We start from the raw sequence: 57,671 nt of genomic DNA, 5'->3' as shown, positions 1-57,671 counted from the left end.
ATCCCGCCGCTAATAAACGCCATACGCGGCAGGATGCGAACCGGGCGCACCGAACCGGCGTCGAACAGCATGTTTTTGCCGCTCGCTTTGTCGGTTATGGCATGGATTTTGCCGCCCAAATCGGGACATACCGTAACCTTCAGCCACTCATTCTCGATGGCGATCATGCGCAGCTTGCGAATCACCGGCCGTTCGGCCGTCGAATAGAAGCTCGAATACGGGTAAATACCCTCGTCATCGCATACGGTAGGCACAGGCCCGCTTGGCTGCACCTCATGTACGAGCATAGGCTCCTTCCACTCGGAAAGGATTAACATACGGTTTCCCCCTGTAAGCACGCATGGATCCTGCGGTTGACGCGTTCACGCATGCCGGTTATCCAATCGCTGCCCTTCTCGTAATTCCTGAAGGTAACGGGCTCTACCATGCCTTCCTCAAGCAGCGCAACTGTCGCTTCCTTCCCGATGTAACCCTCGAGCAGCTGAAGCGCGCGGATATCCTGAAGCGCCTCCCGCAGCACCTCCAGCCGGATGGACGTAATCGGTCCGGACTCGCCCGGATATACCAGGAACGCATCTCCCGACGGGAAGGCATGATCGGCATCCGTTACCGTAAACGGATCGATCGCCCTGCGCGAACGCTGCGAATACCAGTGGTTATAGCCCCAGTGCAGGAAACCTTGCATATCGTATTTATACATTTGAACGCCGATGATCCGGTTACGGGCCGACGGCATGTTAAAGAAACGGTTCGATTCGCCGTGCTTATACTCGCAGCAGCAATAGTACGCCCAGAGCGGATCGGCCTTGCCGGCGATGTAATGGTGAATATGCTCGATCGATACGACAGGGTGCGTCAGCAGTCCCTTCTCGTAGAACGCAAATTCCGAAAGCGCGTCGATGATCGGGAATTCGCTTCCTTCGAACAGCGAGCGGACCAGCGTGCTTGCGCTCGTATACGACTCCAAATCATGCAGCGACGGCTCGTCCGACAAATGGAAGAAGCAGCTTTGCTCAAGCCCGTGCTGCCTGATGAACTGCATCAGCTCCGGCATAAACTGCGTCAGGAAGCTGCGGTATTCGTCTCCCGCCGCATCGGTCTCCCATCCGAAAATTTGCTCTTCTACCCCGTTCTCGACAGCCATGATCTTCGGCGCATGTCTCGCCCCCCACTGCGTAAACAGATGGGAAAACTCGAAGCGCTCGATGCCGTTTCGGCGGCAAAGCTCCACCCATCGCGCAAGACGCGAGAAGTCGAACGCATATCGGCCATCGTTGCGCTCTACGCCGACCATTTGCACAGTCGGGCGGTATTTGCCGTAATCCAGCTCAAGCGGCGGCGAGAAAAGCGGCGTCAAGATCAGATTCATGCCGTATTCGGCATAATGGTCGACGTAGGTTTCGACGATGCGCCAATGCTCCTCCGAGAAGATGTCCACGCCGTACTGCGTCGCGAGACAATCCAGATAGAACCATTCCGTGTGAAGCAGCTTCTGCTCCGGCAACGCGGCGCCGATCACGTCCAACCGGAACGTCGCTTCCCCTAGCAGAGTGCCGGATTCCTCCGCAAATCGGATGACGATCGGATGAACGCCTGCAGCAGTGTCCGCTTGCAGCTTAACCGTCACCCACACCGAGCGCCACTGCTCCGGAAGCGCGTGCACGGTACCGCCGTCCAGCAGAGGGTACAGCGGGTCAGGGTACAAACCCGGCGTCGTCCGCAGCAAATAATCGTCGTAATCGTTATAATTCGTCAGCTCGGAAGGCGCCAGTCCAACGCTGCGGATGGAAATGGCTTCACCGAGATCCGATTCGGCGGTTACCCGGATATTTTTCATCAAATAAGCGGCGCGGCAGGCCACCTGGAAGGAATAATACTCGCCTAGCAGAGCCGTTCCTTCCTCGAACGAAGGCTCGCGAAGCTCCTCATCCGCGAATACTTTCACGAGCGAATGAAGGCATCTGATATCGAATTTAGCAGACTGCGTCATGGTTTATACCTCCTCCGAAAGCGCCGCGAGAAGCTTGCGATGAACCTGCCCGAAGTGCGCCGGATCCTCGTTTGCTTCATTAAAGCTCATCAAACAGCTGTCCGTCAGTTCGTCTGCCAGCGCCTTATCTTTCGCGGCCAGCTGCTTCAGAAGCTCGTAATCTTCGATGCCGGCGCGCATCGCTTCCAGCCGTACGCTGCCAAGCGGGCCGTTCGGACCCGGGAACGTGATATGCGTATCCCCTGGCGGGAAGAAGAGATCGGTCTGCTCGTACGGATCTTTGTCGTCGTCGCAGTGGTTGAGACCCCAGTGCAGGAAGCCTTCCAGATCGTACTTATAGTTGCCCCAGTGCAAATACCTCGTCCGCAGCAAAGGCATGTCCCATAACCGGTTCATCGATTTGCCGCCCGGGAAGCAGCATGTGTAGAACCAGAGCTTATCGCCAAGCGAACGCAGCTTTTCGAACTTCTCCTGGTGCTCCAGATAGTACACGTTCTTTGGAACGAGAATATCGACCGCGCCCGACAGGTCATGGGTTTCGACCGCTTCAAGCAGCGGAATGCCGGGCATGAACTTGCGCACGATGCCGGAGAGAATGCGGTACTCCTCTACGCTTTCTCCGATCGGCTCGTCGGCTACGTGCTGCACGAGCACGTCCAGCCAGCCGTTCTGCTCCAGGAAGCTCCGCCACGCAGGCAGAAACTGCGAGAGATACGCGTAGCCCTCGGTCGAAATCGCCTTCAGCGCGTCGCCGCCGTTCCAAGTGTTCCAAATGAAGAACTCCGAGCCCCAGAAGTCTTTACGTCCGGCAACGAGTCCGCCTTCGATATGGGTGAAGCCCAGGCTGAAGTACAGCCGGATCAGACGCTCCGCGCGCTCAAAATTAAATTCATACCGGTCTTCGCCCGCCAGGCTGATTTGAATGGCGTCCATCGGCACCCAGAAATGGGTTTGCCGCGCGCGGCGCATCAGCTTGCCGTATTTCTCGATCATCTCCCAATGTCCTTCGGACCAAAGCTCGACGCCATAGCGCTTCGCCATGTTCGGCAGGCTGAACCAGTTTGTGATCGCGAGCGTTTCTTTAGCAGGCACAACTGCGGAGAACAGCTCCAGCTTAACCGGGATGCGGCAGCTTTGTTCGCCGATGGTAACGGCCAGGACGCCGGAATAGCGGCCCGGCTTGGCATCTTCAGCAATCCTCCAGCAAACGTAGAGCGCTTCAGTAGCGGCGCGGGTGATCACATCCGGGGCAAGCGGCCGCATCGCTTCATAGACACGGAAAGGCGCCGGTCTCGTCGTGTATCCCTCGGCTGACTCGCCTTCGGCGACGCAGTGGTTGACCGGACCTGTATTTTTTTCAACGAAAATATCAATTAAGCGATAAACTTCAGGCTGCAGAGCGAAGCCGCTGCCATCCGCTTCAATAAACTCGCAATGAATCGGAGCCTCAACCGGCGTGTTGAACAGCAATTGACATGCCGCATAGCTGCCTCTTGCGGAAGACAGCCGAATTTCCTTGCCCTCTCTGCCTGAAACGACGCTGTCCGGATAAATCCATTCGTTCATCGAAAATACTTGATAGTCCATGCTCGCGAACCCCCTGCATTCTGTTCTTATTTGACGAAGCCGCCTTCATGCTCCGTGAATGATTTGTAATCCTGCTTAACCAGCTCGCCGACCGGCTTGATCGTCTTGCGGTCCATTTCATAAATGCCGAACGTGTCGATCCAATTGTTGTGGTTCACGTACCAGTCATACATGATCCAATAGTCGATCCCCGCCACAAAGCCGTCTTCATTGCGCGTACCGTCAGGCCGGATTACGGCGTGCTCCATAAGCGCTCTAATCGTTTCTTTGTACGTCTCGATCTGCGTATCCGACACCACGTTCTTCTCGCCCGACCAGTGACCGTACTCGGTATTGACGATCGGTTTGTCCGGCCACAGCCGGCGGGCGTCCGCCAGAAATTGTTTCGTGCCTTCATAGTACGTGCCGCCATGGAAAATACCGAAGTACATCGTCCAGCTCGCCACGTCGAGCGGCTCCATCGAAGGGTCATGCGCGCCCGGCTGATCCGCCGCCGCGCTTTGCGTCGTCAGCCGTCCGTCCGGATAGCGTGTCTTCAGATCATGGACGAGCCGTTTATTGTAAACCGTGCGGAGCTCCACCTCGATCGACTCGTTCTGCGTGCTCCACATGATCACCGACGGGCGGTTGTACTGGGAGAACACCATTTCCCGCCACATCTGGTCGCTTAGCCGCTTCTCCTCCTGCACCTCGAAATGCGACCGGGTAAACTGCCAGAGCGGGATTTCGCTCGCGGTCACAAGGCCCAGCCGGTCAAGGAGCATCCCCGTATACACATGATTCGGATAGTGCGCCGTGCGGACATAATTCACATGCATCTCATCGCGCATTTGCTGCAAATCCGCGCGGATGCGGTCCCACGTCGCGGAACGGCCGGTGTCCGGCCACTCCTCGTGCCTTGCGATGCCGGCCAGGAAGACCGGACGGCCGTTCAGCAGGATGTCCGCGCCTTCCGTACCCACGGTGCGAATCCCGAACTGAGAATGGAAACGGTCCGTTGATGTGCCTTGAACGCCGCTCAGCGTAAATTCCGCCACGTACAGGTTCGGCTGCCAGAACGCCCACAGTTTCACGTCCTTCACCTTGACACGGAACTCGACGGCCTTCGTTTCATTAGCCTTCAGCTTCACAGACGCAGCCAGCTCGCCCTCCCATGCAGCGGAAGCTCCTTTGATCTGCGAGGCATACGGCGAGTTAAGGAACGCCTCCGATGCTTGGTCGGCCTCGAAGAGCGCACCTTGCAGGCTGACCTCGACCGGCAAAGCGGAGCGGTTTTCCACGACTGCGGTAAATCGTACATCCCCTTCCGCATTTAGAGGCACAACGTCCACCCTTGCGATGTGGCAAGGGGCGCTGCCGGTCAAATAAAGGTCGTGAATGATGCCGGTATAGTTGAAAAAGTCCGTTCCCGCCGTAGCCGGAATAATATCGTCGCGGCTGCCCCACGGCGGATTATCGACGCGGATGACCAGGGTATTCATGCCCCCGTACCGGGCAAACGCGGACAAATCCAACGCAAAAGGCGTATATCCGCCCTCATGGTAGCCGATCCAAACGCCGTTCAGCCACACATCGGCGACATAGCTGATGGCCAGCGCATGCAAAGTGATCGTTTTGCCCGTCCATTCGCGGCCGAGCTCAAACGTGCGGCGGTAATAGACGCCGTTCTCGTAGGTCTCGCTGGAGTTTGCCTCTGGAACGCCTTTCAGCTCATTCTCCGGACGCGGCAGTTGGATGGTCTGCCAAGCGGAATCGTCGTAATTGATTTCCGTGCGTCCGCCCGCTTCCTCGGCAGCTTGCACGAACCAGCGTTCGTCCCGCGCGGCCATGGAGAAGTCGTGGTCAGCGTCGAAGCGCTGTTTGCGCCAGATGCCGCCCAGATCCAGCTTTAGCCGTTCTTGCGGGTCAAAAGACGGAACCGGGATGCCGTTCTGGAACGGAATGTGGATGCCTTCTTCGGTCTGCTGCAGCGATAGCGTCGCGCGAATACCGGTATATGGTCGGATTTGCTCGATCATGTTGTCGTGTCCTCCCCGCTTCTAGATGGCCGGTCCGTAGACGCCGTCTTCCGGTTGATAAATTCGAATATAGTCAACTTCCAGCGTTTGCGGGAATACGGTCGTTTCGTCCGGATAGCCGGGCCAGTTGCCGCCAACAGCAAGGTTCAGCATCAAGTAGAACGGCTTGTTGAACGGAGCAGGGAACGGCTCTTTCTCCGCGGTCTCCGATTCGCGCGTGTACCATTCGCTGCTCTTGTAATAGAGCTCGCCGTCTATGTACCAGCGAATTTGCGTAGGGGTCCAATCCACCGTGAACGTGTGGAAGCCATCGGCGAAAATGCCGTTTTCCAGCACGTAGCAGTCGCCTTTGTAATAATGCGGGTTGCCCATATGGAGCGTACCGTGCACCTTGTTCGGCTCATGGCCGCACATTTCCATAAGGTCGATCTCGCCCGCGCTCGGCCAATCGCCGTGCACCTGCAGGTCCGTCGACATCATCCAGAACGCCGGCCAAATGCCTTGTCCATAAGGCAGCTTCGCGCGAATTTCGAACCGTCCGTACAGCCAGTCCACCTTATTGCGCGTAACCAGCTTTGCCGATGTGTACGGACTTCCCTCGTATTCTTCCTTGATCGCTTTGATGATCAGTTTGGAATCCTCGATATAGGCGTTTCTCGGCTCTCTCGTGTAGTACTGCAGCTCGTTATTGCCCCAGCCGTGGCCGTCGATATCGTAATCCCAGCGGGTCAAGTCGATTTCCGGCCCGTCAAACTCTTCGTTCCATACGAGTTTCCATCCATTGTCCGATACATTGAAATTGTTCTGCGTCATCTATGCGATTCCTCCATCGTCATTGAATTGTACACTTGAACTTCACATCTTTATTAGGGCTGGCAGCGAGGCTGCGCGAGCTAACGAACCTAATCGTGCTTATTTACTCGAAAATTGCGATTCCGTTGATCTAACGAACTCCGGTGACCTTATTTCGTCGGTTGGAGGCGGTTTCGTGCAATTTGACCCACAATAACGCTGCTGGGGTTCGTTAGCTCCCCAAATGGCCGCATTCTGCCAAATAAGCACGATTGAGTTCGTTAAAGTTCAAGCGATGCCGCCAGTCACCAAAACTGACGGAAAACCAACTAATTTAGTTTCAGAAAAGTAACTGTTGCCTCGCATTAGCTGTCATCCTACGAAATCTCGGTAAGAGCGGTATCCGGTACTACTCTTTAGCGGTAATCCGTCAAAATCACAGCAAAAGTGATACCAGGTATCACTCTTCGACAAAAATTCGCCGAAATCTCGGCCAAAGTGTTACCTGGTACTACAATTGGACAGAAATCTGTCGAAAACTCGGCAAGAGTCGTATCTAACACGCGCCCAGCGAGAATCCGCGACTAGCGGCCAAGTTGCGAGCCAAAGCAATCAGCGAGCACCATCTGCCCCTACAACAGCACCGCGAAAGAGAAGCGGTGCGCCCTTGTGACGGGGCGAGCGAAGCAGGGCGGAGTCGTTGTGGAGAAACGAAGTGGTCGCCTTTGTCATCCGGATTTCTACCACTAGAGAATATACAATTCGAAGAAATCCGGGGACAACAGCGATCGGAACAACGACCCCGCACGCGCAGCGCGCCCTCCCCGTCACAAAGCTATTCGCCCGTAATACCCGAGCGGTCGACACCCTCCACGAACCAGCGCTGCAGCACGAAGTACACGATGAGCAGCGGCGCGATCGTCAGCATCGTACCGGCCATCTTGATCGCTTCATTGAGCTGGCTTCCCGGCGTGCCCGCCGGGTAAAGCCGCGCATAGCTGTCGGTGAACCGCTGCAGCTCCAGCGGCAAAATGGTCAGTTGGTTGCCGAAGTAGAGCGCGGCCAAGCCCGACTCGTTCCAATACCACACGAACGAGAACAGAAACACGATAATGAATGCCGGACCGGCCGTAGGAACGGCAATCCGGTAAAACATTTTCACATACCCCGCGCCGTCGATTTGAGCCGCTTCTTCCAGCACGATAGGCAGCTTTTTGAAAAATTGATAGAAGATCATAATAAACAGCGCGCCCTTCAGGCCTTGACCGAAAAGAGCCGGATAAATATACGTCTGCAGCGTTCCGAGCAGGTTGTAATCCTTAAACAGCAAATAAGTCGGGATCATCGTCACCTGCGGCGGAATGATGAACGTCGCGAGCATGAGCGCAAACCACATCCGTTTTAGCGGAAAATCGAATCGCGCGAAGCCATAGCCGATGATCGAAGACATGACCATCTGTACAACGGCAGGGACGCCTGCCACCATAATGGTCTGAAGCAGCGTTTCCTGGAATTTCAGTACGTTGAGCGCCTTCTTATAGTTGTCGATATAGAGCTCCGAAGGAATCCACTTGACCATGGAATTGACCAGATCGTCCAGGCTCATGAAGCTGTTCACAAACATAAACAGGAGCGGGTACAAATAAATGAACCCGATTCCGATGAGCAGCGAATAGACAACCAGCTTAAAAATAAATCCGTCATTCTCGCCGACACCGAGCAGCAGCTTGCGGGTACGGCTCAGCAGAGCGCCGATGCTTCGATTCACTCTCTGTCCCCTCCTAACTATTCCTCGAGTTCAGCACCGCTGTCCAAATGGCCAATACAATCGCGATCATGACAAAATAAATCCACGCGATGGCCGTCGCATAGCCGAAGCCGGTCAGCGTATCGAACATGCTTTTGCTGATCATCACGATAATTTCATTCAGCGCAAACGTCGAAACGTAAACGATGGTGTACACGAAATTGACGACGACGAGCGGCATCAGCATCGGCAGCGTCAGCTTCCAGAATGCCTCCCACGGCGAAGCGCCGTCGATTCTCGCCGCCTCGTACAGCGAAGAATCGACCTTCTGCAGCCCGGCCAGGAAAATCAGGATTTGCACGCCGGAGAACCAAAGCACCATGATGATTTGCTTAAACAAATACATGATCGGATCGGCAACCGCCGGAGTCAAGCTCTCCTTGACCAGCTCGAACATCGCATAGGACTCGATGTTCGGAATCGTGGTCACGCCCTGGCTGAGCAGTTCGTTAATGACGGGACCGCTCGTAATGATGACCGGCAGGAAGAAAATCGTACGGAACGTCCCGCGGAATTGAATCTTCTGATTGATCAGCATCGCGATAATGAGCGAGAACGTCACGATGATCGGCACGTTCATCGCCATATCTCTTAAATAACGCAGCAGCATCTCAACGAAATGAGGGTCGGTGTCGAACGCGTACTTGTAGTTGTCCCAGCCTACATAATCGGTTTTAATTCCGAGCGGCGTCACCTTTACTTTCTGAAAGCTTAAATAAAGGGCATAAATCATCGGACGCAGCGCGAACAGAAAGAACCCGATGATCCATGGTGCTATGAACGCCATGCCGACGAGCGCCTTTCGCCGTTTGTTCGTTAATCGGAAACTCGCCATTACCCTTTCACCTCAATTACCTTAAATCCAAGAGCCGGCACGGAGACGTCTTTGCCGTCATAGGCTTGGTCGTTATAGTTGACCACGATCGCTTTGCCGTTCGAGTATGTGACCTGCACGATGCCTTTGGCAAGCAAGCTGCGATCCTCGATCGTCGCATATTGCACCGGTCCGAGCGCTTCGTTCAGCATCTTGTAGGTGCTCACGATGTTCGCTTTCCAGCTGGCGAATTCAGATGCGTAGACGTCGCTGGAGTTGGTCAGCCTTAACCGGAATGGCGACTCGCTTGTCAAATAATACGACGGATAGGAAGCGGTCTCGATCATTTTGAGCAGCTTTTTTTGCGGATTCGCCATGAAATTGATCGGCTCGGCGTAATAGTTTTTGTACCCCTTCAGCACGATCTGCTCGAACGGCACCGTCTCGCTCGTATACGTATATTGGGAAGATTCCATCGGTACCCCGAACAGCTGGTCGGCATACGGAAGCATATAGTCGTTCGGGCGATACATCGCCATCGATGAGAGCTGCGGCTTCAGTTTGTCGAACAACGCATGATAGGTTGCCGCCGACTTGCTGCGGCTGGAAACGGCACCTTCCACCCGTTCGGAGAACAGCTCGTAAGGCGTAACGTCGACGGCCAAAGCTTCGATGCCGCTTGCTTTATAGTCGCTCGCATTTTCTTCGGCAACCTTTAGCGCATAGTTCGCAGACATGTAATACTTCGAAGGATAAACCGGTTTATCGGTCGACATCGAAAGCAGCTTTTTATCGATCTTCGTCGCGGCCTCGCTGCGAGGCTGGAACCTCTTGGACGTGTCATAAGCCGTTGTAAAATCGGAATAATAGTACAGCTTGCCGCCGGTCTTATCGATTTGCTCTTGCAGCTTGGCAAAATCGCTTGCGCTGCCGAGCACGGGTTCTAAGTCGACCGGCGAAGGATTCGTGCCCGACAAGCCGCCCTTGCTCCAGCCTTTAAAGACGACGGAGGTACGGCTCACCCCTTCTGCGGACAGCTGATCAAGCATCGACGAAAGCTGGTTCGCCGTCGTCATCGGCAGAATCGTATTGGCGAATAAGCCGCCTTCCGTCTCTGCGCCAAGCACATCCAGATGGAGCGGAATATTCGCTTCCCCGGCCGCGGCCGGCTTCGCCCCTAGCGCCCCTTGAGCGATCAAGCGGCCGCGATAGGTTCTCGCCATGCCGATATAGCTTGCATCCTCCCCTTCCAGGAAGGAGTAACGGGTCTGCATATCCTCTTGATTGCGCGTTTTCTCGAATACGACGATTCCGCCCATTGTGCGGCTCGTCGGCTGCAAGTACGATTCGCGAACGATAAACTGCGCCGTGGACCAGTTGTAAGGCGTGCTTACGCCATTCGGATAGCTGAGAATGCGCGCATTGTACTTGCCCTTCTCCACCATGCCGAGCACAGCATGCTGCTTCTCGCCATGCACAAGGCCAAACACGGGGAACTGGGCCCGATAAGCTTCCAGAAACCCGTCCTCGGGTATGACGGCGATGCGCTCGATATCGATTCCTTTATTGTCGCCGTAGATCTTCGCATCGTACGGCGTTTTGTACTTGCCCTTGTTGTCGGCGAACTTAATCAAAGCGCCCGAGCCGTCGGGTATAAACATATAGCCGTTTATATCCCCGCCCTTCGTCGCCCCTAGAAACGGGTAGACGATAATGGAGCCAAGCTTGAATTGATCGCCTTCCAGAATGCTCTTCTGCGGGATGTTGACGACGACCTGATCGCCTTCAAGCTTCACGGTCAAATCCAAGCCGATGCGCAAGTCATGGAACCGGATCGACGCTTGGAAGCCTTGCTCGATCGGAGTAACGTCGATCGTCTTGTTCTTTTGACTCGACAAGTCGGTGCGGATCGCATTGTTGTTTTCTTTATCGAAATAATCGATGGACAGGCCGGAATGGATGAAATTGAGCCATGTTTCGTTTGTCTCCGGGCTGGCGATGTCGGAGGACCAGACATAGCCCGATTGCTTATTCGTAACTTGGATGGCCAGCGTATCTTCCTTGAGTTTCAGAATAAGCCGATCGTTCTCCGCAACCTGCCGATAAGCGGACGATAGCTGCTGAGCCGCCGGCTTGTCCGAGAACGCGGCTTTCAGCTGTTCAGCGGACGCTACATCGTCTTTCTCCTTCGTGCTTCCTCCCATATAGATAAAGAAAAAAAATGCAACGCATGCGGCTGCCAGGCCATACGTTAATAAAATCTTGAGCCACTTATAGTTCCGCACGCGTAATCATCTCCTGTATGACAGAATCGGCGAAATCGTAAACCTGATGCAAGATGACATACACGATAAACAGCACCAGACTTAAGATCAGCATCGTAAACATCGTAATGAATAAGTTCCGGATCGTTCCCCGAATCGTATAGTCGTGCACTTCCTTCACCATCATGAAGAGCAGCACCGCGCACCATACGATAATGATCGTATTGGCGAAATCAAACAGAAACGCCTCGTTGACCGTCAGTACGTTGGAAACGATAACGACGATCGGATGGAAAATGAGATACGGCGCAAGCGCGTAAATCGTTCCTTGATAGACCTCCGAAAACTTGCCTTCCCCTTCGCTGATCGTACTGACGAGGTAGTTGGAGATTACCCATACGATAAGCGGCGCGAGCGCCGTCGTAAGATCCTTCACAAGATTGACGCCCAATGCTCCAAGCGGATTGAAAATAAAACCGGTATAGTAGAGCGTAAAAATGTACTCGACGATAAACAGAGCGTACAAAACCGTAGCCGAGAGATTGGACACTCTGCCTTCTTCTTTGAGTCCGTAGAGTCCGTCAAGCGGTCTCTTAATAAACCGGCCCGTAAACAGAAGTTCGCGTATCAACCTCACGCTCAGCACGCCGTTTCTTATACCGACAACCGCCGCGAATGCGCCCGTGCGGCGATGGACGCGTTTAAGCACGGACCAAAGCGCATAACAGCCGATCAAAATAAGAAGTACGCGAATCAAATTGGATTGCAGCCAAGCGTTGCGGACTTCCCAGTAGGCGTTGGAGTAGCCCGGAAGATTGAAGGCTTTTTTGTACTCATCCATCGCATCCGTATAGAGCTGCTGTTTCATGTAGGCGTTGCCTAATCCGATGTGAGCCAAATGGAAAAAGCTGTTGCGCTGCTCCACTTCGCGCCATGGCTGCTCGCTCTCGACATAGTAGCCGTCCTTATACAGATTCAGCGCGCTGTGCACAAGCGTTACGAATTCGGTCGGCTCGTACAGCTGGATCGCATTTCTTCCCTTGTCTGCGATATAGATGTAGCCTTTGGAATCGAGCGCGATGCCGGAACCGTTCAGAATTAAGCCGCTGCGGGATTTGCCGTCGTCCGGCGAGCCCGATTTAAACAGCAGATTACCTTCCGTATCGATTTCGTAAAATTGGCCTTTCTCGCTGATCAAAAATATATTCCCATCGTTCGCCACGAACATGTCGGTATACAGCGGATCGCGATAAATGCCGGGCCTCAGCATGTTGTAGCCCGAAATATTCAGCCGTTTGATCGATTCCTGCTCATCGCCCTGCGTCACCGTATAAATGAGCCCTTTCGCGTCAATCGAAATGTTGGTCGGCGAGTTAGGTACGATCTTAAACAGCTTCTCCAGCTGCTTCTCCGTGAAGAAGAAGCGCTGCAGCATCATTTTGGCGGACGGCTGGGTTTGATTCTGACCGAAAAATCCAACGAAGTCGCCTGACGGATTCATTTGAATAACGCCGTTCGTTGTCCCCTCGCTGACGATATACACATTTCCCCGCCTGTCGACGGTAACCTTCAGCGGCTTGAACGGCGTATTTTTGCCGTAGAGCGGCGAATCGGGTCGTACAAACTCTTGCTCCACCTTGCCGTCGCTGCCGAACTTGAGCACTTTTTCCAGACCGAAGTCCGCTACGAAAATGGTGCCCTTCTCGTCCACGAAGACGCCGGTCGGTTTCTGCAGAACATCTTCGCCGAACGAGCGGATCAGCGATCCGTCGCGGCTCATCACGACGATCCGCTTATTGTCCATATCCGCTACGTAAAGCGTATCCGTCTTGTCGATATAGATGTCGGACGGAGCCGCGAAATCCGTGTCCCCGGCCTTCTCGATTATGCCCGCAGGCTCGTAAGCATCCGGCGTCCGAAAGATGCCGGAATAAGTTTTATAAGTCGCTTCTGCAAATGCATAGCCTGGAATCAACGACAGGCACAACGCAACTGCAAAGATAAGCGTGGTTATGAATCGTAAACGCTGTCTCATGAGTGCCTCCCTGCCTATTTCAATCCTGAATGTGCCATCGTGTTCATCACTTTGCTTTGCAAGAAAATGAAAATAACCAAGTTCGGTATGAACATGATGAGCGACGCCGCAGCGGCCATCCCTTGACCGGCTACCGTATTGCCGGTCTGGCTCACCAAAGTGCCCATAAAGAACGTAACGGTTTTCAAGCTCTCGTCGTTCACGTAATAAGATGACGTCTCGATGTTGCCCCACACCGCCTGAAACGCCAATATCGCTACTGTAGCCAGAGCCGGCTTAATGACGGGCAAGATGACCTTGCGGAACACCAGAAACTCGCCCGCGCCGTCCATCACTGCCGCTTCCTTTAGCTCATCCGGCACTTGATCGATAAACTGCTTCATCAAGAACAAGCCGATCGGCATCGACAATAACGGCAAAATATGCGCCAAATACGTATTCATAAGGCCGCTTTCGTCCATGACGAGAAAGCGAGGAATTTGCACGGCAAGCGGCACGAACATAAGCGCGATCGTATTGATCTCGAACAAAGTCGCCCGCAGTTTGAACTTCATTTTGGACAAGGCATACGCCGCAATGGCGCTGATGAATACCGATAAGAACATAACGCTGACCGTCACGATCAAGCTATTGAACAAAAACCGGCTGAAGGGAATGCCCGAGTCTCCCGCAAACCTGATCAAATCCTCGAAGTTTTCGAATGTCGGCCGTCTCACCAGAAAACGGGGCGGAAATGCAAACAACTCGTTGATCGGTTTAAACGCATGAAAAATGATAAAGATGATCGGCAGCATCATTACGAATGCCAGAGGAACCAAGATCGCATAAAACTTCATTTGGCTCGGGTGAAATTTCGTCGGATTTATTTTCGTGCCTTGATAGGACATATGTCACCTACTCCTTCTCTCCGAACAGCTTCCAGGAAAACTTGGACAATGCATAGATGCCGATCAGCAAAATGACTGACAGCGCGGATGCGTAGCCCATCTCGAAACGCAATAAGCCATAGTCGGCAATATGATTGACCATCACTTGGCCGGCGTTCTGCGGCGTCGGATTGCCGCCTGACAGCTGCACGCCAAGATCGCCGGATTGGAAGGTCGTAACGACGGCCATGACCGCGCCGAACAGCATTTGCGGCTTCATGGACGGAATCGTAATATGGATAATTTCCTGAAAGCGATTGCTGATCCCGTCGATATAGCCTGCTTCGTAAATCGATTGATCGATGTTGAGGACGCCGGCCAGCATCGCCAGGAAGCCGACGCCCATGCTGCTCCACAAGGAAACGATGATCATGATGGTCATCAGGTATTCCGGCGACTGCAGCCATTGAATCGGCTCATGAATGAAGCCGAAGCGCACCAGCCACGAATTTAAATATCCGGTCTCGTCGCCGCTGAAGAAAATCGACCAGACGACCGTCATGGCAACGCCCATCGTCATCGATGGCGAATAAATGATCAAGGCCAGAATCGTTCTCGGCTTACTCGGAATTTGCGCAAGCATCCAGGCGAGCAGGAAGGAGATGATATAACCGCCCGGCCCGACAATAAGCGCGAATTTGATCGTATTCGGAAGTACGTACTGCATGAAAATATCGTCCTGCGTAAAAATGGCGGTGTAATTTTTGAACCCGATCCATTTCGGCATTTCAATGGTATTAAAGTTCGTAAATGATAAATAGATCGCCACCATTACAGGAACGACGATAAACATGAAGAACATTAGCAAGTAAGGTGACATGAACCAGTAGGCTTCGTTCACTTTGCGCCTTTTCATCGTTTTTCAACCCACTTATCTATCGTATTAATGGTCGGAACTTTGCTCTCTTTGACCTGCTTGCCGTCCTTATAGAACCCGAACTCTTCCATCTTCTTGGCAATTTCGCGGTTCGCCCGAATGACGGAATCGTCGATTGCCGTTCGCGGATTGTCTCCGTCAAACACAACCCGGTTGAACACGTTGCTCAGCTCGCGCTCGACCATGTAAGCGCCCGGAACGCGCGATGCTTCGCGAACCCATTTGCTCTGCTCAATAATGACCTTCTTGTCTTCTTCCGGCCACGGAGCCTGCGCAAACGCCTCCATATTGGCGGTGTTCCACATGAACATCGGGCCAAACGCCGCTTGCTGCATGTTCGCAAACTCAACCTGCACGTTCGTAGAGAGCCACCATTTCAGGAAATCCCATGACTGTTGCTCATACTTCGTCCCTTTGAAAATCATCGACGCCGTTCCGCCGCTTGGCGACCAGCGCTGTACGACGCCGTCACTCAGCGTGCCGGGGTGAAGCGCGATTTTCCAGCTGTTCGCGATCTCCGGAGCAGCGACCCGCAGTTGAATGTAGGTTTGGAAATCCGCAATGCCGATCGGCAGCATGCCGGAGCGGAAATGCTGATAGAAATTCGGCACGTCCTGCGGCAAATTGTAAATCGTATAAAGGTCCGTCATGAACTTGATGCCCGCAAGCGACTGCTCGCTGTTGATGCTCGTCTTCGTTCCTTCCTCGTTGAACAGCTCGCCGCCGGCCCGATAAATGAACGGAGCGGTCGCATTAAACGGCTTAAACCCTTTATATTGGGCAAGCGGCTCGTAGAAGTTCATCCCGAGACGCTGCAGCTCGGGCAGCATGTTGATGACATCGTCCCAAGTGTTAGGCACGCCGAGCTTCAAATTGTCCAGAATATCTTTGCGGTAGAAAAGCACCCAGAAGTTCTGCGTTTCCGGCAGCGCATAGACGCCGTCCCCGTAAACAAGCGGAATCATCGATCCCTTGGAGAAAGGCTTCACCACTTGATCAAAATCGCTGAACTTTCGCAGGTCGACCGCCGCATTACGTACGGCAAGGTCATATGGGATCCAGCTGGAAATGCCAAGAGCCGCATCCGGCTGACTGCCTGTTGCATTGGCGAGAACAAGCTTGTTCTCGTCCGGCATGATGGAGAGCTGCACCGCAATTCCGGTATTCGGCGTAAACTCCTGGTCAATCATCTTCTGCATCAGTTCCACCTGCTCACGCGAAGCGTGGACCCAGATGTTCAATTCTTTGCTTGTTTTATTTGAAGCGGAATAGGACTGCTTCGAGAAAGACAAGAAGAAACGTTTCACCGACTCCGACAGATTTGCGAAGAAACCGGAATTCGGCTTCGGAAGCTTACCGTCCTGATACACATAAATCTTGTCGAGAGCCATTGGCGAGCGATTAATCCGAACCAGCATATCGCCTAGCAGCTGGGAAACGGAAGAACCGCCATTTGAGAACAAATTAATCCGATTCGGCAGCTTGTCCGGCTCTTCGGCCAAAGTCCTCAGCTGCTTCGCCGCTTTCTTCAAATCGTTCAGCTCCGCAATTTCACCGCCGTCAGGACTGAGCCCGTTCAACCTCTCGTACTCCGCATCCAACTCTTCCGCCCATTGATTCAGCGTTTTATCGAGGTTCGGAATATACTCGCTGAGATTCCAGTCTCGATAAGCGTCCATCCGATTTCCGGTCAGCTTGCGAATTTCCAGCGACAAGCGGCTGATTTCGTCCATCTGCCTCTTGATCGTTTGGGTCAGCGGCCTGATCGGATCCAGATCTGCCGTCATCGAGAGCGCGTGCTTGCCTTTCGTCAAATAAAACTGATAAGGCTCGTCCTCCGCTCCAAGCACCGCATTGCTCCAACGCTTGTTATAGGCAAACGACGCGTCTTGAACCTCGCGGAACGGCACTACGCCGTCAATCTCGATTTTACGGAACACAGGCATATCGCGAAGGTTATTCTGCTCGTATTTCATCGCGATATTGTAATAGCCGTCATGAGGCGCATCAAACTCCCATGTGACGCTTTGGCCCGCATCGCTCCAGGAACCGCCGAAGCCGTTCAGAAGCTTATGCTTCGTATCGTACGGCGTCATCGCGGGACTATTGACCGAGATCGCCCGGATGGCGGAATTGTTTTTGTATGCAGGCGTTTCCGCTTCAATGACGATCGGCGATGTCAGGCGATCGCCGTCTTCCGCCTTAGGCTGCCGCTTAAGGTAATTCTCATAGCTATCTATTTCTGAAGGAGAGTTTACCGTCACGTTACCGAGCAGCAAACTTCCTCTCGTATTGGCGATCGTTATCGTGTTGCTGCCTTTATTCAATTTATAAGTTAACGGCTTCAAATAGGCATAGCTGGCGTCCATCGCATAGTCATGCTGCCAGACGTTTACCTTCTGCGGGCGAGGCAGAAGCTCATTGCCGTAACGGTCGTATTTTTCCTTCAAGGGCTGGTTTGTCCATCTGTTAGGAAATAAAATACGGCGGCTTTCATAGAACGGGTATTCTTGATTGACTTGAATGTAGCCTTCGGTTGGCAAAATCGTTTCATCGGTTACAAAATAGTCAAAAGCAATTTGGTAGAGACCGGTTTGCGGCACTTCAACTTGAACGTTAATTTGCGATCCCTCGTCAAGACGAACCGTTTCGGTCGAATAGCCGTTGCTGTCGGCTTTCGAAACGACTTTGTCTTTATTTGCCGCATCCACGCTCGGATCGTGAATGATTTCCACGTTAGGCTGAACGGGAACGTCAGACCATTCCTCAAGCATATCCGTGTAGCTTTTTTCAAGCTGCGCGCTGCGCGCCATCGCCGACTGCTCCGATGCTTTTGCGTCGCTATCGCTTCCGCTCTCGGCTGCCGCTTGCAAAGGAGGACAAGCTCCGATGATGAGGGATGCGGTGAGAACGGACCAAAGTAGAGTACGCCACGTTTTTTTCATTGTCTCTTCCCTGCCTATACCTTATTAATGCCATAAGTGTGAAAGACTTCTCGTCTTTCACACTTATGGAGGTTTGTCGCTATGAAATTATGAATTAGTTGCCTTCCATTTTCGCTTTTGCAGCTGCTACGAATTCATTTGCTTTATCTTCAAACTCTTTCGCTTTGTCGGCTACTTTGTATTCGCCGTTCGTCAGCTTCTCGGTGAACTTGTTGTCTGTGTCCCACTTCGCGAAATCGTTCCAGCCCGGTACGATCGGCAATGGAACTGCATTGCCCATCAGCTTCATAACTTCTTTCTCGCCTGGCAAAGTAATATTTGCTTCCAGCTTCGCCCACAGCTCAGGCTGATCGGAAACTGGATATTTCGTTACTGGCTGGCCTGCGGCTTTCTCGACATCGATACGTTTCAAGAAGCCTTCTTTACCCCAAGTCATGAACTTCGCCAGCTCATAAGCAGCCTCAGGATATTTCGTCGTGGAAGATACGCCGATGTTGTCTACGATCGTCGGGATGCGCTGGCCGGCTTTACCGGAAGGCATTGGATAGAAGTCAACGTCGCCTGCGCCCGCTTTCTTCATTTCGCCCGGAATCCAGCCCATGTTCCAAGAGTAGTCGATCGCCATGGCTACGTGGCCTTTTTGGAACGTCCATGCGCCTTCGTCGCCCCACAGCTTCTTCTTCTCTTCGCCCGTCATGACGTCGTCGACTTTCAGACGACGAAGCTCAAGCTTCAAATTGTATGCGTCGATCCAAGCTTGGCTGCTGAAGTTGAACTTCTCGCCATCATAGCTGTTCCAGCCAACTGAGTTGTCGTTGTTCATTGGTAGCCATTCTTCGAAAGCAAGGTTGCCCCAAGGACCGCCGATGCCGTAGTAGAATTCATCCGGCTTGGAGAACTTCTTCGCAAGATCGATCATTTCATCAAACGTCCAGTTATAAGCAGGCAGCGGAACGTTGTTCTTCTCAAACAAAGTTTTGTTTACGAACACGCCTTGCGCAAATTGGAAGTTAGCCATTGTATAGCGCTTGCCGTTAAAGACCGTCAAATCGGCAAGGTTCTTGTATACCGTTTTTGCTTCTTCATCCGCATCCCAGTACGGGGACAAATCTAGAAGCCAGTCGCTCGTAACGGCAAGCGGAATATCCTTCAGCATGAAAACGTCAGGCATTGTGCCAGCGGCAGCGGCAGCCGTGAGACCTTCCTCAACCGGCCACACGATGCTCTTGTCGCGTTCGACCGTGATGTTCGGATATTTCTCCATGAAGGCTTTCATCATTTCGCCTTCGATCTTCTCATCGCCCCAGTCTGCATACTTGAGCGTGATCTTCTCCGTTTGCCATGCCGGCTTCTCTTCCTTCGCCGGCTCTTCAGCCGCGTTGTTTGCAGGCTCCGTCGACTGGTCGGTCGTCGTGTTGCCGGATTCGGCCGCGTTGCCGCCATTGTTGTTCGACTTGGCGCAACCCGCAGAAATCGCGAGCACTAATGAAAGGATAAGTAGAACTGCGAAAAACTTTCTGCTTTTCATTCGTAATCCCCCACTCATAGAAAATTGTATTGATACAATTGCTTGTATCCGATGGTTAGGTGTAGCACAGCTTTGATCAAAAGAAATGGAATCGATTTCAAAAACATCATCAAGTTTGTGTTGTACGCGCTTTCTTCCATCCGAAATGTGCAGTTTTTGTTGAAAATGAAATCGATTTCGTTTTAGTGCAATATAAATTTACATCCTGCTTTTCACGGCCTTCTTACCGCCTACGCTTTCACTGAGGAATGCCGCACAATGAGTTCGGATTCAAGCACGGTGACGCGCTCTTGCTCGATTTCTTCGTCGTTTAAACGGTTAATCAACTTCTCTGCCAGTGTGAAGCCCATCTGAAACTTCGGTTGGTTCACGGTTGATAGCGTAGGTGACAAGTATTGGGAAACCCGGTCATTATCAACGCCGACGACTGCCAGATCGCGCGGAATCGAAATTCCCCGTTCCTTGCAAGCACGATAGACGCCAAGCGCCATTTCGTCATTGGCCGAGAACACTGCAGTAAATTTCAAGCCCTTATCCCAAAGCCGCAGCATCGCTTCGTAGCCGCCTGTCTCATTGAAATTCCCGCTCTCCACATAGGAAGGATTAAACGGAATTTCATGCTCCTTTAGAGCCTTGATGTAGCCTTCAAGCCGGTCGTAGCTGTCCATGGCATTGGGGTAGCCGCTTAGAAACGCAATATCGCGGTGTCCCTGCTCGATTAAGTGGTTAACCGCTTCCTTGGCGGATTTGACGTTATCCGTATGCACGTTCAGCACCTTGGAGTTCTGAATGCTGCGCCCGATTACGCCAACCGCATAGCCGCGGTCCACAATCTCTTGCACTTCCGAATTCGTCAGCATCGAAGCAACCAGAATCATGCCGTCTACGCTTCTGTCGCTTAGCAACTTCAGGTACTCGGACTCAATAACTCGGTCGTTATTGGTATCGCAGATCACGATTTTGTACTTCTCTGCATACGCTTTCGTTTGAATGCCTTTCACCAAGTCCGTATAGTACGACACCCTTACGTCCGGTACGATGATCCCAATCGTCATCGTACGCTGCTGCCTTAAATTTTTGGCGGCTGCATTCGGTACGTATTGGAGCTCCTCAATGACACGCAGCACCTTCTCGCGCGTCTTCGACTTTACGAGCGGGTTATTGTTCAGCACCCTCGAAACGGTAGTCGGCGAAACCTTCGCTTTAAGAGCGACATCCACAATTTTTACATCCAATACGACCTCGACCTTTACACTGAGATTCGTTGGCAGCGCTTCCGATCGGGGTTCTTCTGCCCACTTCAACAAAATAACATAGACTGAAATCGTTTTCAACCACTTTTTTTATGACCGCTAGCCGACAGCCGCTGCCGATTGGCAAGAGCGACGTAAAAATGCCGCAGGAGCGGAAGCCTTCGGCAGGCTCCCACTCCAGTTGCATTCGACCTATTTGTTAGTTCTCATCCGCGAATTTCTCGTTTACTTTATCGATCGCATCTTGGAGGCCAAGACCCATTTGCTCATCCGCAAAAGCTTTGAGCGCCGCTTTGATGTCGTCGTTGCCCATCACGAGCTTCGTTACCAAGCCGTCCAAGTCGCCGCCGCCTGTGCTGAGCGAGGACGCATACGCGTTTACGACCCAGTTAACCGGCGCCTTTTCGCCAGTTTGCAGAGCATCCGCTTCTACGCCATCCAAATACTTCTGCACTTGCTCCGTTTCCGAAGAGCCATAGCCTTCGATGTAGCGCACGCCGTCCGTCCAAATGGAGAGACCGTTGAATACGGCTGTGGACGGATATTTCTTCGCCAGGTCGAAATCCTTCTCGCCTTCATGCTTGTTGATGATTTTGTCGCCGTTCGGCTCCCAGTCGACGCCTTCGAGGCCGTAGAACACGGTCTTCTGGCCTTCCGGAGACGCCAGCCAATCGAGCAGCGCGAGGATGCGCTCTTGCTTCTCATCGCTCACTTCGGAGCTGAAGAGCGTGCCGGACCAGTAGTCGAAGTAACCGTACAGATAGTTTTTGCCGTCAGCCGCAGGAACGTTAGGCAGAATCTTCACCGCATCCAGCATCTTCTTGCCCGGATTAGCCGCGTTCCAGCCATTCAGAGTTCCCGTCATCGTCTTAACGGTCGTTACGAGCGCAGCGGCCTTGCCTTGATTGAATTTACCTTCGGCATCCATGTTCGGCACGGCGAAGTCTTTATCCAAGATACCCGATTTGTAGAAATCTCTTTCTTTCTCGATGACTTCGGCGTACGCATCCGTCATCCAGCCCGGAATCCACTTGCCGTCCACCTTCTGCCACCAGCCGCTTGCCGGCGCGATATTGTGGAATACGCTGTCGTGCGTCCAGCCGATGCTGTTGCTCGTCAGCGGAATTACGCCCTTCTTCTCCCCGAGCGTCTTCAATACGTTTTTCAGCTCGTCGTAGGTTGTCGGATCCTTCAATCCGAGCTCATCCATCCAGTCCTTACGGATCAAAATGCCGCGGTCATTCGGCAGCTCGTTGCGGTTGGCCAGCATCCGCGGAATGAAGTAGGCTTTGCCGTCGGCCGCTTTCGCGCCTTCAACGTCCGGAAGGTCCAGATACTTCTTCAGGTTCGGGAATGCACTCATATCGTCGGGCAGCGGCTTGATGATGCCTTGGTCTACCCATTGATTGAACAGGTCGCCGCTTGTCGCGTCCGTGAAGAACGCGTCAGGCAGCTGGCCCGATGCCGCCCACAGCTTCGTGCGGTCGGAGTAGTCGCTCCACGACTCGTTCACCGGCTTGATGGTGATGTTGAATTTATCTTGAATCATCTTCAGCAGGTCGTCCTGTTGGCCGTCTTTGATCGCCGAGGCGATGTCAAAATACGCGATGGACAATTCCAAATGGTCTTTATACAGATCGCCGGCCGCCTCATTGCCGTTGTTTGCGGCATTACCGGACTGGCTTGCATTTCCTGTGTTGCCGGTTGCGTTGCTTCCTTCATTGCCGCCATTGTTCGAGCCGCAGCCCGTCAGGATGCCGGTTGCGAGCAGCATTGCGCTTAGACCCACGGTAAGAGCTTTTCTGTTCATCATGTCTCTTTCTCCTCCTTAAGTAGGTAACTTCGTTCAAGGACCCCGCTATCTTCACTCATTCATGCACGCTAGCCTTTGATCGACCCGATCATCACCCCCTTGGCAAAATACTTTTGCAGGAAGGGATAGACCGCCATAATCGGCAGGCTTGTCACCATGATCGCCGCCATCTTGAGCGAGTCCTGCGGAATCTTCACCTTCGATTGGTCGATAGCCGATACGCCGTTGTTCATGCTAAGAATTTGAGAAATGCTGGTCAGCATGTTGCGAAGCATCAGCTGCATCGGATACTTATCCGCATCAGTCAGAAACAGCATCGGCGTGTACCAGTCGTTCCAGCGGTCAACCGCATAGAAGAGCGAGATCGAGGCGATGACCGGCATGGAGGTCGGAATCACGATGCGCATCAGAATCGAGAAATCGCCTGCTCCATCTATCTTCGCGGACTCTTCCAGGCTAACCGGGAACTCCCGGAAGAACGACAGCATGATCCAAATATAAAAGGTGTTGACGGCCGACGGGAGGATCATGACCCAGTAGCTGTCCATCAAACCAACGCCCTTAACGGTCAAGTAGTAGGGAATGAGTCCGCCGCCGAAGAACATGGTGAAGATGATGAAGCCCATGATATATTTCCAGCCTGGCATCCCTTTCTTGCTGAGCGCATAGGCGGCAATCGTCGTCAGAAACAGGCTGAGGAACGTGCCGATTAACGTAACCGCGACGGAAACGGTGAACGCGCGTCCGACGCCGTATTTGATAATCTGCTCATATCCTTCCAGCGTAAATGTCGTCGGCCGGATGATTCCGGTCGGCGTACCGAAGGAGCTGATCAGGACCGTGTAGAACGGGAACAGCGCACAGACCGATAAGATAATGAATAAGGCATGCAGGAGCAGGTCCGCTTTGCTCTTGCCGCGGGTTGCCAGGCGCTGATCATCAGCTAAGGCATTGCCGGCGGGCTGGGTCAATACTGTTGGCTCTGCCATGTTACATCAGCCCCTCCTGTCCCATGCGTTTGACGAAATAGTTGGCCATGACGAGCAGCGCAAGGCTGATGACGGATTTGAACAAGCCGACCGCCGTAATGATGCCGAAGCCCAGATTCACATTACCGGAGAACGACAGCCGGTACATGAACGTATCCAGAATATCCGCGACGTTATAGACCGCAGGACTGTACAGGTTGAAAATCTGATCGAAACCGCCGTTCATAATGCCGCTGACGGCCAAAATGAGCATCATGGCCACGATACCGTTAATGGAGGGCCATGTGATATGGAGCATCTGCTTCCACCTATTGGCGCCATCCATGTAAGCAGCTTCATACAGTTCGGGGCTGATCCCCGCGATGGCGGCCAAATAAATGATGGCGCCCCAGCCTGCTTCTTTCCAGATGTTTGTCGTGTACAGCAACCCTCTGAACGTATCCGGGTCTGACAGCAAGCTGACATTTTCAAGACCGATGTTCGAAAGAACGAGATGAACCGCACCGGTGTTGCCGAGAATGTTGACCAAAATGCCGCCGAGTACGACCCATGATAGGAAGTGCGGGAAGGTGAACACGGTTTGGTACAGCTTCTTCATCTTGGAGCCGGCCAGTTCATTTAAGAGCAAGGCGACGATAATCGCCATCGGGAACTCGATCAGAAGCCTGCCGATGCTGATTACGATCGTATTGCGAAAGGCCGTCCAGAAGGCCGAATACTTGAAAATGTATTGGAAATTGTCCAGCCCAACCCACGGGCTGCCCAATATCCCCTTATTGAACATAAACTTCTTGAACGATAGCGTGACTCCGTACATCGGGACGTAGGCGAAGACCAGATAATAAATGACGATCGGCAGCAAAAGCAAATAAAACATTTTGTACTGCAAGATGCGCTTCCAAAGCAATGACCCTTTCATCGGTACCATCTCCATCTGTGCAAATGTCTTTGTTGGCAGCTCAGCTAGATATAGACCTTATTGTAGCCATTTATGAAAGCGCTTCCCATGTAACGATTGCAGCATCTTTTGTACTAGCAATCGTTCATTCTGCGGCGATCGGCCGACTTCGCCCGCAGCAGCCGGCAAAGAACGATTAATAAGACAAAAAAAGATAGCAATATTCCATTTTCGCTTCATGGAACTAAAAAAAGGCGGCTGTGACCACCATTTTGATGATGTTTCTATAGGTTGCGCTCTCGTATTAAATGACCTAACGAACTCCAGCGACCTTATTTATGCGAAAATCATGCGGCTCAAAATCTAACGAACCTCAGAAGCGTAATTCGGCTCATAATTGCTCAATTTCCCATCTTTCAGCTAAATAACGCTTCTACGGTTCGTTAGAATTGTAAACTTCCGTTTTCGCTCAAATAAGCACGATTGAGTTCGTTAGCGCGCGACGGCAACCGGGGGAGGGGTGGCATTGGGGGAACGGCTACCGGAGCCCACCTGGGCTGACCTTAATGCACGTTACTCGGGGCGCAGCACCCATCGGCCCCCTGGGCACGACGCTTATCCGTCAACCTTTGGCCCTCGCCCACCAACTCACGCGCCGGTCCGATACTCCCGCGGCGTTTTCCCGATGATTTTTTTGAATATTTTGCTAAAATAGTAGGCATCCTGATAACCGACGCGCTCCCCGACGCGGTGGATCGGCAGGTTGCTGTTCTTGAGCAGCTCGCACGCATGGCGGACCCGCAGCTCGGCCAAATAGTCGGTGAACGACTGGCTCACGTGCTTGATAAACAATTGGCTGATATAGTTGCGGTTCATATAGAACTCATCGGCCAGCATCTGCAGAGAGATGTTCTGATGATAATGGCTGTTGACGTAATCGATGACGGCCACGAAAGAGTCGCTGCGGAATTGCCCTTCGCGGTACATACCGCCCAGGTATGCGCCGGACATCCGTTTCAAATCTTGAATGAGCTCCGCCGCATCCTGGTACCGTTCGATCAACCGCTCGTAATCGACGAGCAAATATTTGGACAGCTTATCCGACTCGCTATTCTGGGACTGAATGATCGTCGTCATTACCGTGTTATATAAGAAAAATGCATGCTTAATCTGATAGGCGCCCGTCCGGAACCATTCGAGGTACTGGTCATACAAGGCGGTCAGCTCCGACATATCGTGCTTTTGGAGGGCGGAAGACAGCTGTTTGAAGTCTGCAAAGCCTTTGCTGGCGCCGCTTTGATACACGGTAGGCTTGCCGGCGATAAAATATTGAAAGGCCGCCATCTCCGCATCCTCGATGGCATCTCTTATTGCCGCCGGCTCGTGAAACAGACCGCTGATCCCGATTCCCCGGTATGTGCCCCCGTACTGCGCCAATTGCTGAAGCAGCGGAGTTGGGCCGCTTTCCTGCGCAATATAGACGCTCTTGCCGTTGCCGCTGCTCAGCCTCAAGAAGCAATAAGGCTTGAGCATCGCGCCGAACTGCTCCGCATCCAAGCTGACGACAACGCGCAAGCCGCCAGCAGGCTCCAAGCCGGCATTGACGAGCAGCTTGGCGATCCGCTCGCGCCCCTCCTGCTTATCGTCCATAATCCATTCCATCACGGACGGCGTGTCCTTGGCCAGCCGATCGTCGAGCTTGTCCTTTGCTTTCTTCAGCAGCGGAACGATCTCTTCTTCCTCAATCGGCTTCAGGCAATAGCCAAGCGCGCCGAGATTCATGCATTTCTGCACGTACGAAAACTCGGCAAAGCCGCTGACAACGATAAAGAGCGTGTCCAGCTGCATTTCATTGCACTTCTTAATCAGCTCAAGTCCGCTGATTTCCGGCATTCGGATATCGACGAACGCGACGTCCGGATTCAGCTCCTGCATCAATTGAAGCGCTTTCGGACTTTGCGTTTCGGTGCCGACGACGGTAAACCCGTACCGGGCCCAATCGACGGAATCGAGTAAATTTTTGACGACCCACTGCTCATCATCGACAATCATGGCTCTATACATTGCCGGCTGCTCCTTCCGAATAAACGGGAATGCGAAGCGTGACTGCGGTTCCTGCCCGTTCCTTGCTTTGGATTTCAATCCCGTATTGCTGCTCGAAGAGGAACTGGAGACGATTGTGGACATTGAGCAGTCCTACGCCGTCAAGCTTCCCTGAATCCTCCTTTGCCGCCTGCCGCTCTCCCTGGAGCTGCTGCCTGACGCTCGCAAGCTGCGCTTCGCTCATGCCGACACCGTCATCCGCCACCGTAATGAGCAGATCAGGCCGTCCGCATGGATCCATCTGAGCGGAAATGGTCAGCTTGCCCTTCTCGTACCTCGGCTCCAACCCGTGGTAGACGGCATTCTCGACAATCGGCTGCAAAATCATCTTTGGCACCTTCACATGAAGCAGGCTCTCCGCGACCGAGACCGAAAAATCGAACCGGCCCGAGAAGCGGACCATCTGAATGCTCATATAAGCTCCTGCGATTTGAATCTCCTCCGACAGCGGAACGGCGTCGTCACCCTTGATGCTGTAGCGGAAAATACGGGACAGCGCTCGCGTCATATCGCGGATCTCCGGCACCTCCCGTTCGGAGGCCAGTCCGCGGATCGTGTCCAGCGTATTGTAGAGGAAATGCGGGTTGACCTGGCTCTTCAAAAAATCAAACTCCGCCCGCTTCTTCTCGATCTCCGTCTTCAGCAGCCGTTCATTCGAATCGACCAGCTGCTCGGTTAGGTGCTGCACGTCCGAGAGCATCTGATTGTACCGGATGCCGATGACTTCCGCTTCCGCCGAGCCGTAGAGGTCCACCCGCTTGTTAAGGTCATCCTTCTTGCTGATTCTCATATAGTGATAAAGCTTGCGCAGCGGCAAAATCATATTGTTCAAAATAAGCGCGAAGGGCACCATAAGCAGTAAAATGCCGACGGCTAGGGCGGCAAGCGTCTGCTTGCGCAGCTTGCGGATATCTTGAAAGAAGACGTCGTCAGGGATCAGCCGGACGATTTTTCCGCCGATCTCGGGAATCGCTTTCACTTGGACATGGTTCAGCTCGCCGTTGATTCGGACGACGCCGCTTTCCTCGCTGCCGGGAGGAAGACGGAACGGCTGCCCGATCTGCTCACGGTCGTTGCTCATGAAGATGGTGTCGCTGCGATCCAGCAAATATACGCTTGTTTCCGGCTGCAGCGATTTCAGATCGTAGCCGCCGGTCAGCGTCGAAGCATCGATCAGCAGCACGATTTGTCCGATTTCGCTCGTGTAGCTGTTATGGATATCGCTTGAGAATATAGTCGTGCCGACAGCGAAGCAATTCCGTTCGATACCGATGTTCTGGCACGTTTTAATCTTAGAGAAATAGGAGTCCGCGCGTTTGGGCATAAATTCCCCGATCGTGGCCGGGCTGCTCCCCTGCAGGGAGAACGAATCCCCGTTCTTGCCGATCGCGACAAGATCCAGGATACCCGGCTTGACGGTGGAAAGGTTAATGAACAAGTTTTTGAGCGTGGGGTACATCTGCAGCTTCGATAGCGGATCGTCGTTCAGCAGATAATCCTGTACGGATTTGTTATAAGCAACGTTATAGCTCAGCCATTTGATGACATCGTAATTCGAGAGAATCGTTTGCTCCATCTGATTGAAAATATCGATCGTGTACACTTCATTGTTCTTCGTCAGAAACGCCGCGCTGCGGCTGTAGTTGAACAGCAGGATGGCGATGATGACTGCCATCGTCATGACGGCAATGAGGTACATTTGTCCGCGGATGGGCAATTTGCGCAATAGATTCATAGGCTGATCCCTCATTCATCCGGATTCGAAACGTTTCAATTCATTATAGCATAACAAAAAAAAGCGCAATTCACTTTTCATTGGCATGAAAAGAAATTGCACCCTTTGTTCGGAGCTATTATTTCACGAGCAGCTTAATCGCGTCATCCATCATTCGCTCGCCGGCAATTTTGCCGGAATACAGCCAGCTGCTGGAAGCAGGCACTTCATAAACGTGCTTGTTCTTCACGGCAGGGATGTTTTGCCATACCGGATTTTTCAGCGTTTCAGCCGCATCGGACTTATCGCTGTTCACGAGGATGATGTGATCCGCCGTCAATTCAGCCAGCTTCTCCATCGCAACCGGATTCCAAGTCGCCTTCGTCTTCTCCGGAATTTCGGTTACCAGGTTCGGAGGCGTTAAGCCAAGATCCTTGTACAGCACCGCGCCGGCGGATTTCGTCTCGTCAACGATATAGAAGTTCTTCGCTACGAGCCAAAGTACCGCAACGGACTGCTTATCGATCGCGGTTGCCAGCTTCGCTTTCGTGTCAGCCGCTTTCGCGTCGTAATCGGCAATCGCTTTATCGGCCTCATCGCCCTTATTGAGCAGGCCGCCGATCGTTTTGAGCGCTTCGCGCCAGTCGTTGTTTACTTTGTCGCCAAGCACGTAGGTCGGAGCAATCTTCGCGTACTGCTCGTACAGCCCTTTCTGAACGGCAGACTCGGAACCGATCACGATCAAGTCAGGCGTGAAGCTAAGTACGTTCTCAACCGGCAAATCCCAGCCGATCGTAGGGACATCCTTTAATTGAGGCGCAAGGTAGTCTTGAGTGCCGTTCGCTACGGACCATTGCGCAACCGGCTTCTCGCCAAGCGTAACAATCTGATCCTCCAGGTAGGAAGCGAGAATGCGCTTCGGCTCTGCAGGAATCGTAACGTCGTGGCCCATCGCGTCTTTTACGACCTTCTCCTTAGCCGGCTCGTTAGCCGCAGCGTTGCGGCCGTTATTCGCCGCCGTATTCGCGCCGCCGTTCGCGCTATTGTCGGATTTGCTTCCGCATGCGGACAGCACCAACATAACAGCCAGCAATCCGGTGATGATCAGACTAAACCTTCTTGATTTTAACAATGCAGAAGCCCCCTATGGTGATAACATTTCTCATTCACTACATTGCATGATAATGAATCTCATTATCATTGTCAAGCTATTTTGTTGCGTTCTCTTCGACCAATTGGCTTAATTCCTCGGTCATTTGCCGGGCCCGATCCGGCTCCATATGAAACTGGGCTGGCGTGTTCTGGAAATGTTCGATCCGCCACCGCCCGTCCCGCTTGACGGCGACCATCGTATGATGCGCGTTCAAATTCGGGTCCAGCTCGTTTTTCCCATCCGGCACCAGCCCGGCGTAAGAGCGAAGAAGCGCCGTTTCGGGGCCAAGCAGCTTTACCGCTTTTACCTTGCAATAGTAGAAAGGCGTCTTGTGATGCGCAAAGATCGGCGTCAGGTGCGCCTCGATGCCGCTTCGGCCGGCAACTTCGCTGCCGTCGAAGCCGATCAGGCCGCCCTCCTCCGTGAACGGAGCTGCCATCTGGAGCGCATCGCGGCTGTTCCAGCCGGACAGCATGTCCTGGTACACCTGGATAACGGCGGCAATTTCTGCCGGGACCGTGTCATTTTCCCCGTGCTCCCGCGCATAGTTTTCTAAGATATAGGCATTGTTCATCATTTTGCAACTCTCCTTCTCCCGGCATCCGGTTGGTTGTGGTACGCTTGTCATATCGATTTTATCAAGGAGTGCCCCTATGCCAAATTCAACCCATTCCCCGTCAGGGGAAACAGAGCAGCGCCGCATTCTATTTACCGGCGGCGGCTCCGCAGGACATGTGACCGTGAACGCGGCGCTGATCCCTCCGCTGCTTGCGCAAGGCTGGAAGGTGTCGTACATCGGCTCGAAGAACGGCATCGAGAAGCAGCTGATCAGCAGGCTGGATGGCGTCGACTATTACGGTATCTCGACCGGGAAGCTGCGGCGCTACATCGATCTCGAGAACGTTAAGGATCCGTTTCGCGTCGTCAAAGGCGTTTTCCAGGCGTATCGCCTCATTCGCGGGCTGAAACCCGACGTGCTCTTCTCGAAGGGCGGCTTCGTCTCCGTCCCCGTCGTCATCGGCGCCTGGCTGAACCGGGTACCGGTGATCATCCACGAATCGGATTTGACCCCCGGTCTCGCCAACCGAATTGCCGGCCCTTTTGCCAAACGCATCTGCGTCACCTTCGCGGAAACCGCCAAGCAGATGAAAGACGGTAAATCCATCCATGTCGGCCCGATTATCCGCAGCGAGCTGCGCAAGGGAAGCGCATGGAAGGGGCTGCAGCGGTGCAAGTTTACGCCCGGCAAGCCCGTTCTGCTCATCATGGGAGGAAGTCTCGGCTCTCAACGGATCAATCAAGCGATCCGGCGGAACGTAGCCGCGCTCTCGAAAACGTATCAAATCATTCATATTTGCGGCAAAGGCGAGCTTGACGAAAGCTTGAAGGGCGTTTCCGGCTACCGGCAGTACGAATATATCCATGACGAGCTGCCGGATGCGCTGGCATGCACCGACCTTGTCATCTCGCGGGCCGGCTCCAATTCCATCTTCGAATTTCTGGCGCTGCGCAAGCCGATGCTGCTCATTCCGCTGTCGAAGCAAGCGAGCCGCGGCGATCAGATCTTGAACGCCGAGTCGTTCCGCCAAGCCGGCTATTGCGAGGTGCTTCAAGAGGAGGAGCTGACCGACGATGCGTTGATGGCTGCGCTGTCCAAAGTTTTTCGGAACCGGGACGCGATCAAAACGCAAATGCAGCAGCGCGGCCAAGCCGATGCCATCGGCCGGGTCATGTCGCTGATCGAAGAAACCGCACGATAGATATAACAAAAGCAGCAGGGAGCGTGTGCCGCGGGGTTGTTCCGACGGGTGCTCACTGCTGCTTTTTGGTTAGCCGGTTATTAAGACTTCGCCTTCGCACCCGGCAGCGGAGTGACGTCCGTGTTCGGCTTGTCCTGCCCATGCTTCTTGCAGATCTCCTCGCGCAGCTGCTTCGCTGACTTGCCTTCGGTTTTAATGCCAAGCGCGGCGGCTTTCTCCTGCAATTTGGCCAGCCGCTTCGCTTTCATTTCGGCTTTGAACTTCTCCCACTTCGCCGGGTCGGCGTCGCGGGCCGCTTTCAGCTCCTTGATCAGCTGCTCGGCGCTCTTGCCTTCGGTGCTGATGCCGAAATAGCCGGCAGCCTCCTGCAAATGCTTCAGCTTGCGGGCTTTGTGCTCCTCGCCGTTCTTGCCGAAGTGATGGTCGCCGCCCCAATGGTTGCGCTCCTGCTCATGCTGCGCCTCGAGCTGATCCGACGGCGGCGTCGCGATTTGCTGCGCCAATGCCGGAACCGCTGACAGAAGCAGCGCCGCCGCCGTGCCGATTGCGATCAGAGGCTTACGAAATCCATGCTTGTTCATCTGTTACAGCTCCCTTCCAGGGCCATGCTTCGACCCATTCTGCGGTAGTTTACCCGGGAAGAGATTTTATTATCCAAAAGTTTCCTGAATTTTTTCTGGGCTCAGTCGTACCGCACCCACGTGCTTGGCAGCTCCTACTCCCAATACGGGTCCTCTATCTTTGCCAGTTCCTTCTCCAGCACGTCCTTGGCAAAATGCTCCCCGATAAACACCGCAACGTCGCTCACATTGCCCTGAGGAGTGATCCTAATGAACTCGACCTCGCGATAGGCATATTGGAACAGGAACCTGCTGTTCGTATCCGTGAACGTTACGATTCCTTTCGCCCTGTATACTTCCTGCGGGAGATTCTTGATGAGCGCCTCGAAGGCGTGGCTGTTGACCGGACCGGCAATATAATGCGTCAGCGTCATGACATGCGCATGCGAGACATAACCGTCGGCTTGATCGTGGTCGTGATCATGGCCGTGGCCGTGATCATGGTTGCAGTTTGCGCCGCATACGTGTTCGCTGACGCTGTCGTGCTGCCGCTTTTCGTTTGCGTCCGGCTTCGTTTTTGGCGCTGCCTTCAGGTCGAACATATCCAGCTGGGTCATGCATCGGACGGTCACCGTCAGCGGCGCATAGGCATTCAGCTCACGCACCAGCTGTTGCACCTCGACAAGCTCTTCGGGTGCGAGTTTATCCGCTTTGTTCACGATCAGATCCGTCGCGCAGCGGATTTGATCCTGCATCAGCTTGAAGGTCCTTCCGCCCCGCTTGCTGCGCGCGAGCAGCTCAGGACCGTCTACGACGGTTGCGATCGTACGCAGATCAATGCGCATGAAGAGCGTAGCTTCCGTAATGGCGTCGATAATCTCCATCGGATTAGCCGCGCCGGTCGATTCGATGATCACGACATCTGGCCGATGTTCCTCAATCAGCTCCTTCAGCTCGATACTGAGATCGCCTCGGATGGTACAGCAAATACAGCCGCTCAGCATTTCCGCCATCGGCACGGCTTGATCGACGAACTGCCCGTCCAAATTGACGTCGCCGAGCTCGTTCATAATGATCGCGGCTTTAATGTCCTGCGCTTTATAGTAATCGACGACATGGTTGAGCAGGGTGGTTTTGCCGCTTCCCAGGAAGCCGGACAGCAGGTGAATCGGTGTGACGGTCATGATTTTCTTCCTTTCATGCTTTTAGTTGGATAAATTATACCGTTAATCCGGCGATTTTTACAGCTTGCACCGGTTCGTGACGGCATGCGGATTGCGGCGGGCAGGTTTTATTTTGGCGTTGCGCCGCATATTCTTCTTTGAATGTGGACCTAGGAGGGAGAGTGAGCGCTCGAACATGGAACAAACAGCAATTCCGGTAATCGTCTTAAGCGGCTTTCTGGGCAGCGGCAAAACGACTCTGCTTCTAAGGCTGCTGCAGCATGCCCGGGCAACCGGCCTGCGCGCATCCGTGCTGATGAATGAAATCGGCGCCGTCGACGTGGACGGCACGACGGTGAGCAGCGAATCCGCTTATCAAATGCTGGAGCGGATCACTGAGGGCTGCCTATGCTGCAGCAAGAAGAGCGAGCTGGCCCAATGTCTTGAAAAGATAGCGCTGATGCGCCCGGATGTTATCGTGATGGAGCTGACCGGCGTGGCGAATCCGGAGGAAATAGCGGAGGCGATAACAGAGCCGACGATTATTGGCAAGGTGCGGCTGCACCGGATTGTCACTGTGCTGGATGCCGAGCATGCGCTCGATTATAACAGCATTTTCTCATCGGACCGCGAGTTGATTCGCACACTGCGCAAGCAGATCGAGACGGCGGATTTCATCATCGCCAATAAATTCGACCTCATTTCCAACCGCACCGCGGACAAAGTGAAGCAGCTCATTCGGGATCGCAACGCGGCTGCCGCCTTCGTGACGGCCACGCGCTGCGAGGTCGATTCCGCGCAGGTGTTCGCGGGGATCGCTCCTTCGGCCGTGCGGCGGCAGCCCGTGATTTCGGGCACGCGATCGCAATCCGCGAGCGCGTTTCGCGCGTCGCCGGCGAAGCCGCCGGGCAGCACGGCGACGACTGGGCAAGCCGCTTCGCCGGGGCAGGCTGCCGCTGCGCCGTCACAGGCTGGCGCCTTCGTGTCGCGCGAATCCGTGCAGACCCGATCTGGCGGCGAGCAGCCCTCCGCGAACTCGTATTCTCGTATCCGCACGGCCGCGATCTATCCCGGGGCGGACGCAGCCGGCCTGCCGCGCCGCCAGTTTGAAGCTTTTATCAACGGCCGCGGAAATAACTGCCTCCGCGCCAAAGGTTACATGCCATATGGCCGCGATGGCAGCCTGATGCTCTTCCAGCTGGCGGGCAAGCGGCTGGAATGGTCGCCGAGCAGCTACAAAGGCGAGCCATATTTCGTCATGATCGGCATCGAATTGGATGAGAGCAAGATCAAGCAGGAGTGGGCGCGTTTCATCGCCCGCAATAAATGAGAAAGGGGCTATCTCTTGAGATAGCCCCTTTGATTTTTACCTCTCTTGCTCCCTATTCAGCCACTTTCCCGCCAAAGTGCGGTAACTATTACCTCTCTTGCTCCCTACTATGTCGCATTCCCGCCAAAGTACGGTAATTGTTACCTCTCTTGCTCCCTATATCTCCGCCCGACGGACGTCAGCAGCAAAACGCTAGCAATCCGCCCCGGTCAACTCGCTCGTAAACATGCGCTTGTACTCTTTCGCGCTGATTTTCACTGCGGATTCCGGTGCATAGTGGAACTGCAAGGCACGGCGGCGCTTCAGGGAGAAATTATACGCGGTCCCGTGCATGAGCAGCCCATGGAAGAACAAGGCGCTTCCAGGCGCAAGCGGCACAGCGACGTTACGCTCTACCGGCACGACGGTGTCGCATAACTGCCAATCCCGCTCCGCATAATGCGGAATCCCGCCGTTCATGTGCGAACGCGGGATGATCTGCATGCAGCCGTTGTCGATCCCCGCCTCGTCGAGCGCAAGCCAAACGCCGACCACCGGCTGGTCGTAGCACAGCGCACCATAAGCCATGTCCTGGTGCCACGGCTTCTCGCCGCCGCCCTTCGGCGGCTTCAACAGCGCAATATCCTGCACGAGTTTCGCCTTCCCGCCGAGCAGCCGCTCCACGACCGCAAGCACCTGCGGATGATAGGCAATCGCACGCAGCCGGTCTTCGACGTCCACGAACTCGTAGAGCTTGCGCACGGCAAGCTCCCGCTCCTCGTCGTCGGCCAATTCGCTCTTCGGCCGCACGAATTGCACCTTCACCGCCGAGGGCTCCGCAAAAATATGCTCCATAATCGCTTCCAGCGCGCTATCGATATCCGAACTAGCCAATACTTCTTTGACCGCTAGATACCCCTGCTGCCGGTAGAACCGAACCTGTTCCTCCTGAATGTCACTCACACTTAGCTCCGTCTCATAAACCTCGCCATGCGGATACAACGTCCTGTTGATTTCTTCGGGTGATGTCAGTTTACTACCGCCGCTCATCCTGGTACCCCTCCCGCCCAATATCGACCTGTATCAACCTAATCAGCGCCTCCGGACTTAGAACCGGAAATAGCCTTTCGCATTCTCGTAGCACACACCGCGCACAAGCCCGCCAAGCAGCTCGTCATCGCAAGGCACCTCGCCGTTTTCGACCCACTCGCCCAGCAAATTGCAGAAAATCCGCCGGAAATACTCATGCCGCGTATACGAGAGGAAGCTGCGGGAGTCCGTCAGCATGCCGACGAACCGGCTCAGCAGGCCCATATTCGCAAGGGATCGCATCTGCTCCAGCATGCCATCCTTCGTATCGTTGAACCACCAAGCTGCACCGAGCTGAATTTTGCCGGGAATGCCGCCGCCCTGAAAGCTGCCGATCAGCGCGGCCAGCACATTATTGTCCGCAGGATTGAGCGAGTAGACGATCGTTCGCGGAAGCTTGTTTGCCTCATCAAGCTTGCTCAGCAACCGCACGAGCGGAACCGCAACCGGGCTGTCCCCGATGGAATCGAAGCCCGCATCTACGCCAATCTCCCGAAATGCACGTGCGTTATTGTTGCGGTGCGCATTCATATGGTACTGCATCGACCATCCAAGCTCCGCATAGAGCTCGCCCAGATAAACGAGCGTATAAGCTTTGTACTTGTTCTCCTCTTCCAAAGTAACCATGCCGCCCAGAAGCGCCCGGGCAAAAATCTCCCGTACCTCCTCAAGCGTCGTTTCCGCCCATGGCACAAAATCGAGTGCATGATCGGATACCCGGCCGCCAACCGAGTGGAAAAATAACGCCCGCTCCCGCAGCGCCAGCAGCAGATCTTCATAGCTTGAAATGCTATGGCCCCACGCATCGGCCAGCTTCGCAATATAGCCTACGAACGGCGCGCGGTTAATCTCCAGCGCCTTATCCGGCCTAAACGACGGCAGCACCCGGAAGCCCAAATCCGGCTCCTGAGCAAGCAAAACATGATGCTCGAGCGAATCCGCCGGATCGTCGGTCGTGCATACAATCTCCACGCCAGCGCCGCGTATAAAGTCGCGCACGGAAAAGCCGCCGCCGCGCAGTTTGGCATTCGCTTTCTCCCAAATTACCGGCGCGTTTTTCTCATTGATCAGCTCCTCGATGCCGAACAGCCGCCGCAGCTCCAAATGCGACCAGTGATAGAGCGGATTGCCGATTGTCATCGGCACCGTCTTCGCCCAAGCCAAGAAACGGTCGTAATCGCTTACGCCTTCGCCGCCCGTAATATACTTCTCCTCGATGCCGTTCGCGCGCATCGCCCGCCATTTGTAATGATCGCCGTAGAGCCACACTTCGGTGAGATTGTTGTAACTCTTGTTTTCGTAAATATCCTGCTGGCTGAGATGGCAGTGGTAATCCATGATCGGCATTGCCTTCGCATATTCATGATAGAGTCTCTTGGAAGTCTCGTTATTTAATAGAAAATCATCGTCCATAAAGCTGCGCATAACTTAGCACCCGCTTCCCCTAATAGTCCAAACCTTCTCTCAGCATAACGCAATATTTGCCGTAATTCGTGATCTATATTGCTCAAAATGATTCCATTTTAACTTATCTTGCGCTAAACTGGACACAACACATCAGGCGCAGCCGAACGGAGGCCTCCAATGAAGCTCATAGCGGACGAGCCGCTCTCTTACGGGGATGAGGAGGGCGATTTCTACATTCAGCACGTCTACCGGACGAAACCGTTCGGGCGGACGAATCATTTTCACCCAACCTATGAAATCTACTATTTGGCGGCAGGGCAGCGCGTGCATTTCATTGACGACCGCTCCTATACGCTTGAGGCCGGCGATCTGGTCCTCGTCAGCAAGGAGGTCGTGCACAACTCTTCGGAGCTCGGCCCTCCGGAGCATGAACGGTTCGTCATCAATTTCAGCGACTCCTTTCTCGGTACCGGTCACCCGCTTCATCATCCGCTGCTGCTTGAGCCGTTCCGGCAGGGAGCCATTCTGCTGCGCCTTCAGCCGCAGGAGCAAGTTTTTATCCACCAGTTGTTAAGTAAAATGGTCACTGAAACGCTCGAGCACCGCCCCGGTTACGAAACTTATCTACGCGTACTGCTGACGGAGCTGCTGCTATTCGCGGCCCGCCTCCCGGCGCATGAAACAGCGTCCGTGCCCGATCATACGACGCCCCTCCACCAGAAAATATCCGAGGTAGTCCAGCATATCAACGAGCATTTCGCCACCCGGCTGGCTCTTGCCGAGCTCGCCAAGCAATTTTACATGAGTCCCTACTATCTCAGCCGCAGTTTCAAAAGCGTGACGGGCTTCACGTTTATCGAATATGTCCACCTGACGAGAATCCGCGAGGCGCAGCGGCTGCTGAAGGAAACCACGCTTAAGGTAATCGAGGTTGCGGAACGGACGGGCTTTGAGAATACCGGGCATTTTGACCGGATCTTCAAGAAGATGACGGGCCTGACGCCGCTTGGGTACCGCCGGTTGAACCGGGTCTAGCCTTGCAAAAAAAGCCGAACAGGTCTTATCCCTGTCCGGCTTTATGTTATTGCGGATTCATCAGACTTATTAGCCGCTCTTTCACGGCCGGCCATTCCCGGTCGAGAATGCTGTAGTAAACAGAGTCGCGGATAATGCCGTTTGGCAATATTTTATGGTTGCGAAGTACGCCTTCCTTTACTGCGCCGAGCCGCTCGATCGCCCGCTGGGAGCGCGTATTGCGCAAGTCGGTCTTGAGCTGAACGCGTATCGTGCCGAGCATATCGAAGCAGTGCCTTAGCAGCAGAAATTTGCATTCCGTATTGATCGGCGTTCTCCACACTGAAGGCGTCAGCCAGGTCGAACCGATCTCAAGCCCCTTGTCTACGGCGGAGATATCAAAGAAGCGCGTGCTCCCGACAATTCGGCCCGATGCCCGCTCAATAATGACGAAGGGCAGCGACGCCGGCTGGTTCAGCGCCTTCTTCACATACGCCTCCGCATCGGCTGGCGAGGCCATTTTTCCTTGCGTAATCTCCCAGATCTCCGGAAATCGGCCTGCTTCTAACAATCCTTCGGCATGATCTGCTTCCATGGGAACAAGCATGACGTTGTCGCCGATCAGCGTAATCGGGTTAACGTCCATGCTAAGCCCCGAAATGCCAGCATACGCCGGCCGGATCGATGAGATGAATTTCGCGTCTGCCCCAAGGATACTGCGTCGGCTCCTTCGCCCGGACGGTCGGGTATTTGCCGCTTTCCAGGATGCTTTGAATATGCGTCCACCAGCCGTCTAAATCTTCTACGGTTACTTCCAGCATGTAATTATTCTGGAAATGCTGGTCGTTGTAATTTTGCAGAAAAAACTCCAGCTCCGACAACCGTAAAATGCTAATGCCGTTGTCGGAATACACGGTTTCGCAGCCAATGTCCTTGAAAAACGCCTTCGCCAGCTCGTAATCTGCGCCCGATGGGACGAACGGTCTTAATTTCGTCGCTTTCATGCTGCAGTCCCCTCCATATCTCTTGATGAATTCGTAAACCTTCCACTTTGTATTCGTTACGGGCGCTGCATCTCCTGCTGTGGTAAGCTGGCTTGGCGAGATGCCCATAGAGAAGACCCAGCAAGCGTGATCGTCCATAAGAACGATGATTAGCAGGGCCTATAAATAATACTAATAAAAATTGGAAAACTAACCACTTCTTATTGGCTGCCGCCTTTGCCTCTCTAATCTCCCGCAGCACTTCTGTAATCCATTCGTTACGTTCCCGTTCCCTTTTCTCATGCTCATTGTCTGCCGAAACTGCTAGCCTGCTGTGCCGTTACAATCCCCGTGAGCTGCTGGATCGCGCTTTCCCGTTCATCTAGGTTTATTTGGAAATTGCATTTCCCAGGTGGATTAGCGATTTTAAGTAAATTAATACAATTTGATACTTTAATTTATAATTCGAAAACAAATGAATCCTAAAATGAAAATAGAACTGGAACATGAACCTATTTCTTAGGAGGTTGTACTCATGAATAACAGTTATAATGCTTTTATTGCTAAAAAATTAGCAGCTCAATATCCCAATGTAATCGCGTTCCCCTTTTATAAATTAGTACGTAAAATTTGAAAAGACGCCGAAACAAAATATCCGCCAATCCTGAAGCAAGTCACTGGATTAGGCGGTTTATTTTTTACATATACCAGAAGTCGCTTGATCTCACATTAGGATCAATCTTCCGTAGAGCCGTGAGGATCTTTTTTACTGTGGTAAATGTCGGATTTTAAATGTGAAATGGCCACATTAGCTCTGTTGGCAGGTTAAGCGGAAAAAATGCGTTCGCAAGTTCGACCATATTTCTTTGAAATAGTAATTTGGCATCGAGATTACCCCATTAGATTATAAAGATATCCTACTAGGGCACCTGTGAAATGTATGTCACAATCTGTTTCAAACTAAACGTCGCTTCGCTTCGGCCCGTCGGCCGCGCCTGTATCCAAGTCCTTGATTCGTTCCTCACGGCTCGGCAACTGCGCGAACGGCTGCGAAGGCATCGTCTGGTACCAGTAAGCAACGGCACTGTAATCATCGCTAAGGTCAAAGTAGCAATAGTTGTCTTCTTCTTCCGCTCCGGCAGCTCTATAACGGGTATACTCATCGCCGAAATGCGCCTTCGCCTTCTCGCCGTCTCCGTACGCGATCTGCTGCACCGTCACCTTCAAGCTGTTCTGGAAGTAGATCGGATCGCGCACATGGAAACGATAAATCGAGTAAAGGCCGTTGTCGTGATCGACGAGCGGCGCCCCTTGGTAGGGGGTCAGCACCTCATCGAGTCCCCAGGCGGAGCCCATATAATCCTCGGCGCCGGTGCCGCAGATTGTCGGGAACTCCGTATCGCCGTCGATGAAGAACTTCACTTCCCCTTCGCCCCACCAGCAATCCCGGTAAAGGCTGCGTACGCCGAGCGTCGTCCCCAAATAAACGCCTTTGCCTTGAATGTTGTCCGCGATAACGAAATCCTCGTGGATCGGGCACGGGTTGCTGCGGCGGAATTGGGCGTGAAAGTAGCCCGCCGACTCGTCCAGCTCATCGCCGCGAGTAACATCGAGCTGATAGAACAGCATCTTCACGTCCGAGCTCGAATCATTCTCGATCGTCACGACCGCCTTCTTCTTGAACGGCATCGGAATCCAGCAGTTCAGCCCTTTGCCGCCCTGCATCGTTACGCAGTCGGAGAGCATGTTCCGCTGCCGGCCGTGCGATACGCCGAAGAAATCGCCGATCGGCGCTTCCACGCTCGGATGCGTCTGCCCGTCCCAATACATCCGGATGATGACGTTTCGCATATGATCGATGTTGCCCGGCGGAAGCGTCAGCCAGATATGCCGGATCACGCCCGGACCATCGCAATTCAGCAGCTCGATCGTTTGACCCTGCAAAAACCCTTCAATGCACGGCGAGCCCTTTCGGCCGTTTCGCGATTGCCCGCCCGCGCCTGCGGCGCCTGTTTTATTTTCCGAGGAAAAGGCCCGGCTCTCCACGTTCTTCAACTGATACAGCATGCTTGCAGTACCTCCGTTATTCAACGTTATTAGACGTGCTGTCTCTATTAATGCCATTGATCCCCACCGCTGTCCAGTATAAAAAGGCTCCGAACCGGTTCCGTGAACGCCCTTCGAAGCAGCTGACGATACGGTTTAAAACGTTGCGTCCCTCACCAAATGCGAATACATCGCCGTCTTCGCCTTCGAGACAGGCACGCTGACGCCAGGGGCGCCTTTGAAATAAGCATCGTTGCCATACAGCCCCACCTCGATCCGGTCCACAAGCGGCACATTGACCAAGCACGACGGGTGTAACAGGTCAAAGCCGAGCGGCGACAAGACCCGCAAATAATTGTCTACCGTGTTTAGCTGCAAGTATGTGCCGTCGGCTGTCACAAACATCGGTATACCCGGCCTGCAACCGGACTTTCCCTTCAGCTGCGGCGTAACGCCCATGTACAGCACTTCCTTGGCCACGTTCACGTTTCGGCAAACGACTTGATTGTCGACCGGCTCCATTTTCACGCAATATACATAAATGGGCTTCTGCTCCTTATAGCTGCGATTATGTATGTTCATCTCGATGTCGATCACTCTTCGCACCCATCCCTCTCAACTCTCGCCTAAAGAAATTACTATATCTACCAGTATATGATCGCAATATGTGATTGTAAATATCAATAGATCACGTTTTGGCGAGGCGGTTTTCCTCGGGGGAAGGATGTGAGCTATAATACAAAAGATCGGACTAACGTTAGAGGAGGGCGGGCGCGTGCGTACATTCGGAGAAAGATTGTCCTATTTGAGGCATCGGAAGGATCTGTCGCAAGAGGAATTTTCAAAGGTGCTCCAAATCGGCAAAAGCACGCTGGGGATGTACGAGACGAACAAGCGCGAGCCCGACCACGAGATGACCTCCCATATCGCAGCCTATTTCGAAGTGAGCGTGGACTGGCTGGTTACGGGCAAGGAATTCAAGCATACGCCGATGTCGGCTACGCAAGAGGAGCTCGTCATCAAGGATCTCGTGGCCCGTTACAAAATCGATTTGACTCGCCCCCGCGCCAAGGAGAAGCTCGAAAAAATCATTCAGCTGGTTTTCGAGGAAATGCCGCAGCAATCGCATTCCGAATAAAAGCGATCAACTCCTCTCGCGGCACATCGCGCAATTCGGGGAATTCATTCTTCAGTTCTTCAATCAGCTTCTGAAGGTCTTCCATGGCTGGGAATGCTCCTCTGCCGCAATCGTACTCCTCCAGTATAAGAACGAACGGCCGCGTTTGAAATAGCAATTCCGCCGGGTGGATTTCCGTTGACAATTCTACATAAAATATGGTAAATAACAAAGGCTTCTCGGGCAGGTTCGGATCGAACTTGCGAGAAGCCTTTTTTGATGCTCTTAATGTTTAGGCAGACCGTTTGCCTCGCGAATCAGCGAGAAGTACTGATCGGCCAGAACGACTTGATACTCCGGACCGAGCATATTCGTCAGCTCGACGACTTGAGACGGCGTCAAGCTCCAAGCGAGAAGGCCGATCGAAACGAAGAGCGGCGATTTGCCGTCCCAGTTCGCTTTCGCTTCGTCAAGGACGCGCTTGCCTTCGCTTACGGCGCTAATGCCGCGGATCGTGGAAATCGGCAGGCCGCCTTGAATCGTGACTTTCGAGCTGTCCTCCCAGCTTAGGAACAGGCCAGGCGCGTCATACTTATCGCGGTAAGCCGCAAGCTTGGCGTCGCTAAGCGGGATGTTCTGTCCGTCTACGCGGTTGAGCACGTAAGGGATTTCCATGCCGGTTTTTTTCAAATACGATTTGGTGCTTTCCAGGAATGCCGGGAACGAGCTGTCCGGCCAAGCATCCGGGTAAAGGTATCCGCCGCCGGAAGGGCCTGCGATAATGAGATCATTCGCCGTTGCGGAGCCGCGGAAATAATTCAGCATGGCTGGCGCGGCATCGTACAGCATTGGGCTCGAAGTCCAGTTGATCGGCACCTGTCCGCGTTTCGGGTCATCCCACAGAATGCGCATCCGGTGCTGATTGTACTGCAGATTGTCGCCTTCGCTGAACGTATAGGTGACATAAATCTTATTTTCCAGCTTCACCGGCTGTGATTCTTGGCGATTGAAGTTCTTCGGCTTCGTTCCGGAGAATACGGTCAAGTTGCTGAACCAGTCCGCCGCCAGCACGTAGACGCCATGATTCGACGTCACTTCCACGCCGCTGAACTCGCCCTCGACGTCGTTGCTGAACCAGCCCAAGTAAGGCGTGCCCGGCTTCACGTCCGACAAAATTTTCTCGAACAGCTCTTTCTGAGCCGGAACGTTGGAGTCCAGCCAGAACACCATGGCTTTGTTAGCGACCGCATAGTCTCTCAGATAGCCGTAAGGCTCTCTCGTCAGCGAAGTGAACGGCTTATCGTTGCTTGCGCTGACTTTGTATTGATTCCACATTTCTACCGACATGACAAGCTCTTTCGTTCCGGCAGGCGGCGTAAATTTGTACGTAAAATACCTGCCGTTATCGGCGAAGCGGTGGCCGCCGCTGCCGCTGGACAGCTGCGAGCTTTGCGGATCGAACATGAACGGCTCTTCCTCGGCCGTTCCCGGAATGAAATGGGCGATTTCTTGTCCGTCGGCCTTCACGGTCACTTCATGCACCGCCGTACCCCATCCGTCTGCAGGGAAGGCATCGCTGAATTTCACGTAGACGTCGGGCTTGCCCAGGAATTTGTTCAAATCGATGTCGTAGACTTTGCGATTGGACGCATCGCGCTCTTCGGTCGGCTCCTGCGCGACCACCTCGAACCGGTCGGGCTGCTCGACTGGCGCTTTCGCCGTAACGTCAGGGCTGAGACCGATCAGCATCCGGTGGGTCGTTTCCTTCCACAGATTCTCGTACTGCCAGGTGTAGGCGTCCAGACGGTCCTTGAATTTGCCTTGCAAATCTTCGATAACGCTGAAGTTATAAGGCGCGGCTTGAAGCTGCTCGGCAAGCGCCGGGCTTACGGCAACACCGTCGCGCAGCCCCGCCAGCGTTGTAGCGACGTTGATCGAGTCGGGTACGTCCGGATCATAGATAATAAGGCCTTTAACCTCGCCTTTATAGCGATTTAGGATATCCCAATAGCTGTCGTGCACGCGATAAGTAACGTCCAAATCGTTCAGCCATTTGAACTTGCCCTCTTCCTTGTTCTCAAGCAAATAGATGCGCGGTTCGGAACGGTTAATCAAGCCCTGCAGCGTGCTGAAGAGCAGCTTGATATCGCCGGGAGCGTCGTAAATGTCGGCGACGTCGAGCTGCTTCGCTTGCGCAAAGCTAGGAAGCGCCTGCTCCTGCGGCCATGAGATGCGGCTGCCGCTGCTTTGCTGCTGAGAGTCGGCGTACGAGCCCGACGAGAACGTCAGCGTACAGACCAGCGCCAAACTAATGGCGGATAGCTTACGGATCATTATTTAAACACCTCTCAATAGTAAATGATGGCGAAGCTGACGATTGCGAGCGAGTCTGCCCGTTCACCTCCTTTGAGCGTATTCGTTCAGCTTCAAATCTTGTTTATCTACATATTTATATTTAATATATCCTATATAATTTTTCAATCCCTTCGACAAAATCTCCTACCAAAATAATCCATAGTCCCTACTTTCAGCCGCTGGGTTCGACCTGATCGAAAAAGAAGGCCGCAGCGCGGGCATTGCCCCAGGCTGCGGCCTTCTTGCTATTGGGTTCGTACTATAGTTGACGGACGAACGCGCCGTCGCGCCTTGCTCGGAACAACTGCTTGAGACACCAACCGCGAGTCGCCCGCGGCACCTCTGAGCGTTAACGAACCGCATAACGCTTATTTGCGCGAATTAATCCCTTTTGCAATTCTAACGAACTCCAGTGACCTTATCCCGCGCAAAATAGCCGAATTCGAGCGTGTTGAGCCCAATTACGCATCTAGAGTTCGTTAGCTGCCAGAAACAGGGCTTTTTGCCCAAATAAGCACGATGGCTCGCGAGCTGGCATGGAAGGAGGCGGCGGCAGGTCACGACTTACCACCGGACCTCCACGCTAACACTCTCCGGCCGGTTCGCGTAGCGGATCAGCACGGTCGCGCTCTCCGCGTGCCACTCGAACACGGCCTGCTCGGCCGGGCCTTCGGCAGCCGCGATGAAAACCGCCTGCGGCTCGCGCGGGCAGCGGAAGCGCGCCGAAGCCAGCGTCCCCTCAGGCCCGCGCGCCAAAAACGAAAAACCGTCTTCCCGCTCCCCAAAGCCTTCCACGCGGGAGGCCGCAGCAACCAGCGCCACGCCGCCATCCCCCGCGACACGGCTTAGATCGTACAGCAGCGCCTGCTGCCCCGGCGCCAGCGTTACCGCATCACGCACCGCGAGGTCGGCGCTCAGCAAATCGACATAAGCTCCCCGCAGCGTAAGCGGCTCGTCATGCACTGACTCCTCCAGCACGGCGGCGATGATATACGGGCCTCGGCGCAGCACCATGCTGTTGGTCGCCTGCCAGCGCAGCGCGGCATCCTTCGCGGCAGACGCCTGCGTCATCGCCGCATCAACCGCGAGCCGCAGCCGTTCCGCAGCCGCCGGGTCAAGCGCGCATTGCGCAGGGTGAACATCCGCATAGGCCAAGCTGCCTTTGCCGACCGGATAGACGCCCGGCTCTAACGCAGCCGAGACGCCAAGGCATGCGAAGAGATGCTCCTTCGGCGAGGCGTATGCCTTCGCCCCTTGGTTCCACCACTCGCGTACCTGATGGAAATCGTCGCTGCCATCGCCGACGTAAATCAGCGCGCCGCCTTCCTTCACCCACTCCGCCAGCACGTTATGAAGGCCCGACGATTCCGGCTTCATATATTCGTAGCTCAGCACGAGCACCTTGTAATCGTCCAAATACCCGGCGAACCGCCCCGCATTGTCCAGCTGCACGGGACGAACGGCGGCGCCATGCTTCAGCAGCGGCAGCGTCAGCCCATAGAACGGCGACCAGTCCAGCAGCTCCATAAACTCGCTGCCGAGCGCCGAAGCCACCTCCGTGCCGTCGTACTTAAAGGCCGTCGCCTCTTCGCTCCACTCGGGATGGTTGCGTTGATACATCGCGGAATCCGCCAGCAGCACGCCGACCTGCACGTTGTCGGTCAGCCATTCCGTATCCGGCTGATCCATGTCGGCAAGCGTATGCAGCACGATCTGCAGCTCGGTCGCGTAAGCCGCGGGGATGCCCTCGCGGCCATCCCCGCCCTGCTTCGGATACGTGCCTTGATAAATGCGCCGCGGCCATGGGCATACCTCGTACCGGCTCACATGCGGATGCAGGAGCGAGGCGACCAAGGTGCGGATGTAATTTTGGCGGTAATCGTGCCAGGTGTGCTTCGGATCGTCGGCGATCGGGTCATGCAGGAACCACATCCGGCGGTCGGTCCCCCGGACAAGCTCTTGCATAATGCCGTATTCCAGAAACGCCGTCTCGAACGTCCGTTCCTTGCGAACTCCGTTGTACACGTTCGGCGTCTGCGCCGTTCCGGTCCATACCTGCGCGATATAGCCATCGACGCCGGGCAGCTCCAGCAGCTTGGACTCCGGACTCACGATCCGCCATTGCGTGTAGTTGATCAAGCTGTGCGTCGGCACGTAAAACCGGATGTCGCGGCCATATTTGACCTTCGCATACTCTTTGAGCGCGCTGCAAATCCGGTCCAGCGTCCGCGTATACAGATGAGCCTTCAGCTTGGAGGCCCGGTATTGCGCGTCGACCGTCGCATGCGGCGGCTGCCACGGCTCGCGGTAGTAAATTTCCCAATCCCGCTTGAACGCGTCGGAATAGCCGCCCTCGACCCAAAATTCCGGCTCCTCCAGATGGATCGCCTCAACCCCGGCATCGACCGCAGGACGAATTTGCTCCGTCAAGAAATCCGCGTAGGCAATCGTCGGAACCATATAAGGAATGTCCGCCGAGGTGCCATGAATAATGGGCTCGCCTCGGCGGTTCTTTTGCGCTTCATCCCAATGCTGCCGGCCATCGACTTCGCCATTCAAATAATGCTGGTAGCCGCCCCAAGAAACGCCGGTCATCAAATGGACGACATAGCCCTTCTCTTTCCAGCCCCGGATGCGCTCCTGCATATTTTTGCCGATGCCGTACACCATGACAAAATCAGTCTGCAAATCGTACGAAGGATGATAAGGACCGCCCTCTTGAAAACCGGTCAACTCCCGTTCCCGTTTTCTAGCCAGCAAGGACATTTCATCCGCCTCCTAATTGGATTTCATTTTGATGCGAAGCGTCTTAATTTCGAAAGGCCGGAAGGACAGCTCCACCGATGCCGCCTCTTCCTTCAACAACGCGGTCGGACGCTCCATCAGATCGATCTCTTCGATCGTTTGGCAAGCGACCCCAAAGGCAACCGAGGCTTGCGCCCTCGTACCGGAAGCTTCATACAACCGGATAATAAGATGCTCGCTGTCCTCGGCTTTCTTCACCGCTTCGACCATCACATTCGGATTGTCAAGCTGCAGTAAGGACCGCAACCCCGCAATCTCCGAGTCGGCACCGCCTCCGCTGCTCTTCACAACCGTAAGCGGCGCATTCAGCTCGTAGCCTTTGCGATAGACCTTCGCCTGGACAAAATCGCCCTGATGCGGATAAATCGCATACGTAAACGCATGCTCGGCGCGGTCCGCGACAGGATCCGGATAATCCGGGCTGCGAAGCAAGTTGATGTCCAGCACGTTCCGCTCGGCGCTGTAGCCGTACTTGCTGTCGCTAAGCAGCGCAACGCCGTAGTCCGGCTGCGACAAATCGATATATTGATGGGCGCAAATTTCGTCCCGCACGAATTCGATCATCGTATTTCGGGTCGTCGGACGCTTCAAGTAGCCGAACTGAATCTCGCAGTTGACCTGATCCGTCATGACGCTGACCGGGAAAGCCGCGCGCAGCATTTTTTCCGACTCCCGCCAGTCCGCCTTGGTTTCGAATCGAACCGTCGTGCCTTGCGAAGCGAGCGTGATCCGCTGCACGAGCGTAGACTCGCCGAAGCGGTAAGTTTGCTCGAGCACCGCCTGCGAGCCTTCGATGCAAGCCCGGCTGCCGGCCAGCTCCATCGTGCCTGCCACCGTATCCCGGTAATCGCGCGGAAAATCCCATGCGTCGCCTTTATCGTGATAGAGGGTAAGCGCATTGGCCTTCTTGCCCGGTTCGATCGACTCTCTGCCCGCCGTTTTATCGTAGAGCGAAACGATGCTGCCGTCCGCGTCGAACCCGACGCGCAGGTATTGATTTTCCAACAGCGTCTCGCAGGCATGCAGCTCCGAATCGCCAAACCGTCCGCTGCCTGCAACTACGCGCTGCTCTTCCGTCAAAGCGGCAACGCCCATCGGAGGAACTTGAACCGCATAGAATGCGCCTTCATGTTCCACCAGCTCTTCCCGCTCCCACGGCAAGGAATTGGCTACGACAGCACGGTCGCCGCCGAAGCCCGCCAACCGCGCCGCTTCCGCGTAGCGCTCGCCGACCAGCTCCTGAACACGGCGATGCAAAATGCCGTACCGTTCCAGCGACTCGTCGAAGACGCGCGTAATCGAAGAGCCCGGCAAAATATCATGGAACTGATAGAGCAGCACTTCTTTCCAAATCTCCTCCAGCTCTGCGGCAGGATAACCTTCTCCGCCAAGCGCCAGCACAAGCGATGCGGCGAATTCCAGCTCGCGCAGCGCCTTTTCCATTTTGCGGTTGTACCATTTGTTGCGGGCCTGCGTCGTCAACGTGCCTTGATGCTTTTCCAGATACAGCTCGCCGCGGTACGTTTGGAACCGGTCCTGCTCCCGCTCCAGCTTCTCGAAGAACGACAAGGACGTCTCCTGCACGACCGCAGGCAGTCCAAGCAAGTTTTCCTCGCGCGCCAGCCGCTCCAGATGCTCCTCGCCCGGTCCGCCGCCGCCGTCTCCGATGCCGAACAGCATCAGCGCATGCTCGGATACGTTGCGGTCCAAGTAGTTATTTTCGATTTTCACGAGCGATCTCGGAGCGCCAGGGCTGTTGTACGTATCTTCAGGCGGCAGATGCGTCAGCACCTTGCTGCCGTCGATGCCTTCCCAGTGGAAGCTGTGATGCGGGTGAGAATTGTAGACGCTCCAGGACAGCTTCTGCGTCATCATGTAATCGACGCCGGATTGTTTCAGCAGCTGCGGCAGATTCGCGTTGTAGCCGAACACGTCCGGCAGCCACAGCACCTTCATCTCCTTGCCGAACTCCTGCTCGAAGAACCGTTTCCCGTACAAAATCTGCCGCACGAGCGCTTCGCCGCCGGAAATGTTCGTATCCGGCTCCACCCACATGGCGCCCTGCACTTCCCAGCGCCCTTCCTCTACCCGTTCCTTAATGCTTTCATAAAGCGCCGGATAGCGCTCTTTCATCCATTGATAGAGCTGCGGTTGGCTCGCGCCGAACATATAGCCGGGATACTTCTCCATATTGCGGAGCACCGTGGAGAACGTGCGCGCTCCCTTGCGGATCGTTTCCCGAATCGGCCACAGCCAAGCCAAATCCATATGCGCATGGCCGATCGCGCTGACCGTCAGCGTCGGATCGCCTCCGCGCTTCTCCAGCTGCTTCGCCAGAATCGCCCGGGCGCGGCTCACGCTCTCATCTGTAATCTTCTCCAGCACAAGCGCCGCATCGTACAGGCTTTGCAGCACCTGGTCCTTCCTCGCGTTCGCATCCGGCAGCTGCGCGGCCAGCTCCAGCAGCACTTCATAGTCATAGTACAACTGCCGGACTTCCTCATGGCAGATCGCGATGTCCGCTTCCTTGAGCGTGCCGCTGCGGTACTTGCCGAAGAGATCGTTGCAGCCGGCGTCCGCCCACAGGTCGATCCGCTGTCCTGCCGCGGACGCGCCGAGATCGACGACGCGCTTGCCCGGCAAGCCGAGGCTGTAATCGAATTCGGAATTGATGTTCGTCAAGCCTTGCAGCGGCGAGCCTTCGCGGTCGACGAGGCAAAGCTCTCCGTTCACGTCGATGAGCAGCACGGCCTTCTTACCCGAAGCGGTATCCGGAACTTGTCCTTCGAACCGGAACCAGGCGCAATCCCATAGATTGCCCCACTTGTCGCCCGGCCGAAGCTCCAGCGGCTGTCCCGAGGTGCGCTCGGCATAAGACACCGGCTCCTTGGTCACCCATGCGGTTACGTTGAGAGCCGCAATCGGCTCGTAGATGGAATCGCGGATTCTCGGCAAGAGCCCTTTTGCCTTCTCCAGTTTGATTTTCTTCGTTTCGTAAGGCATGATGCTCCCTCCAAATCATCTGTAGGTTTTAGAATGGCATTACTATCACCGTCGGGGTATCCTGATGTGCTTTCAAATTATTAATCGCTGCACTATCGAACTAATCGCTACACTATAGATTATATTTATTATATCATTATAGGTCAATTCAATTTTCGGAAATATACAGAAACCGGCCGCGCCGTAAATGGATCACATTCACGGCGCGGCCGGTTTGGATGAAAACAATTAACTTGTCTTACAGGGCAGGAGCCGCCGGGCCCGTCGTTTGCTTCATGACGAGGCTCGGAGTCAAGCTGATTTTCTGATAGCCAATCGACTTTCCTTTATTCCTGATAACTTCCAGTAAAATTCTGACGGCTTCGTTTCCGATCCGCTGCTCCGATTGGTCAATATGCGTCAGCAGGCTGAATTCCTCCAGCATCGGACTCGGGTTGTCGAAGGTAATGATCGAGATGTCTTCCGGCACGCGCAGTCCGACCTGCTTGGCAATCGACAGGATGTGGACGCCGAGCGCGCAGTTCAAGGCAATATAGGCCGTTGCCATCCGGTTCTTGATGAATCGGTAGAACGGATGCTCCACATTCAAGACCGGCGAGTTTCCTTCCGTTTGGAGGAACAGGCTGTTCGCTTCCTTTTCCTTCTTCTTCGCATTCACTTCGAAATCGGTCAAGATGAGCGCCGGATTAATTAACGCGCCTTTCTGCTTCAACGCTTCGTTATAGCCTTGAATCCGCTCCTCCACCGACACGGTCATGAGCGGGGAGTCTGAGCAGATCGCAATGTTCCGGTGGCCTAGGCTCCACAGATGATCGACGGCGAGCATCGAAGCTTGTACGCTGTCAGAGGTTACGACATTCGTTTCTACGCCTGGCAAATGGCGATCAATGAGCACGAACGGGTAATTTTGCATCTTGAGCGCAATGATTTCCTCGTTGTACACTTCGGCGTCGACCGGGAAAATAATAAGCCCGTCCACGTTATGCTTCAATTCGCGAATGACTTCTTTCTCGATTTCCTTGGAGTTATACGTGAACATGACGACGACGGAATATTCGCTCGCTTCCAGCGCCTGCGTAATGCCGTGGATGAGCCGTATCGCGAAATAGTCGCCGATGAACGGAAAGACGACCCCGATCTTCGAACGGAACGCTTTTCTTTCTTCCAAGGCACCGGAATCCGTCATTGTCGCGCTCGCGGCCATATGCGTTTCCGGAATGCCTTTGATAAAGCTGCCCCGGCCAGGGATACGGTAAATCCATCCGTCCTTCGCAAGCTCCGCCAGCGCATTGACGACCGTAATCCGGCTTACCTCGAACTGATCCATCAGATCCTTTTCCGTCGGAATTTTATCGTCTTCGACAAGCTTCCTCGAAATGATCAGATCCTTAAAATGATTCTGTATACGAATATATAGTGGCTCTCTATCTTGACTCATGAGCCGTCCCCCAATACTTGTTGATTCACACGTATGACAAATATATCATAAACATTCTGATCTATAAAGGAAATTGATATTCGGATCTGAGCGCGTAATTAGTTCAATAGATTGTATTTATTAGGCAATAATTAGAAATTACCGTTTTTTGACCATGAATTTATTTGCCATTATCATTATGTCAAATATTTCGAGCATCTAAACATCAATCACCGCTAACAACAATGAAAGCCGCACTGATGAGTGCGGCTTTCATTGTTATTAACCGGCAAAATTTTTACGCTTTATAGATAGCCAGCTTGCGGCCAGACAAATGGCGTTAGTTGCACAAAGCACCACTAGCGATGTCATGAAGTCTGAATGTCCGTCAAACCGTCCTGTAAAATGGGAAATGAAGTCCAAATGAAACGTTGGAAAATACTGTACAATCGGAGCGCTATTTTTTATAAGGGCCAGGAGCGAGTCCATAATCATAATAAACCAGAAAGAAGCCAGCGTGGCAAAACCGGAATGATGCCCAAGTATTAGTGAAAAAAACACAACCATGCATGCAATTGAGAAAGTAGAAAACATAGTCAGCAGGATGCCCAGTAACGTAAATTCCCAGCTAGTGATCACGATCGTTCTTTCGAAAATATCGAGTAAAACATAGTTGTCTTGCAAACCAAACTGCTTTTCACGTAACAAACCAACGCATAGGGATAGTAAATGAATGGCCACCGTTACAGCGGATGAAATAAGAAACACAGCCAACAGTTTCGAAAGCAGTATTTTCGGGCGGCCCTGCGGACTCAACAGGAAAAGTTTTATGGTTCCCGACGATATATCGGCCGAGAACACATCTGCACCAATAATGATTATAATTAGAGGGAGAATATACTTAATAAAAACGCCGCTCATGTCATTATTGATCCAATGCAAAGCTCCTGTTGGCTCGGGGTTCACGCCTGCCGCAAGCTGATGTTCCGCGATAATAATCTGATTTGCAACTTGACGATACGCCGGATCTGACGTATTCAAGGAGTCTTTATATGGAATGAGTTGAGCAAGCTGAGCTTGCAACTGTTCCTGCCATTGCACTTCGGGCGCTTGTTGTACGGATGTATCCTTCACGAATACTTCTGCCACAAGCAAAGCGAAGGTGAGTAGAGCATAGACCGAAATTATCCAGTAGACGCGCTTCTTTCTTTTCACCCACTCGTTAATCACAGTTCCATATATATATTCCATTACTTACGCTCCTTGCCCTGAGTCGTATCGAGAAAGAAGTCTTCCAGAGATTGTTTCGTTTTTTCAATCCAATAAACGTGTATACCGCGTTGATAGAGATGATTGACTAATGAAGGGATACGCTTCGCCTCCTCTTGAATCAGGATGCGCGCGTTCTGCAAAACGGGATGCAGTCCCTCTAGCTGTAATAAATGATAGGCGCTTTGAAGCTGATCATCCTGAACAGTCAGCGCAATCGCCGCATGCCCGAGAGAGGACATTTCCTTGGCTGCGAGCGTTTTTCCTTGATCAATAACAATAACCCGATCGCATAATTGCTCTATTTCGCTAAGCAGATGCGAAGAAATGAAAACGGACACCCCCGTTTCATCTCTAAGCTTGTGAATCAATGTTCGCATTTCGATAATGCCTGAAGGGTCCAAACCGTTGGTGGGTTCATCCAAAATAATCATTTTCGGCTGCGTCAACAACGCTTGTGCGATAGCAAGACGCTGCTTCATTCCTAATGAATAGCGTTGAACTTTTTCTTGCATACGCTCTTGAAGCTGGACCATTCGAACGCACCATTCTATCCGTTCCTTATTGATTTGCATTCCGCTTATTCTCACGGCTTGCATTAAATTTTCCCAACCCGACAAGTAGCCGTAAAGCGCAGGTTGTTCTACGATTGCACCGATGTGCTTCATGGCTAGTGAAAATTCGGCTTGGATGTCATAGCCCATAATTTTGATGCTTCCTTGATCAGGCTTAATCATTCCTGTCATCATTCGGATGGACGTTGTTTTGCCGGAGCCGTTCGGCCCAAGAAATCCGACAATTTCCCCTTCGTTCACATGCAATGACAAATTATCGATAATCGTGCGATTACCCAACCGTTTGGAAACATGATTAACTTCAATCACCTTATTTCGCTGCATCACGGGTTCCTCACTTCGGTTTTAGATGAATTAATAAGGGAGATCTTCTCTATTTATGCGAAAATAAACCAAGCTATAGCAAACAACAATTGTCGATAGCAGAACGATAAGAGATGCAAGCAAGTGCTGGTTTCCTGGAAATTCATCCAACAAATGGGACACTAAATCCAGGTGATACATGAAGTAATATCGGTCTGCCGGAACGGCAACCAGGAAAGGATTAAGCAGTATTTTGATGAAAACGACAAGCATCATCGACACGACTACAGATAAAGACACATTCCGGAAAAAATACGAAATACATAGAAGAACAAATGACAAAGTAAGTACGCTAATCAGGTTTGAACCTAAACCAATGAACACAAAAAACCAAACTGGCACGGTATGTAGTGTTGCGCCAAAACGCACAACGATTTCCGCCGTCCAATCTCCCCATTCGTTATTGAGTTTAAGCAAACAGAATAGAAGATAGGAACATACTAAAAGGAGGAAAGAAACACCGGCTACAAATAGGAGCTTGGCATGAAATATCATTAACCGCCCGACGGGTCGAAGCAGCATCGTTTTAATCGTTCTAGAACTCATTTCGGACGAGAGAATGTCTGCCCCAATCACAATCATCACAATTGGAAAAAGAAAGGATATATATATGCCTGTCATACTATTTTTCAAGGTATCCAAGGCGGTATCTGAGATAACTTCAAACTTGATGTCATGGGAAAGATGGTAACTGTACCACTCGATTTGGTTCTTGAGTCTTTTCTTCTCCTGTATTTGTTCTACTGGAGTTGCGTCGTAAATAAGTTGGAGCTCGATAAGTTTGTCCTCAACAGTAGGCCGATCCGCTGCTTCGTTAGGCGTTGCATTGGATGGAATAAATGAATATCGCTCGTTTAAGATGGATATGACAAAAATCCCCAGGAACAAAATGATCATGGAGAACACTATGAAATAGATTCGTTTCTTTCTTTTCATCCACTCATTATGTAGAGAACCAACAAGAAGATGCACGTTAAACCTCCCACATTATTTCTATTAAACAAACATATAACAACCTATGGAGAACAATAAGTTCTCCATAGGTTGATTAATTCCTAGAATAAGTTGCTAACCCATTCCCATACCCAGGTTACTGTCTCGATCACGACATCAACCCAAACCCATTTCCAAATTTTCCTGATTGCATCCCACACTTGCTTCTGTTGCTTTTCGGTTTTTCTGATAATACGTCGAACCAGTTTCCACATTCGCTGTCATCTCCCAAATTCTAGTATTAGTGGCCACGAATGGATACTAACACCAAACGAAATAATAGGGATTTGCAGCTGGCAATGAAATTTAGCCAAAATAGGTCGAAAATCACCTGTTTTATCAAGAAAACATAGCAATAAATAAAAGTATGAATGTAACTATTAGTTAGGTTATTTAACTATTAATTAAGTTATATGTTTAAAAACTTGAGCTACTAGACATCTAAGCTCACTGAGAGAGCTATCCCAACTTTCGCGCCGCTAAACGTTTGAGGAATGTAATGAAAATGCAAGAAATATAGAAATATGTACGTGAGTACTTTACAAAATTGTTGGGTCTGTAGTACTATGTCCAAAATGGATTAGATTTCCACTTTTCTAGTTACTAGCAAAACAGTCACAAGGAGGGTTAAATGGTCAATTTATTTCGCTTAGGAAAAGAAGTAAGTTACCTTCGAAAGAAAAGACAACTTACTCAGTATTCCCTTTCAAATCAATTATGCACTCAGGCTATGATAAGCAGAATTGAAAAAGGTCAAGTTCTGCCGCGAGTGGACATATTGTACAACATGTCAATACGACTAAAGGTTCCTTTCATTACATTATTTAGAGCTCTAATTCATGAAAGAGACGATTATTATGACCAATTATTATATTATTTAGACTCTGAAATTTACAATGGCAACTATTCCAATGTCTATAATCTGAGTAAGGCTGAATTAAATAATAAGTTAACAGAGGATGTCTCCAACTACTTGCAAAGATATTATTTGGTGTCAGCCTACTTTATAAAGAAGATTAATTTTGAAGAAGCGATTTCTCAATTGAAGACTATTCAGCAAACTAACGTTTTTTACCATTATTACATGAGCGATATATTGACAATTGATATGGCAAACATTTATGTAGATCAGCAAAAGTACAGCATGGCGCATCAACTATTCAAAGAGATTTTATTAGAGAACATAGACAGCGTGGAATATAACGTGTTTAAAATAAAAGTATATTATGATCAGGCAATGGCTTTTTTCAAGGACAGCAAATACAGCTTATCACTAGAAAGCGTCGAGAATGGAATACAATGCTCATTAAAATGCCATTATATGAGATACATGGGGAAGTTACACCTATTGAAAGCAGAGAATTTAAAGAAGATTACTACATGCAGCGAGAGCGTAGAGATGTCTGCGACTATTGCAGATATATTCTATGGTCTTTACAATTACAAAGAAAAGAATAAGAAATTTTTAAAGCGCCAGAAGTAGATCTATTTATATTTAATAAATGAGAAAAAGGGAAATAAATCATATGAGAGAACCGACACAAAAATTAGACATCAAAGCTATCAGGGGATGGAGAATCGAAGCGGTTGTAGAAGGTATTCTTATTGGTATGGGATTGTTACTGGTAGAATATCTATTATACCATTTTCAGGTTGCGCGCATAATAAGCGCTATGGTTTGGGTTCTTTTCGGAAGCTGTGCGCTCTTCTGTATTTTTGATTTAACGGTATTACCGAAATTAAGATACAAGAAATGGAGATATGAAGTGCATGATACGGAAGTCTTAATAGGTGAAGGCGTTTTGTTTTACGAGAGAATACAAATTCCAATCAATCGGGTGCAGCATGTTACATTGAAGCAAGGACCAATAAGCCGAATGTATAAATTGGCTACTTTAGAAATCACAACTGCTGCTTCATCGGTCGAAATTCCTTATCTTTCTCAGCACATTGCCGAAAGTATAAGTAAAGATATTAAACAATTTGCATTATTAAATGATGAACATGAGTAGCTTGGATCAGAAATACCGCAGACTTCACCCAAGCATTATAATTTTCGGAATAATTAGAAAACTTGTTGCTATAGTTATTTTAAGTATTATCTATTTATTGCTGCATCAAAATTATATGTCCTCCTTATCATCGATTGCGAAGACAATCCTGGCGATTAGCATTGTTTTTAGTTTAATGCGAAGTTATTTATTTTGGAAAAATTTCACTTACATCTTTGAAGACGACCTCCTAATAATCAATAGCGGTATGTTGTTTAAAAGCAGCCGAGTCATTGCGTTGCATCAGATACGCAATATCGACCTCCGAGTATCTTTATTGCAACGATTATTTGGCGTCGTCGAACTTAGAATGGATGCCGAGGGCGGAGAGAAGGAATCGCTGCTTAAATTCGCAGCAGTCACACGCAACGAAGTTGAACGTATAAAGAGTCTGCTTCGTTATCAAGAAAAAGAAAATTCCATTGTGTGGAAACAATTCCTGACTCCCATATTCGTATACGGCATAACGACTTTAAAGGTCGGATATGTGAGCTCATTTTTAATGTTTTGTTACTTCCAGTTTGATTTTCTAGATAATAGCAGCTTTGTTTTACAAGTAGAAGAATGGCTACGTACATTTGATATGCCGCAACGTATCGGGGCTATCGCTGCAATATTTATGTTGGTTTCATGGATGATCTCGGTTTTTTTTGCTCTTTTTCGGTTTTATAGATTGAGAGTATATATTACTGGCGATAGTTTGCAAATCAAAAAAGGGCTGGTAAACACACATACAACGACTATAAAAATGAAAGATTTGGCAGCGATTCGAGTAGAAGAGAATATATTACGTCAACTATTTGGCTTGTGTACAGTTTATTTAGACAGTATCAGCGGCGGTAATGAAGATGAAAGCAACAGTACAATACTGATTCCACTGATCAGA

At 52.5% G+C, this 57,671-nt stretch carries 43 protein-coding genes (2 of these 43 only partly in view); 7 read left to right on the top strand and 36 right to left on the bottom strand.

Annotation, left to right across the window (positions count from 1 at the left end; genetic code table 11):
• From DL346_RS26575 to DL346_RS26475, 21 genes are all read right to left on the bottom strand, one after another.
• Positions 1-317, bottom strand: the 5' end (the start) of a protein-coding gene (locus DL346_RS26575) for a DUF5107 domain-containing protein (protein WP_112885405.1). 1,435 nt of this gene lie to the left of the window's left edge; the window shows 317 of its 1,752 coding nt (coding positions 1-317); the start codon lies at positions 315-317; its stop codon lies off the left edge, out of view.
• The gene (locus DL346_RS26570) at positions 311-1,990 is read right to left on the bottom strand and encodes a DUF4091 domain-containing protein (RefSeq protein WP_112885404.1); all 1,680 of its coding nucleotides are present in this window, start codon (positions 1,988-1,990) and stop codon (positions 311-313) included. The genes DL346_RS26575 and DL346_RS26570 overlap by 7 nt, the downstream gene beginning before the upstream one ends.
• A 3-nt stretch (positions 1,991-1,993) precedes the next feature.
• Complete coding sequence (locus DL346_RS26565) at positions 1,994-3,577, bottom strand: DUF4091 domain-containing protein (protein WP_112885403.1); 1,584 nt, start codon at positions 3,575-3,577, stop codon at positions 1,994-1,996.
• 26 nt (positions 3,578-3,603) lie between these two features.
• Complete coding sequence (locus DL346_RS26560) at positions 3,604-5,595, bottom strand: glycoside hydrolase family 2 protein (protein WP_112885402.1); 1,992 nt, start codon at positions 5,593-5,595, stop codon at positions 3,604-3,606.
• A gap of 21 nt (positions 5,596-5,616) precedes the next feature.
• A complete protein-coding gene (locus tag DL346_RS26555; RefSeq protein ID WP_112885401.1) occupies positions 5,617-6,408 on the bottom strand; it encodes a glycoside hydrolase family 16 protein in 792 nt (263 codons plus the stop codon).
• 814 nt (positions 6,409-7,222) lie between these two features.
• Positions 7,223-8,155, bottom strand: a complete 933-nt coding sequence (locus tag DL346_RS26550; RefSeq protein ID WP_112885400.1) for a carbohydrate ABC transporter permease — start codon at positions 8,153-8,155, stop codon at positions 7,223-7,225.
• Positions 8,156-8,168: 13 nt separating this feature from the next.
• Positions 8,169-9,029: a carbohydrate ABC transporter permease gene (locus tag DL346_RS26545; protein ID WP_112885399.1), complete on the bottom strand. Its 861-nt coding sequence runs from the start codon at positions 9,027-9,029 to the stop codon at positions 8,169-8,171.
• Positions 9,029-11,293 (bottom strand): DUF5696 domain-containing protein, encoded by a 2,265-nt coding sequence (locus DL346_RS26540; protein WP_112885398.1) that lies wholly within the window; start codon positions 11,291-11,293, stop codon positions 9,029-9,031. Before DL346_RS26540 ends, DL346_RS26545 begins: the two co-directional genes overlap by 1 nt.
• Positions 11,280-13,307, bottom strand: coding sequence for a YIP1 family protein (locus DL346_RS26535; RefSeq protein WP_112885397.1), 2,028 nt, complete (start codon positions 13,305-13,307; stop codon positions 11,280-11,282). The genes DL346_RS26540 and DL346_RS26535 overlap by 14 nt, the downstream gene beginning before the upstream one ends.
• Before the next feature lie 14 nt (positions 13,308-13,321).
• Positions 13,322-14,194 carry a carbohydrate ABC transporter permease gene (locus DL346_RS26530; RefSeq protein WP_112885396.1) on the bottom strand — a complete coding sequence of 291 codons (873 nt, stop codon included), beginning with the start codon at positions 14,192-14,194 and terminating at the stop codon, positions 13,322-13,324.
• A gap of 7 nt (positions 14,195-14,201) precedes the next feature.
• Positions 14,202-15,089, bottom strand: coding sequence for a carbohydrate ABC transporter permease (locus DL346_RS26525; RefSeq protein ID WP_112885395.1), 888 nt, complete (start codon positions 15,087-15,089; stop codon positions 14,202-14,204).
• A complete protein-coding gene (locus DL346_RS26520) occupies positions 15,086-18,055 on the bottom strand; it encodes an extracellular solute-binding protein (RefSeq protein ID WP_112885394.1) in 2,970 nt (989 codons plus the stop codon). Before DL346_RS26520 ends, DL346_RS26525 begins: the two co-directional genes overlap by 4 nt.
• Positions 18,056-18,149: 94 nt before the next feature.
• Positions 18,150-19,583: an extracellular solute-binding protein gene (locus DL346_RS26515; RefSeq protein WP_165822694.1), complete on the bottom strand. Its 1,434-nt coding sequence runs from the start codon at positions 19,581-19,583 to the stop codon at positions 18,150-18,152.
• A gap of 230 nt (positions 19,584-19,813) precedes the next feature.
• Positions 19,814-20,917: a LacI family DNA-binding transcriptional regulator gene (locus DL346_RS26510; protein ID WP_338066332.1), complete on the bottom strand. Its 1,104-nt coding sequence runs from the start codon at positions 20,915-20,917 to the stop codon at positions 19,814-19,816.
• Positions 20,918-21,035: 118 nt separating this feature from the next.
• Positions 21,036-22,649: an extracellular solute-binding protein gene (locus tag DL346_RS26505; protein WP_112885392.1), complete on the bottom strand. Its 1,614-nt coding sequence runs from the start codon at positions 22,647-22,649 to the stop codon at positions 21,036-21,038.
• A 68-nt stretch (positions 22,650-22,717) separates the two neighbouring features.
• A complete protein-coding gene (locus DL346_RS26500) occupies positions 22,718-23,638 on the bottom strand; it encodes a carbohydrate ABC transporter permease (protein WP_112885391.1) in 921 nt (306 codons plus the stop codon).
• Between the two features lies 1 nt (position 23,639).
• Positions 23,640-24,557 carry an ABC transporter permease gene (locus DL346_RS26495; RefSeq protein ID WP_112885390.1) on the bottom strand — a complete coding sequence of 306 codons (918 nt, stop codon included), beginning with the start codon at positions 24,555-24,557 and terminating at the stop codon, positions 23,640-23,642.
• Between the two features lie 627 nt (positions 24,558-25,184).
• A complete protein-coding gene (locus DL346_RS26490) occupies positions 25,185-26,600 on the bottom strand; it encodes a response regulator (RefSeq protein WP_165822693.1) in 1,416 nt (471 codons plus the stop codon).
• Positions 26,593-28,374 (bottom strand): sensor histidine kinase, encoded by a 1,782-nt coding sequence (locus tag DL346_RS26485; RefSeq protein ID WP_165822692.1) that lies wholly within the window; start codon positions 28,372-28,374, stop codon positions 26,593-26,595. Before DL346_RS26485 ends, DL346_RS26490 begins: the two co-directional genes overlap by 8 nt.
• 118 nt (positions 28,375-28,492) lie before the next feature.
• The gene (locus DL346_RS26480) at positions 28,493-29,485 is read right to left on the bottom strand and encodes an iron-hydroxamate ABC transporter substrate-binding protein (protein ID WP_240633436.1); all 993 of its coding nucleotides are present in this window, start codon (positions 29,483-29,485) and stop codon (positions 28,493-28,495) included.
• Positions 29,486-29,561: 76 nt separating this feature from the next.
• Positions 29,562-30,083: an SgcJ/EcaC family oxidoreductase gene (locus tag DL346_RS26475; RefSeq protein ID WP_276311586.1), complete on the bottom strand. Its 522-nt coding sequence runs from the start codon at positions 30,081-30,083 to the stop codon at positions 29,562-29,564.
• 76 nt (positions 30,084-30,159) lie between these two features.
• Here DL346_RS26475 and DL346_RS26470 point away from each other — a divergent pair, with 76 nt between their 5' ends.
• Entirely contained in the window at positions 30,160-31,266 is a 1,107-nt protein-coding gene (locus DL346_RS26470) for an undecaprenyldiphospho-muramoylpentapeptide beta-N-acetylglucosaminyltransferase (protein ID WP_112885386.1), read from the top strand.
• Positions 31,267-31,346: 80 nt separating this feature from the next.
• Here DL346_RS26470 and DL346_RS26465 read toward each other — a convergent pair whose 3' ends face one another.
• Entirely contained in the window at positions 31,347-31,847 is a 501-nt protein-coding gene (locus tag DL346_RS26465; RefSeq protein ID WP_112885385.1) for a hypothetical protein, read from the bottom strand.
• Positions 31,848-31,981: 134 nt separating this feature from the next.
• Positions 31,982-33,010, bottom strand: coding sequence for a CobW family GTP-binding protein (locus tag DL346_RS26460; RefSeq protein ID WP_112885384.1), 1,029 nt, complete (start codon positions 33,008-33,010; stop codon positions 31,982-31,984).
• A 175-nt stretch (positions 33,011-33,185) separates the two neighbouring features.
• Between DL346_RS26460 and DL346_RS26455 the strand changes: the two genes are divergently transcribed.
• The gene (locus DL346_RS26455; RefSeq protein ID WP_112885383.1) at positions 33,186-34,319 is read left to right on the top strand and encodes a CobW family GTP-binding protein; all 1,134 of its coding nucleotides are present in this window, start codon (positions 33,186-33,188) and stop codon (positions 34,317-34,319) included.
• 192 nt (positions 34,320-34,511) lie between these two features.
• Here the strand turns inward: DL346_RS26455 and DL346_RS26450 are convergent, their stop codons facing one another.
• Positions 34,512-35,348: a phytanoyl-CoA dioxygenase family protein gene (locus DL346_RS26450; RefSeq protein WP_112885382.1), complete on the bottom strand. Its 837-nt coding sequence runs from the start codon at positions 35,346-35,348 to the stop codon at positions 34,512-34,514.
• A gap of 57 nt (positions 35,349-35,405) precedes the next feature.
• Positions 35,406-36,812, bottom strand: a complete 1,407-nt coding sequence (gene uxaC / locus DL346_RS26445; RefSeq protein WP_112885381.1) for a glucuronate isomerase — start codon at positions 36,810-36,812, stop codon at positions 35,406-35,408.
• Between the two features lie 159 nt (positions 36,813-36,971).
• Here uxaC and DL346_RS26440 point away from each other — a divergent pair, with 159 nt between their 5' ends.
• Complete coding sequence (locus DL346_RS26440) at positions 36,972-37,829, top strand: AraC family transcriptional regulator (RefSeq protein WP_112885380.1); 858 nt, start codon at positions 36,972-36,974, stop codon at positions 37,827-37,829.
• 46 nt (positions 37,830-37,875) lie between these two features.
• Here DL346_RS26440 and DL346_RS26435 read toward each other — a convergent pair whose 3' ends face one another.
• The 4 genes from DL346_RS26435 to DL346_RS26420 form a co-directional block, all read right to left on the bottom strand.
• The gene (locus tag DL346_RS26435) at positions 37,876-38,454 is read right to left on the bottom strand and encodes a GNAT family N-acetyltransferase (protein ID WP_112885379.1); all 579 of its coding nucleotides are present in this window, start codon (positions 38,452-38,454) and stop codon (positions 37,876-37,878) included.
• Between the two features lies 1 nt (position 38,455).
• Positions 38,456-38,812 carry a VOC family protein gene (locus tag DL346_RS26430; protein ID WP_112885378.1) on the bottom strand — a complete coding sequence of 119 codons (357 nt, stop codon included), beginning with the start codon at positions 38,810-38,812 and terminating at the stop codon, positions 38,456-38,458.
• A 939-nt stretch (positions 38,813-39,751) separates the two neighbouring features.
• Positions 39,752-40,858 (bottom strand): glycoside hydrolase family 172 protein, encoded by a 1,107-nt coding sequence (locus DL346_RS26425; protein ID WP_165822691.1) that lies wholly within the window; start codon positions 40,856-40,858, stop codon positions 39,752-39,754.
• A 135-nt stretch (positions 40,859-40,993) separates the two neighbouring features.
• On the bottom strand, positions 40,994-41,443 hold the full coding sequence (locus tag DL346_RS26420; RefSeq protein WP_133257577.1) for a hypothetical protein: 450 nt from the start codon (positions 41,441-41,443) through the stop codon (positions 40,994-40,996).
• 169 nt (positions 41,444-41,612) lie between these two features.
• Here DL346_RS26420 and DL346_RS26415 point away from each other — a divergent pair, with 169 nt between their 5' ends.
• A complete protein-coding gene (locus DL346_RS26415; protein ID WP_112885375.1) occupies positions 41,613-41,975 on the top strand; it encodes a helix-turn-helix domain-containing protein in 363 nt (120 codons plus the stop codon).
• A gap of 264 nt (positions 41,976-42,239) precedes the next feature.
• On the opposite strand, the gene DL346_RS26410 is transcribed toward DL346_RS26415, so the two are convergent.
• From DL346_RS26410 to DL346_RS26380, 7 genes are all read right to left on the bottom strand, one after another.
• Positions 42,240-44,288, bottom strand: a complete 2,049-nt coding sequence (locus tag DL346_RS26410) for a GxGYxYP domain-containing protein (protein ID WP_112885374.1) — start codon at positions 44,286-44,288, stop codon at positions 42,240-42,242.
• Positions 44,289-44,873: 585 nt separating this feature from the next.
• On the bottom strand, positions 44,874-47,075 hold the full coding sequence (locus tag DL346_RS26405) for a hypothetical protein (RefSeq protein WP_112885373.1): 2,202 nt from the start codon (positions 47,073-47,075) through the stop codon (positions 44,874-44,876).
• A 12-nt stretch (positions 47,076-47,087) separates the two neighbouring features.
• Entirely contained in the window at positions 47,088-50,117 is a 3,030-nt protein-coding gene (locus DL346_RS26400) for an alpha-mannosidase (RefSeq protein WP_112885372.1), read from the bottom strand.
• Between the two features lie 238 nt (positions 50,118-50,355).
• On the bottom strand, positions 50,356-51,555 hold the full coding sequence (locus DL346_RS26395) for a GntR family transcriptional regulator (RefSeq protein ID WP_112885371.1): 1,200 nt from the start codon (positions 51,553-51,555) through the stop codon (positions 50,356-50,358).
• Positions 51,556-51,816: 261 nt separating this feature from the next.
• The gene (locus DL346_RS26390) at positions 51,817-52,785 is read right to left on the bottom strand and encodes an ABC transporter permease subunit (protein WP_112885370.1); all 969 of its coding nucleotides are present in this window, start codon (positions 52,783-52,785) and stop codon (positions 51,817-51,819) included.
• Positions 52,785-53,702, bottom strand: a complete 918-nt coding sequence (locus tag DL346_RS26385) for an ABC transporter ATP-binding protein (protein ID WP_112885369.1) — start codon at positions 53,700-53,702, stop codon at positions 52,785-52,787. The genes DL346_RS26390 and DL346_RS26385 overlap by 1 nt, the downstream gene beginning before the upstream one ends.
• 30 nt (positions 53,703-53,732) lie before the next feature.
• Positions 53,733-54,713, bottom strand: coding sequence for an ABC transporter permease subunit (locus DL346_RS26380; protein ID WP_112885368.1), 981 nt, complete (start codon positions 54,711-54,713; stop codon positions 53,733-53,735).
• 652 nt (positions 54,714-55,365) lie between these two features.
• On the opposite strand from DL346_RS26380, the gene DL346_RS26375 reads away from it, so the two are divergent.
• The 3 genes in view from DL346_RS26375 to DL346_RS26365 are tightly spaced (at most 43 nt apart) and all read left to right on the top strand, a layout consistent with a single transcriptional unit that may run on beyond the window.
• Entirely contained in the window at positions 55,366-56,217 is an 852-nt protein-coding gene (locus DL346_RS26375; protein ID WP_112885367.1) for a helix-turn-helix domain-containing protein, read from the top strand.
• Between the two features lie 43 nt (positions 56,218-56,260).
• A complete protein-coding gene (locus tag DL346_RS26370; protein ID WP_165822690.1) occupies positions 56,261-56,746 on the top strand; it encodes a PH domain-containing protein in 486 nt (161 codons plus the stop codon).
• Position 56,747: 1 nt separating this feature from the next.
• On the top strand, positions 56,748-57,671 hold the 5' portion of the coding sequence (locus DL346_RS26365; protein WP_165822689.1) for a PH domain-containing protein. 528 nt of this gene lie beyond the right edge of the window; 924 of the gene's 1,452 nt are visible here — the first part of the coding sequence; it begins with the start codon at positions 56,748-56,750; its stop codon lies beyond the right edge, outside the window.

The sequence above is a fragment of the Paenibacillus montanisoli genome (assembly GCF_003268025.1).
Classification (GTDB): domain Bacteria; phylum Bacillota; class Bacilli; order Paenibacillales; family Paenibacillaceae; genus Paenibacillus_Z; species Paenibacillus_Z montanisoli.
Note: the sequence above shows the minus strand (reverse complement) of the source record. Positions and strands in the feature narration are given on the sequence as shown.

Excerpts from the sequence above, each read along its gene's own strand:
- DL346_RS26535 (WP_112885397.1), bottom strand. The coding sequence starts at position 13,307 with ATGAGACAGCGTTTACGATTCATAACCACGCTTATCTTTGCAGTTGCG.
- DL346_RS26440 (WP_112885380.1), top strand. The coding sequence starts at position 36,972 with ATGAAGCTCATAGCGGACGAGCCGCTCTCTTACGGGGATGAGGAGGGC.
- DL346_RS26545 (WP_112885399.1), bottom strand. The coding sequence starts at position 9,029 with ATGGCGAGTTTCCGATTAACGAACAAACGGCGAAAGGCGCTCGTCGGC.
- DL346_RS26495 (WP_112885390.1), bottom strand. The coding sequence starts at position 24,557 with ATGAAAGGGTCATTGCTTTGGAAGCGCATCTTGCAGTACAAAATGTTT.
- uxaC (WP_112885381.1), bottom strand. The coding sequence starts at position 36,812 with ATGCGCAGCTTTATGGACGATGATTTTCTATTAAATAACGAGACTTCC.
- DL346_RS26435 (WP_112885379.1), bottom strand. The coding sequence starts at position 38,454 with ATGGACGTTAACCCGATTACGCTGATCGGCGACAACGTCATGCTTGTT.
- DL346_RS26515 (WP_165822694.1), bottom strand. The coding sequence starts at position 19,583 with ATGAAAAGCAGAAAGTTTTTCGCAGTTCTACTTATCCTTTCATTAGTG.
- DL346_RS26500 (WP_112885391.1), bottom strand. The coding sequence starts at position 23,638 with ATGGCAGAGCCAACAGTATTGACCCAGCCCGCCGGCAATGCCTTAGCT.
- DL346_RS26530 (WP_112885396.1), bottom strand. The coding sequence starts at position 14,194 with ATGTCCTATCAAGGCACGAAAATAAATCCGACGAAATTTCACCCGAGC.
- DL346_RS26410 (WP_112885374.1), bottom strand. The coding sequence starts at position 44,288 with ATGATCCGTAAGCTATCCGCCATTAGTTTGGCGCTGGTCTGTACGCTG.
- DL346_RS26475 (WP_276311586.1), bottom strand. The coding sequence starts at position 30,083 with ATGATGAACAATGCCTATATCTTAGAAAACTATGCGCGGGAGCACGGG.
- DL346_RS26505 (WP_112885392.1), bottom strand. The coding sequence starts at position 22,649 with ATGATGAACAGAAAAGCTCTTACCGTGGGTCTAAGCGCAATGCTGCTC.
- DL346_RS26555 (WP_112885401.1), bottom strand. The coding sequence starts at position 6,408 with ATGACGCAGAACAATTTCAATGTATCGGACAATGGATGGAAACTCGTA.
- DL346_RS26405 (WP_112885373.1), bottom strand. The coding sequence starts at position 47,075 with ATGTCCTTGCTGGCTAGAAAACGGGAACGGGAGTTGACCGGTTTTCAA.
- DL346_RS26560 (WP_112885402.1), bottom strand. The coding sequence starts at position 5,595 with ATGATCGAGCAAATCCGACCATATACCGGTATTCGCGCGACGCTATCG.
- DL346_RS26370 (WP_165822690.1), top strand. The coding sequence starts at position 56,261 with ATGAGAGAACCGACACAAAAATTAGACATCAAAGCTATCAGGGGATGG.
- DL346_RS26455 (WP_112885383.1), top strand. The coding sequence starts at position 33,186 with ATGGAACAAACAGCAATTCCGGTAATCGTCTTAAGCGGCTTTCTGGGC.
- DL346_RS26430 (WP_112885378.1), bottom strand. The coding sequence starts at position 38,812 with ATGAAAGCGACGAAATTAAGACCGTTCGTCCCATCGGGCGCAGATTAC.
- DL346_RS26425 (WP_165822691.1), bottom strand. The coding sequence starts at position 40,858 with ATGCTGTATCAGTTGAAGAACGTGGAGAGCCGGGCCTTTTCCTCGGAA.
- DL346_RS26450 (WP_112885382.1), bottom strand. The coding sequence starts at position 35,348 with ATGAGCGGCGGTAGTAAACTGACATCACCCGAAGAAATCAACAGGACG.
- DL346_RS26525 (WP_112885395.1), bottom strand. The coding sequence starts at position 15,089 with ATGAAAAGGCGCAAAGTGAACGAAGCCTACTGGTTCATGTCACCTTAC.
- DL346_RS26390 (WP_112885370.1), bottom strand. The coding sequence starts at position 52,785 with ATGGAATATATATATGGAACTGTGATTAACGAGTGGGTGAAAAGAAAG.
- DL346_RS26400 (WP_112885372.1), bottom strand. The coding sequence starts at position 50,117 with ATGCCTTACGAAACGAAGAAAATCAAACTGGAGAAGGCAAAAGGGCTC.
- DL346_RS26520 (WP_112885394.1), bottom strand. The coding sequence starts at position 18,055 with ATGAAAAAAACGTGGCGTACTCTACTTTGGTCCGTTCTCACCGCATCC.
- DL346_RS26375 (WP_112885367.1), top strand. The coding sequence starts at position 55,366 with ATGGTCAATTTATTTCGCTTAGGAAAAGAAGTAAGTTACCTTCGAAAG.
- DL346_RS26385 (WP_112885369.1), bottom strand. The coding sequence starts at position 53,702 with ATGCAGCGAAATAAGGTGATTGAAGTTAATCATGTTTCCAAACGGTTG.
- DL346_RS26395 (WP_112885371.1), bottom strand. The coding sequence starts at position 51,555 with ATGAGTCAAGATAGAGAGCCACTATATATTCGTATACAGAATCATTTT.
- DL346_RS26460 (WP_112885384.1), bottom strand. The coding sequence starts at position 33,010 with ATGACCGTCACACCGATTCACCTGCTGTCCGGCTTCCTGGGAAGCGGC.
- DL346_RS26490 (WP_165822693.1), bottom strand. The coding sequence starts at position 26,600 with ATGTATAGAGCCATGATTGTCGATGATGAGCAGTGGGTCGTCAAAAAT.
- DL346_RS26465 (WP_112885385.1), bottom strand. The coding sequence starts at position 31,847 with ATGAACAAGCATGGATTTCGTAAGCCTCTGATCGCAATCGGCACGGCG.
- DL346_RS26570 (WP_112885404.1), bottom strand. The coding sequence starts at position 1,990 with ATGACGCAGTCTGCTAAATTCGATATCAGATGCCTTCATTCGCTCGTG.
- DL346_RS26470 (WP_112885386.1), top strand. The coding sequence starts at position 30,160 with ATGCCAAATTCAACCCATTCCCCGTCAGGGGAAACAGAGCAGCGCCGC.
- DL346_RS26565 (WP_112885403.1), bottom strand. The coding sequence starts at position 3,577 with ATGGACTATCAAGTATTTTCGATGAACGAATGGATTTATCCGGACAGC.
- DL346_RS26485 (WP_165822692.1), bottom strand. The coding sequence starts at position 28,374 with ATGAATCTATTGCGCAAATTGCCCATCCGCGGACAAATGTACCTCATT.